44 protein-coding genes and 1 pseudogene (2 of these 45 cut by a window edge) are annotated in these 57,671 nt (G+C 38.3%); 18 read left to right on the top strand and 27 right to left on the bottom strand.

What is annotated here, in order from left to right:
• Positions 1-1,392, bottom strand: partial view of a bifunctional DnaQ family exonuclease/ATP-dependent helicase gene (locus AB8E63_RS03565; RefSeq protein ID WP_368909972.1) — the 5' portion only. Its footprint begins 1,056 nt before the window's first position; only the first 1,392 of its 2,448 coding nucleotides appear in the window; its start codon is at positions 1,390-1,392; the stop codon falls past the left edge of the window.
• A gap of 121 nt (positions 1,393-1,513) precedes the next feature.
• Between AB8E63_RS03565 and AB8E63_RS03560 the strand changes: the two genes are divergently transcribed.
• Positions 1,514-1,699: a hypothetical protein gene (locus AB8E63_RS03560; RefSeq protein WP_006148859.1), complete on the top strand. Its 186-nt coding sequence runs from the start codon at positions 1,514-1,516 to the stop codon at positions 1,697-1,699.
• Positions 1,700-1,722: 23 nt separating this feature from the next.
• On the opposite strand, the gene AB8E63_RS03555 is transcribed toward AB8E63_RS03560, so the two are convergent.
• From AB8E63_RS03555 to AB8E63_RS03535, 5 genes and pseudogenes are all read right to left on the bottom strand, one after another.
• Positions 1,723-2,571: an NAD(P)H-hydrate dehydratase gene (locus AB8E63_RS03555; protein ID WP_368909970.1), complete on the bottom strand. Its 849-nt coding sequence runs from the start codon at positions 2,569-2,571 to the stop codon at positions 1,723-1,725.
• Positions 2,572-2,701: 130 nt separating this feature from the next.
• Positions 2,702-9,930 (bottom strand): annotated as a pseudogene (locus AB8E63_RS03550) (SIALI-17 repeat-containing surface protein).
• A gap of 236 nt (positions 9,931-10,166) precedes the next feature.
• Positions 10,167-11,024, bottom strand: coding sequence for a bifunctional methylenetetrahydrofolate dehydrogenase/methenyltetrahydrofolate cyclohydrolase (locus AB8E63_RS03545; protein ID WP_368909968.1), 858 nt, complete (start codon positions 11,022-11,024; stop codon positions 10,167-10,169).
• Positions 11,025-11,552: 528 nt separating this feature from the next.
• Positions 11,553-12,287 (bottom strand): amino acid ABC transporter ATP-binding protein, encoded by a 735-nt coding sequence (locus AB8E63_RS03540; RefSeq protein ID WP_368909966.1) that lies wholly within the window; start codon positions 12,285-12,287, stop codon positions 11,553-11,555.
• Positions 12,287-12,970 (bottom strand): amino acid ABC transporter permease, encoded by a 684-nt coding sequence (locus AB8E63_RS03535; protein WP_368909964.1) that lies wholly within the window; start codon positions 12,968-12,970, stop codon positions 12,287-12,289. The genes AB8E63_RS03540 and AB8E63_RS03535 overlap by 1 nt, the downstream gene beginning before the upstream one ends.
• Before the next feature lie 205 nt (positions 12,971-13,175).
• On the opposite strand from AB8E63_RS03535, the gene AB8E63_RS03530 reads away from it, so the two are divergent.
• From AB8E63_RS03530 to AB8E63_RS03510, 5 genes are all read left to right on the top strand, one after another.
• Positions 13,176-13,406 (top strand): DUF1797 family protein, encoded by a 231-nt coding sequence (locus AB8E63_RS03530; protein ID WP_004253825.1) that lies wholly within the window; start codon positions 13,176-13,178, stop codon positions 13,404-13,406.
• 240 nt (positions 13,407-13,646) lie between these two features.
• Positions 13,647-15,896: an AAA family ATPase gene (locus AB8E63_RS03525; RefSeq protein WP_368909962.1), complete on the top strand. Its 2,250-nt coding sequence runs from the start codon at positions 13,647-13,649 to the stop codon at positions 15,894-15,896.
• A gap of 89 nt (positions 15,897-15,985) precedes the next feature.
• Complete coding sequence (locus AB8E63_RS03520; protein WP_368909961.1) at positions 15,986-16,435, top strand: NUDIX hydrolase; 450 nt, start codon at positions 15,986-15,988, stop codon at positions 16,433-16,435.
• Between the two features lie 63 nt (positions 16,436-16,498).
• Positions 16,499-16,798 (top strand): DUF1827 family protein, encoded by a 300-nt coding sequence (locus AB8E63_RS03515; protein WP_004253819.1) that lies wholly within the window; start codon positions 16,499-16,501, stop codon positions 16,796-16,798.
• 172 nt (positions 16,799-16,970) lie between these two features.
• Positions 16,971-17,603 (top strand): GNAT family N-acetyltransferase, encoded by a 633-nt coding sequence (locus AB8E63_RS03510; protein WP_074324287.1) that lies wholly within the window; start codon positions 16,971-16,973, stop codon positions 17,601-17,603.
• Positions 17,604-17,650: 47 nt separating this feature from the next.
• Here AB8E63_RS03510 and metK read toward each other — a convergent pair whose 3' ends face one another.
• Positions 17,651-18,841: a methionine adenosyltransferase gene (gene metK, locus AB8E63_RS03505; protein WP_254723991.1), complete on the bottom strand. Its 1,191-nt coding sequence runs from the start codon at positions 18,839-18,841 to the stop codon at positions 17,651-17,653.
• Between the two features lie 222 nt (positions 18,842-19,063).
• On the bottom strand, positions 19,064-19,762 hold the full coding sequence (locus tag AB8E63_RS03500) for a GntR family transcriptional regulator (protein ID WP_024054207.1): 699 nt from the start codon (positions 19,760-19,762) through the stop codon (positions 19,064-19,066).
• A 140-nt stretch (positions 19,763-19,902) separates the two neighbouring features.
• On the opposite strand from AB8E63_RS03500, the gene guaA reads away from it, so the two are divergent.
• Entirely contained in the window at positions 19,903-21,465 is a 1,563-nt protein-coding gene (gene guaA, locus AB8E63_RS03495; RefSeq protein WP_178894746.1) for a glutamine-hydrolyzing GMP synthase, read from the top strand.
• Positions 21,466-21,986: 521 nt separating this feature from the next.
• Here the strand turns inward: guaA and AB8E63_RS03490 are convergent.
• From AB8E63_RS03490 to pezA, 4 genes are read right to left on the bottom strand one after another with little or no spacing between them, the layout of a single operon-like run.
• Positions 21,987-24,008, bottom strand: coding sequence for a UvrD-helicase domain-containing protein (locus AB8E63_RS03490; protein WP_368909959.1), 2,022 nt, complete (start codon positions 24,006-24,008; stop codon positions 21,987-21,989).
• A gap of 3 nt (positions 24,009-24,011) precedes the next feature.
• Positions 24,012-26,264, bottom strand: a complete 2,253-nt coding sequence (locus AB8E63_RS03485; protein ID WP_368909957.1) for an AAA family ATPase — start codon at positions 26,262-26,264, stop codon at positions 24,012-24,014.
• Between the two features lie 12 nt (positions 26,265-26,276).
• The gene (pezT, locus tag AB8E63_RS03480) at positions 26,277-27,047 is read right to left on the bottom strand and encodes a type II toxin-antitoxin system toxin PezT (RefSeq protein ID WP_368909956.1); all 771 of its coding nucleotides are present in this window, start codon (positions 27,045-27,047) and stop codon (positions 26,277-26,279) included.
• Positions 27,047-27,523 carry a type II toxin-antitoxin system antitoxin PezA gene (gene pezA, locus AB8E63_RS03475; protein ID WP_004253951.1) on the bottom strand — a complete coding sequence of 159 codons (477 nt, stop codon included), beginning with the start codon at positions 27,521-27,523 and terminating at the stop codon, positions 27,047-27,049. The genes pezT and pezA overlap by 1 nt, the downstream gene beginning before the upstream one ends.
• A 240-nt stretch (positions 27,524-27,763) precedes the next feature.
• Between pezA and AB8E63_RS03470 the strand changes: the two genes are divergently transcribed.
• Positions 27,764-28,756 carry a hypothetical protein gene (locus tag AB8E63_RS03470; RefSeq protein ID WP_368909953.1) on the top strand — a complete coding sequence of 331 codons (993 nt, stop codon included), beginning with the start codon at positions 27,764-27,766 and terminating at the stop codon, positions 28,754-28,756.
• Between the two features lie 43 nt (positions 28,757-28,799).
• Here the strand turns inward: AB8E63_RS03470 and AB8E63_RS03465 are convergent, their stop codons facing one another.
• A complete protein-coding gene (locus AB8E63_RS03465; RefSeq protein ID WP_004253947.1) occupies positions 28,800-29,765 on the bottom strand; it encodes a polyprenyl synthetase family protein in 966 nt (321 codons plus the stop codon).
• Between the two features lie 90 nt (positions 29,766-29,855).
• Between AB8E63_RS03465 and AB8E63_RS03460 the strand changes: the two genes are divergently transcribed.
• Positions 29,856-30,755 carry a tyrosine-type recombinase/integrase gene (locus tag AB8E63_RS03460; RefSeq protein ID WP_368909952.1) on the top strand — a complete coding sequence of 300 codons (900 nt, stop codon included), beginning with the start codon at positions 29,856-29,858 and terminating at the stop codon, positions 30,753-30,755.
• A gap of 22 nt (positions 30,756-30,777) precedes the next feature.
• Here AB8E63_RS03460 and AB8E63_RS03455 read toward each other — a convergent pair whose 3' ends face one another.
• Positions 30,778-32,202: an RHS repeat domain-containing protein gene (locus tag AB8E63_RS03455; RefSeq protein ID WP_368910019.1), complete on the bottom strand. Its 1,425-nt coding sequence runs from the start codon at positions 32,200-32,202 to the stop codon at positions 30,778-30,780.
• A 268-nt stretch (positions 32,203-32,470) separates the two neighbouring features.
• On the opposite strand from AB8E63_RS03455, the gene AB8E63_RS03450 reads away from it, so the two are divergent.
• The 5 genes from AB8E63_RS03450 (at position 32,471) to AB8E63_RS03430 (ending at position 37,437) form a co-directional block, all read left to right on the top strand.
• A complete protein-coding gene (locus AB8E63_RS03450) occupies positions 32,471-33,244 on the top strand; it encodes an ABC transporter ATP-binding protein (protein WP_004251193.1) in 774 nt (257 codons plus the stop codon).
• A complete protein-coding gene (locus tag AB8E63_RS03445; protein ID WP_368909950.1) occupies positions 33,234-35,288 on the top strand; it encodes an FtsX-like permease family protein in 2,055 nt (684 codons plus the stop codon). The genes AB8E63_RS03450 and AB8E63_RS03445 overlap by 11 nt, the downstream gene beginning before the upstream one ends.
• Before the next feature lie 32 nt (positions 35,289-35,320).
• The gene (locus tag AB8E63_RS03440; protein ID WP_070677588.1) at positions 35,321-36,004 is read left to right on the top strand and encodes a response regulator transcription factor; all 684 of its coding nucleotides are present in this window, start codon (positions 35,321-35,323) and stop codon (positions 36,002-36,004) included.
• Positions 35,994-36,995 carry a sensor histidine kinase gene (locus tag AB8E63_RS03435; protein ID WP_368909949.1) on the top strand — a complete coding sequence of 334 codons (1,002 nt, stop codon included), beginning with the start codon at positions 35,994-35,996 and terminating at the stop codon, positions 36,993-36,995. The genes AB8E63_RS03440 and AB8E63_RS03435 overlap by 11 nt, the downstream gene beginning before the upstream one ends.
• A 232-nt stretch (positions 36,996-37,227) precedes the next feature.
• Positions 37,228-37,437 carry a hypothetical protein gene (locus tag AB8E63_RS03430; RefSeq protein WP_368909948.1) on the top strand — a complete coding sequence of 70 codons (210 nt, stop codon included), beginning with the start codon at positions 37,228-37,230 and terminating at the stop codon, positions 37,435-37,437.
• Between the two features lie 136 nt (positions 37,438-37,573).
• Here the strand turns inward: AB8E63_RS03430 and AB8E63_RS03425 are convergent, their stop codons facing one another.
• From AB8E63_RS03425 to rpsO, 7 genes are all read right to left on the bottom strand, one after another.
• Entirely contained in the window at positions 37,574-38,953 is a 1,380-nt protein-coding gene (locus tag AB8E63_RS03425; protein WP_368909947.1) for a VWA domain-containing protein, read from the bottom strand.
• A gap of 245 nt (positions 38,954-39,198) precedes the next feature.
• Entirely contained in the window at positions 39,199-40,542 is a 1,344-nt protein-coding gene (locus AB8E63_RS03420; protein WP_368909946.1) for a DEAD/DEAH box helicase, read from the bottom strand.
• Between the two features lie 150 nt (positions 40,543-40,692).
• Positions 40,693-41,388, bottom strand: coding sequence for an alpha/beta hydrolase-fold protein (locus AB8E63_RS03415; RefSeq protein WP_368909945.1), 696 nt, complete (start codon positions 41,386-41,388; stop codon positions 40,693-40,695).
• On the bottom strand, positions 41,369-42,379 hold the full coding sequence (locus AB8E63_RS03410) for an ABC transporter substrate-binding protein (protein WP_368909944.1): 1,011 nt from the start codon (positions 42,377-42,379) through the stop codon (positions 41,369-41,371). Before AB8E63_RS03410 ends, AB8E63_RS03415 begins: the two co-directional genes overlap by 20 nt.
• Before the next feature lie 23 nt (positions 42,380-42,402).
• Positions 42,403-43,158, bottom strand: coding sequence for an ABC transporter ATP-binding protein (locus tag AB8E63_RS03405; RefSeq protein WP_368909942.1), 756 nt, complete (start codon positions 43,156-43,158; stop codon positions 42,403-42,405).
• 1 nt (position 43,159) lies between these two features.
• On the bottom strand, positions 43,160-44,206 hold the full coding sequence (locus AB8E63_RS03400) for a FecCD family ABC transporter permease (RefSeq protein WP_368909941.1): 1,047 nt from the start codon (positions 44,204-44,206) through the stop codon (positions 43,160-43,162).
• Between the two features lie 419 nt (positions 44,207-44,625).
• Positions 44,626-44,895 (bottom strand): 30S ribosomal protein S15, encoded by a 270-nt coding sequence (gene rpsO, locus AB8E63_RS03395; RefSeq protein ID WP_001018251.1) that lies wholly within the window; start codon positions 44,893-44,895, stop codon positions 44,626-44,628.
• A gap of 205 nt (positions 44,896-45,100) precedes the next feature.
• On the opposite strand from rpsO, the gene AB8E63_RS03390 reads away from it, so the two are divergent.
• Positions 45,101-45,475: a hypothetical protein gene (locus AB8E63_RS03390; RefSeq protein ID WP_368909937.1), complete on the top strand. Its 375-nt coding sequence runs from the start codon at positions 45,101-45,103 to the stop codon at positions 45,473-45,475.
• A 318-nt stretch (positions 45,476-45,793) separates the two neighbouring features.
• Positions 45,794-47,737 (top strand): threonine--tRNA ligase, encoded by a 1,944-nt coding sequence (gene thrS, locus AB8E63_RS03385; protein ID WP_368909936.1) that lies wholly within the window; start codon positions 45,794-45,796, stop codon positions 47,735-47,737.
• Between the two features lie 211 nt (positions 47,738-47,948).
• Here thrS and AB8E63_RS03380 read toward each other — a convergent pair whose 3' ends face one another.
• From AB8E63_RS03380 to AB8E63_RS03360, 5 genes are all read right to left on the bottom strand, one after another.
• Complete coding sequence (locus tag AB8E63_RS03380) at positions 47,949-48,998, bottom strand: TIGR00341 family protein (protein WP_368909935.1); 1,050 nt, start codon at positions 48,996-48,998, stop codon at positions 47,949-47,951.
• Positions 48,999-49,546: 548 nt separating this feature from the next.
• Positions 49,547-51,538 (bottom strand): ABC transporter permease, encoded by a 1,992-nt coding sequence (locus AB8E63_RS03375; RefSeq protein WP_368909934.1) that lies wholly within the window; start codon positions 51,536-51,538, stop codon positions 49,547-49,549.
• Between the two features lies 1 nt (position 51,539).
• Entirely contained in the window at positions 51,540-52,298 is a 759-nt protein-coding gene (locus tag AB8E63_RS03370; RefSeq protein ID WP_006152604.1) for an ABC transporter ATP-binding protein, read from the bottom strand.
• A 327-nt stretch (positions 52,299-52,625) separates the two neighbouring features.
• A complete protein-coding gene (locus tag AB8E63_RS03365; RefSeq protein ID WP_368909933.1) occupies positions 52,626-53,600 on the bottom strand; it encodes a sensor histidine kinase in 975 nt (324 codons plus the stop codon).
• Positions 53,593-54,270 carry a response regulator transcription factor gene (locus tag AB8E63_RS03360; protein WP_368909932.1) on the bottom strand — a complete coding sequence of 226 codons (678 nt, stop codon included), beginning with the start codon at positions 54,268-54,270 and terminating at the stop codon, positions 53,593-53,595. The genes AB8E63_RS03365 and AB8E63_RS03360 overlap by 8 nt, the downstream gene beginning before the upstream one ends.
• Positions 54,271-54,365: 95 nt before the next feature.
• Here AB8E63_RS03360 and AB8E63_RS03355 point away from each other — a divergent pair, with 95 nt between their 5' ends.
• Positions 54,366-55,442, top strand: a complete 1,077-nt coding sequence (locus tag AB8E63_RS03355; RefSeq protein ID WP_368910018.1) for a DUF2974 domain-containing protein — start codon at positions 54,366-54,368, stop codon at positions 55,440-55,442.
• Positions 55,443-55,557: 115 nt separating this feature from the next.
• Positions 55,558-56,187 carry an MBL fold metallo-hydrolase gene (locus tag AB8E63_RS03350; RefSeq protein ID WP_368909931.1) on the top strand — a complete coding sequence of 210 codons (630 nt, stop codon included), beginning with the start codon at positions 55,558-55,560 and terminating at the stop codon, positions 56,185-56,187.
• 37 nt (positions 56,188-56,224) lie between these two features.
• Here AB8E63_RS03350 and AB8E63_RS03345 read toward each other — a convergent pair whose 3' ends face one another.
• Positions 56,225-57,671: the 3' portion of a M13 family metallopeptidase gene (locus AB8E63_RS03345; protein ID WP_368909930.1), read on the bottom strand. The gene runs 446 nt beyond the window's last position; 1,447 of the gene's 1,893 nt are visible here — the last part of the coding sequence; the start codon falls outside the window, past its right edge — the gene reads right to left on this strand; it ends in the stop codon at positions 56,225-56,227.

Raw genomic sequence — 57,671 nt, 5'->3', positions numbered from 1 at the left:
CAAATCCGTTAGCAAATAAGATTTTCGAGAAAGATTTTCCAATGTCAACAAGATTTTCTGGGCTTCATCTAAAATCAAGAGACGCCCTTCTAAGAGACTAGGATCATCTTCAAGTCGGGTAACTAAGTAAGCATGATTGGTCACAACCAACTTGCAAGAACGAGCCTTGTCCTGACCTCGTTTCCAAAAATCCTCTAGCCAAAAGAGAGAGTCTTTGTGAAGATTACCATCGTGTACCAAGTTCGGTAAAAACTGCTGGTAGCGATATAGCTGACCAATTTCGTCTAAATCTCCTGTTTCTGTTTCAGTCAACCAAACTAGAAGTTGCATCTTGAAACGAGTATACAAACGATTGGACTCTTCTTCCTCTAGCGCTGCATGAAAGGCATCTAGCTTCAAGTAATTCTGAGGACCCTTAAGACTATGAATAGAGATATGGAAAATCTCTTCTAGTCTTTTAGCCTCCTCTTGTATCACCTGATTTTGAAGGATTTTAGTCGGAACACTGAGTAGGATTCCCCCTTCATTCTCAAGTGACAAGGCCGGTAGCAGGTAACCATAGGTTTTCCCGATTCCTGTTTGAGCCTGAATAAAGGAAATGGCTTCCCCTTGTAAAAACTCTTGAACCTTTTGGGCAAATTCTTCTTGTTGACTTCTCTCCTCCAAACCTAGCAAGGCAATATTAGTTTGGAAATCTTTTGAGAGTTTACGTGGAGAAAGGACTGGCTTTTCTTTTCTCAAAAATAAACCTTGCACTTCTACCAAATCATGCTCAACGAGGAGAGACTGCTTCTGATAAACTTCCTCGATAACTAGGTAAGATTCATAGAGTAAGCTGTCTGATAAACTCAATAAGCGCTCCAACAACCCTTTTGGCAGTCCAAACATCTTTTGTCTCATACAAAGAAAGAGTTCTGCTGTTGCTTGGGCATCAGATAGAGCTGAATGGGCTTGCTCTAGAGGAATCCCCAACTCTTGGCAAAGAATGCCGAGATTATACTTCTCAAGCTGAGGGTAAAATATTTGAGCCAACTCCACTGTATCGATACGAGGCGTGCGCAATTCATAACCCTCAAAAAAGAGGAATTCTGCCAATAAATTAGCATCGAACTGAACATTGTGCGCAACAAAAATACCGTCTTTGACCAGTTCAAAAATCTTTTCAGCCACCTGAGAAAACTCTGGAGCCTTTGCCAAACGTTTATCAGTCAAACCCGTTAATTCTTTGATATGAGAATCCAAGTGTTCATGAGGGTTGACATCAGTCGCATACTGCTCAACAATCTCACCATCTTCAATGACTACAATTCCAACTTGGATGATTTTTGCCTTGCTTCCGGTACTTGTAGCTTCTAAATCTACAACCACATACCGATTATTTCTAAAATTCATCACTAAAAATTATATCAAAATTTGCACCATTTGACACCTCTGAACTTTATTTGAAGAGTCAAGTTTCTTGCAAGATTTGAAAAAAAATGATTGAATAGAATTGTAGAAAAGGAGGAAACTCATGAACCCATTAGATTTGTTTAATCAAGTAAAAGAACTAATTGAGAATAAAGATTTTTCTGCAGCAAAAACATTTGTCGAAGAAAACAAGGACCAACTCGGTGAGTACCTAAGCCAAGCACAAGCTTTGGTCTCAGGATCAGAAGGACTTGACGGTCTTGTAGATAAGGTCAAAGGCCTCTTCTAATCATCAAAAGACACCTGATATTTTCAGGTGTCTTTTTGTATTTTTTTCATGAATGCAGGAATATGTTGACTAATCGTGGTTGGCAGAACTACAAAGTTGTCCTCAGCTAGTTCTTGGGCAATAGCTGAATGTAGATAGGTCGCTACCGTCACTCTTTCATAGAGACTTGCTCGAGGAAATTGCCCTGCAAAGCCAGCAATCATCCCAGCCAGAGTATCTCCCATTCCACCAGTCGCCTGATAGGGACCTCCAACCTCTAACTGATAATATTCAGGCTGACCAGCTTGCCAAATTCGAGTAGCAGGACCTTTTTGAACTAGAATCGTTCCTGAAGGAAATCTCTTCAAGGCCTCCCCTGTTTCCTCGCTTCCATGGGAATCCAAATCTAATCCTGACAAGACTTGCCATTCCCTTTGGTGTGGCGTTAGAACAAGCTTAGCTTTAGGAAATTTCATCCCCCTCTTAGCAAAAATAGAAAGGGCACCACCATCTAGTATGAGGGTCTGGTCTTGCTTTAAATGATGAAAGACTGTTTGGAGAAGCCCTTCTCCACGCTCATCATCCACTAGTCCAGGTCCGACCAAGACAATATTAGCCTTCTGCAACTGTTGCTCAAGTAACTGCTTATCACCAAGGTCAAAAGCCATAGCCTCTGGCAGATGGCTATGTAGAGCTAAAATATTCTCTTTATCCGTTGCTACTGTCACCAAGCCTGCACCGCTTCTAACCGCCCCTAAAGCAGCCATAACAATCGCTCCCCCATAGGGATAAGTTCCCCCAATCAAGAGAAGACGACCATAGTCTCCCTTATGACTAGAACGAGGACGCTCGATGATTACTTTTTTCAGTAAAGCCTGATCAATGACTTTCATAAGCTACTCCTTCATGCTTGTTCTTACTTTCATTATACACCTCACTACCCAATTAATAAAGGAGAAGACTATATAGTCTTCTCCTTTTTTTATAATGATCAGCCTTTTGAGAATAGTGAGTTATGAATCATTATTCTTCCTTGCGTTTCCCATTTAGGAAGGCTACTGATAAGGCTAGACTGAGACCTGCTAGGAAAATTGCTGTATCAGATTGACTTTCCCCAGTTTCTGGAAGTCTTGCTGAGACTGCTTTTTCCGAAGCATTTCCAAGAACTTGTGAGCCCTGAGTCTGCTCAGCAGAAGCCTGAGTTTCTGAAGGTTTATCAGATAAACCTCGAATATCTGCAACAGGTTTATCGATTGTTGGAGCCGCTTGATCTCCTGCGGTTCCTAGAGTTCCTTTGTATTCTGGGAGTTCGTTCTTGTCTGCTTGCACAGCATTGACTCCACCCTTGAATTCAGGCACTTCATTTTTAGCAGCTTCAACCCAATTAGCTCCGCCCTTGAACTCTGGGACTTCATTTGTAGCGGCTTCGACCCAATTAGCTCCGCCTTTAAACTCTGGAACTTCAAGAACTGGGGCTACTTGGTCTCCTGCAGTACCGATAGAGTTGCTATATTCTGGGACTTCTACTATTGGGGCTGGCTCCTCACCTACAGTTCCAATAGGATCTGTGTATTCTGGAATTTCAAGAACTGGAGCAGGCTCCTCACCCTTGCTACTTGTAACAATTGCTTTCACTCCTACTTCAACAATTTGATCTTTTGCATCTCTTGTTTCAGTATGAACAACCTTACGACTTGTTCCTGATACTTCGACGTAGTCTACCTTTTCTCCATTTTGACCTTCTGAGACGATACGACGTTCATCTTTGGCTAAGTCACTATTCTCACGAATAATTTCCTTGAATGGAATGACAGCTTTCTCAACTTCTAGACTTGGACGGTCTAGAACAAGAGCTTGATCATCCACTGCATGACTAGCTTCTGAACCAGCTTCAAAGTGAAGGCGATATTCTTTCACAAGACTACCATCTTTAGCAAGGAGTCGAACAAGTGTTGGAAGGTTGCCTTGATTTGACTCAACGACAGTCGCCACACCGTGACCGCTTGTTTGGACAGTCACCTCTGGTTTCGCTCCATTAGCGGTTAATCGATATTCTGAAACCGCAGGATCAAAGTTTTCCAATGCTTTTCCATTAATTGAAATTGTCACTGCAGGTGTTTCTGAATCACTGGATTTGGCTGGAGAATAGGCACTAAACTCGACCATTGCGAGACCATTAGTGGTTGATTTGCGAGTCATACGTGCGCGAATAGCGGTTGTCTGAATCGGATCAAAGGTAAATTCGATTGGCTTACCAGCCTCGATTGCTCCAGATGCCTTATAAGGAATTTCTTGCCAATTTTCTGCCTTGTTAAACGGATGATCAGCATTTTCTTCATAACGTGAAATGGTGCTTGGTTCAGAATAAGTTGGTCCAACATATCTTTCGAGTACCATTGTCGCTGGTGCATCTGTTCCACTGTCTTTGAAGAACTGAATTGCTACTTTTCCTACAGACCGAGGTGTAATCTGACCGTTCTTCTTAAAGAGAACCCCTACCGACACTTCCTGATTTTTTGGAGTACGAGACCAGTTAGTCCAACGTCCATCCTCATTAAATCGCCCATCGTTGATATAGAAGATTCTATCATTAGAAGCGGCATCGGTATCGTTTGTAGTAGAGGCAAAGGCTTTAGAGTCGGTCGCATTATTGCTTGCATTCTCAGAGATAACCTGATTTCCTCTTGCTAGAACGGTTACTTGCATCTTAGTTGTCAATTCGGTTCCTAGAATACGGCCGATGACTTCAAAGGTGCCTTCCTGGTCTGTCGCATGTTCAGGGACTGCATCCCATTCTACGGCTAGTTTATCTCTTGTCCAATCTGTTTCTGATGGATAGTAGACTGTCACTTCTGTAGGTAATTGAAGCTTATCACCAACACTCAATGTCATGGCAGCATTTTCGGCAGCTACTGGTTGCGTAGATTCTTTTTGATCATCGCGGAAAATGCGGTACTCTTTCAAGATGGTTCCGTCTTCTGCCTTCAAAATGAGACGTGTTGCTCCTTCTGGGCTTGTAGCAGGAACGATTGTTACCAAACCATTGTCGCTTGCTGTTGCAGTAATCACTTTGCTAGCTTGAGGAATATGATAGTCTGTCTTAGCTGGATTGAAATGTTCCAGCTTCTGACCGTCTACTCTAATAGAAATCTCTGAACTTGAAGCAGCTGGGACTTTATTTCCCAAGATAGTGATTTCGGTCAAACCGACACCATCCGTTCCATTTGCTTTCTTCATGCGAATACGAACGGCATAGGTCTCAACCTTGTCAAACGTAAAGTGGTTAGTTTGACTTGCGGATAATTGACCTGGAGCTTTGAGATGTTCAACCTCTTTCCAGTTGGCAGCATTGTTAAATGGATGGTTGGCATCTCCTTGAGCATGATTGACATCAGTTGGCAAATCTGGAATTTCTTGACCAACGTAGTATTCAATAACATATTCTTTTGGAAGTCCAATAGCACCATCTGTATAGAAATCAACTGAAAGATTGTCGACAAAGCGCTTGGTCAAATCACCTGAGTTACCAAACAAGATAGATGCCCAATCGTTATCAGTATTTGTTTGCCATGTTGTCCATCGATTTTTGACATCTGTATTGGCTCTTGAAACAGTCAAGTCGTTTAGAGTATTGGCCGAATCATCTCCACCCGTATTGGATACGATAGCTGCTGGCAATTGTGAACCTGTCCATTGTTTCGAGATATTATTTCCCGCAACAACCTGACTGGAAACACGAACATGAGCCTTGGTAGTCAGAGAGCTACCAACCAATTGACCTTTGATTTCAAAGATTCCTTCAGTTTGACTAAAGTTAGCTGGCACCTTATCCCAAACGACATCATTATAGACAGTTGTTCCATTAGAATGGTAGGCACGAACGTTAGCTGGTAATTGAACCGTTTCACCCTTAGGAAGAGTCAGGCTGATTTCTTCAGCAACCTGCAATCCTTCAACAGTCACATTTGCAATAGCTTCAATGTCTGTACCTTCTACATGACCTTTAAGGGTAAAACTATGATAGCTAGCGAGTTCTTTTTCATCCACCTTGTCCCAAGTTACAGCTAGCTTACGAGGCAAACCTTTGTCAAATTCTGCTCCGATTTGATCAGGCAAATTTGGTTGCTGATTGATATCTGTAGAGATTGAAACAGGATGAAGCTTAACAATTTTCTTAGCTACTTTGTTTTCTTTGATGACCACTACGGTGGCTACAGATTGAGTCTTATCAGTTTGATTGTCAATACGAGGTGTGAGCGTCACACTACCTTTAGTGTAAAGTAGCAAGTTCTGTCCGTTTACTTCAAGATGCCCACCATCAGTAGAGCTAGCATCCAAGTGAATATCTGATGCTGAAAATTCAGTCTGTGTACCATCTTCGTAATGCCCAATGACATGATAAGGAAGGACTTGGTCTTCTGTTGCATTTTCTTTACCTTCTACACTTACTTCCAAGCGTGTCAAGGCAGGGGCTTCTTTCACAAACTGAATCAAATAAGTTTGAACTAAATCGCCCTTCTGGTCACTCAAGAATACAGAAGCCTGATAATCATTAGCTGCTGAAGCTTGTTGAACTGTTACCTGATAGCCTCTTGTTTGTGCTCCGACACTTGGAATCTCAGCACTGTAAGGAAGGGATACTCGGTAGTAGGTCTTTCCAGGCTCAAAGTTTTCAAGAGTCTTATCTCCAACCGTGAGACCTGTAACAGTACTTTCGGTTTCCTGATTACTTGCGATAAAGGTTGCTGTCACCTCGTAGTCATTTCCTACTAATTTACCAGTTGCTTCAGTTCGTCCACCTTCTTTTGTCAAGGCAGAAGGATCTTTCAAGGTCCAAGAAACGACATCCGCATCAACCAAGTTACCATCTGACAAAACAGCCGTTACCGTTTTATCCAAATCCTCTGTAGCTGTACCAACTGGTACAGTTGCAACTTTAGGCAACCACTTATCAAGAGCAATGACCTTAACAAGGGCTTCAGCCTTAGCTTCGAGACCTTCCACACTACCAAGAACTTTTTTCTCACCAGCACTTGTAAGGAGATCATCTGGGATTGCCCAAACCACAGATTTTTCTTCGACACTACCATCACTATAAATAGCTGTTACTGTCTCTGGTAGTTTTGGATTTTCGCTGACATCAGTAGTTGCTTTAACAGGGGCAAAAGCGACAAAATGACGATTTTCTTTTTTTCCTGAAACGGTTGTAACCGTCGCCTGATCAGAAGCCAAACCTGCAGAATCTGCATAAAGGGTGAATTTCCCTTCTTTTTCAGTAGATTTTACAATGACAACACCTTTACCATTGAAGGCTTTTCTTTGCCATGTGCCATCTTTCTGAGCTTTATAACGCTCACGGCTAGCTTGTTCCCCATTGTCCACACCAACGATTTGCCCTTGCCCATGAAGATTGAAATGAACAAGATTGTTAGCTGTTGGAACGACATTGCCGTCTTCATCAACAATTTCATAATGGATATAAGACAAATCTTTACCGTCTGCAGTGATAACATGTTCTTCCTTGGTGAGACGAACTCTAGCAGGTTCTCCTGCTGTTGTTACACTGTCACGCGCAATCTCTTTGCCATTTTCGTCACGAGCAATAGCTGTTAAGGTGCCTGGTTTATAGTCAACCAACCACTCAAGATACAATTCACCAGGGTTTGCACCTTCATGATAAGGTCGACCATCCGCAGTAGTTTTCTTGGTAAATTCTTTCTTACCAAGGGACTCGTTGTTCAAGAACAATTCTACGCTAGCAGCGTTTGAGAAGGTCCGAACTGGAACCTTGCCATTGATAAGCATATTACGTTCCTTGAGCGTTTCTTCTGTCCAATTCCAGTGAGGCATGATACGAACAGTTGGTTTTTCTTTGACACTATACCATTCACTACGGTAAAGGTAGAAATCATTCTTAGGCAAGCCTGCAGTGTCAATGATACCAAAGTAAGAGCTTTTTACTGGTGTATGATCTTGGTTGTGCCAAGGTGTAGGCTCACCGATATAGTCAAAACCAGTCCAGATGAACTGACCTGCATAGCCAGCACGATCACGGTCAAAGGTCCAAGATTCAGTAGCTGTTCTACCCCAGGCTACACGGTCATTACCATAATCAGATTGTTCATAATGACGATTTGGACGATTATCGTGATAGAGATTTTTAGCAGGATAAAAGTAGGAATCACGTGTTCGAGTCGCTGAAGAAGTTTCAGAACCGTAGATCAACCAGTCTGGATGGGCTTTACGAACAGCATCGTAAAAACGCTCTCCATAGTTCATACCTACAGCATCCATGATTGCTGCTAATTTTAAGAACAAGCCCGTAGAAGCACGACTGAATTTATTTTCACCCATAGTCACATAGCGCTCTGTATCAATTGCTTTGATAACAGCTTTCAAACGCTTGGCTGTTTCTAGTGAACGTTCTCCACCATCTGCTTCATCCACTTCATTACCGAGCGACCACATGATGATTGAAGGATTATTTTTATCTCGTTCGACCATGGTTCTGAGGTCAAAATCAGACCATTTCTCACCCTTCTTGGCTTCTGGGTGAGTTGCATCTTGGTCAAAGAAGCGTCCATAGTCATAAGTTTTCTTACCACGATACCAAGTGTCAAAGGCTTCTTCTTGGACCAAAAGTCCTAGACTAGCAGCAGCATCTAGCAACTGTGGACTTGCTGGATTGTGGGTTGTACGAATAGAGTTAACTCCCATATCTTTCAGGAGTTTTAATTTACGGTAGGTTGCCTTATAGTTTTCTTCTGCCCCCAAGGCACCATTATCATGGTGGATACTAACCCCGTGGAATTTCATTCTCTCACCGTTCAGTGAGAAGCCTTCTTTAGCTGTCCAGTTAAAATAACGATAACCAAAAGTATCTTCTGTCACATCAACTAGCTGTCCTTCATTATAAACCTTTGTTTTCAGAACATAGAGCTGAGGATGATAACTTTTGGTTGTCCAGAGAGTTGGCTTGTTAACCAAGATTGTTTGCTTAAAGTCTGCTGTCTCATTTCCTGCTAGGTTCTTGGTTACCGAACGAACCAAATCTGAAACAGCTTTACCTTCCTTAGTAAAAATTTGTTGCTCCACAAATACCTTGGCTAGAGTCTTGGCAGTATTTTTAATCTTGCTTTGGATTTGTGTTTCAACATTGCCATCTTTTTGTTGAGCTAATTTTGGAGTTGTAATATGATTTCCATTTTCAGCAACCTGCACCTTATCACGATAGCTAAGCGTCACATCACGATAGATGAGTACCAACGACTACTTGGTTGCTTATTAGTCACTTGAACAGCAATAGTATTCTCACTGCCATCTTTATTTAAAAATTCAGTAATGTCATATGAAAAATGATTGTAACCACTTGGATAATGACCTACAAATTTACCATTTACATAGACCTTGGAGTCCATGTAGACACCGTCAAAGTTGATACGGACGTCTTTATCCTTAGCAGCTTCGTCTACAGTAAAGGTCTTACGATACCAGGCAGTCCCACCATTTAATTGACCTCCCTCATTTCGAGCAGGAGATTTGTGATCAAAATCAAAATAGATACTCCAGTCATGAGGAAGGTTCAACTTAGACCAGTCATGAACGTCCACGTCTTTCTTCGAAAAATCACCCTGAGCATTTAATTTAAAATACCAGTCTTTATTGAAATTTTGTTTTCTTTCCTGTAAAAGTTGGTCTTCTTTTTCTTTCTCTTTGGTAACTTGAGGTAAGTCTGTTGAAGATGTTTTTTCTTCCTTAGCCTTATCGTCAGATACCGGTTTATTCTGATTAGCTTCAGCAGTATGTTCTTCCAAAACTGCTGGCTTTTCAGTACTCACTTCTGCCACTGTAGGTTCTTTCTCATTCACTTCAGTAGCTGCTTTTTCAGTTTTTTCTTCCTTAGGACTAACTACTTCTGCTTCCTTTTTTTCCTTAGGACTGGTTTCCTCAGTTACTTTATCTTCAGTTACTGGTTTTGCTGCTTCATCCGTATCTTTTTCTTCTTTTTCGGTAGCGAAATCTTGTGGGCCATTTTGCTCCGCTTTTGCAATGGCTACAGCTATATCATCTGGAAGTTTATCCAAAGGTTGAACTTGATGAATTGTTTCTTCAGTGGTACTTGACGTTTCAGTTTCAGCTGCTTGCGCTACCTGAAGACCAAAGATACTAGCTCCAATCATAACCGAAGCAGCACCAATTGCAAACTTACGAATACTAAAATGACAACGTTTTTCAAAAAATCTCTTATCCATTATGGTTCCTTTCTAAGTTTTAGTAAGCGATTACATTTTTCCTCAAAAAATAAACCTCCCTCTAGACGCTTACTTATTTTTGCATATACATATTGATGCTTTTAATATATCAAAATAGTAGAAGTTTTTCAATAATTTGTAGAAGTTTTACTGGAATTTTAGTAGAAATAGAGCAAGAAAAAAGCAAGTCCATTAGAACTTGCTTTTTAAAAATTCATTAATGATTGTAGTAGAGATTAGTCCCTATCCAGCGTTCTTAAAGCAGCCTGATAAGTCTGCTCCATCAGCATAGTAATGGTCATTGGACCAACTCCACCAGGTACAGGGGTGATATGACTAGCAATTGGTGCAACAGCATCGTAATCAACATCTCCACAGAGCTTGCCATTTTCATCTCGGTTCATCCCTACATCAATGACAACTGCACCTGATTTGACAAAGTCAGCAGTCACAAATTTGGCGCGACCGATGGCTACGACCAAAATATCGGCTTTGGAAGCTACTTGGGCTAGATTGTGGGTACGAGAGTGGGTCAAGGTTACAGTTGCATTTTTAGCCAAGAGTAACTGGGCCATAGGCTTCCCGACAATATTGGAACGACCTATGACAACTGCATTTTTACCTTCTAAGTCAATCCCATATTCATGAAACATTTCCATAATTCCTGCAGGTGTTGAAGGAATCATAACTGGGTGACCAGACCAGAGGCGTCCCATGTTGAGAGGATGGAAGCCATCCACATCCTTTTCTGGATCAATAGCTAGTAAAACAGCTTCTTCATCGATGTGTTTTGGTAATGGCAACTGGACCAAAATCCCATGCCATGCTGAATCTTGATTGTATTTAGCGATTAATTCTAACAATTCCTCTTGAGTAATGGTCTCCGGAACTCGCACGACTTCACTTTGAAAGCCTGCAGCGATAGCAGAACGCTCCTTGTTGCGTACGTAAACTTGGCTTGCTGGATTTTCTCCGACTAAAATAACGACCAATCCTGGAACCAAACCTGTCTCTTCCTTTAATTTGGCTGTTTTTTCAGCCAACTGTCCTTGTAGCTTGGCTGCTAAAGCCTTTCCATCAATCATCTGTGTCATGTATTTTCTCTTTTCTAACAAATATTTTCTATTATAACAAAAATTCGTTCTGCATTCTAACACTTCTTACCTAAGATACCCTATAGCCTGAAACTATAAGAAAAAGCTCAGTTGGAGAACTAGTCATTCTCTTACTGGAGGATAAAGGAACTTCACAGAATAAAGATATTAATTTTTGATTCTGCATTTAAAATAATGTATAATGTAAGTAATGGAAATCTTACAATAAAAGGAGGAAATCCATGCCAATCTTTAATAAATATATACTATTTTTTATATTTCTTATACTAGCATTATACTCTGATAAGCTTTTCAAAAAGAACCAACAAGTTTGGAAAATTATTTTCGCAGTATTAGGTATACTTACAAGCATTACCTTCTTATTTTAACTACAAAAAGTAAGCATCAGCATTTGCTGATGCCTACTTTTTATTTATAACTTTAATCTAAACTAAGTAATGAAGTTTTGCTCTAACTTGTCGAACTATCCACCTAAAAAAAGTCGAAATGGATATCATTTTACGACTCTTACAAAACCTTACTCAAGAAATCCTTGGTTCTTTGTTCTTGGGTTTGTTCAAAGACTTGCTCTGGAGTTCCGTCTTCAACAACAACACCATCAGCCATAAAGATAACACGATCTGCTACTTCACGAGCAAAGCCCATTTCATGCGTTACGATAACCATGGTCATTCCTGACTGAGCAAGTTCTTGCATAACTGCTAGTACTTCTCCTACCATTTCTGGGTCTAGAGCAGAAGTTGGTTCATCAAAGAGTAGGACATCTGGTTCCATAGCAAGACCACGAGCAATAGAGATACGTTGTTGTTGCCCACCAGACAGACTTTGTGGATAAGCATCTGCCTTATCTGGTAAACCAACCTTTGCCAAGAGCTCATGGGCTCTCTTCTCAGCAACTTCCTTACTTTCGCCTTTTGTCTTAATAGGAGAAAGCGTGATGTTTTCCTTCACTGTCATATTTGGGAAGAGATTGAATTGTTGGAAAACCATTCCCATCTTTTCTCGCATGGCAAAGAGGTCATTTTTCTTATCCGTAATGTCTACACCTTCAAAGATAACCTTTCCTTTTGTAGCTTCTTCGAGAAGATTCATAGAGCGAAGGAGGGTTGACTTACCGCTACCAGAAGGGCCGATAATGACCACTACTTCACCTTTTTTAATTTCAAGATCAATCCCTTTTAAAACTTCATTTTTTTCAAAGCTTTTATGAAGGTTTTCAATTTTAATTAGCGTTTCAATCATTATTTCTTATCTCCTTGTCCCATACGATTTTCAAAAGCTTTCAAGGCTAGTGTCAAGATAGAGGTCATAATCAAGTAGTAAAAGGCTGCAAATAAGAGCGGTGTCAAAGGTAGGTAAGTAGTTGTTGATACTGTAGTAGCTCCATTCCACAACTCCATAACCCCGATAGCTGACAAGAGCGAGCTATCCTTGATAATAGTGATAAACTCATTTCCTAGAGAAGGTAAGATATTTTTGATAGCCTGGGGTAAAATGACATAGCGCATGGCATTCTTAGGGCGAATACCTAGTGAATAGGCTGCTTCTAGTTGTCCTTTCGGCACTGCATTAATGCCAGCACGAACTGTTTCTGATACATAGGCACCACTATTCATAGAGATAATCAAAATCCCTGGAATCAAGCGAGTCAAATCGACATCTAAGATCCCAATTTGAATAGTTGGAGCACTAATATGCATCAAGGCAAATGCTATCATAATCTGCACCATCATCGGAGTCCCACGGAAGACCCAGATATATAGATTAGCAAACCAGGAAAGTGGTTTAATCTTTGAACGTTGTGCAAAGGCCAACAGTACTCCTAGAATGGTCCCCAAGAAGACCACCAAGATAGATATGATAATTGTTACAACGGCACCATAGTTAAAATATGGTAGATATTTCGGTAAAAAAGAAAAATTCATGGATACTCTACTTTCTGTTTTTAATATTTAAACTTAAAACTTGTATAAGGATAACATATATTGCATAAAAATTCAACATTTTCTCCTAATATTTTCAATAAATTTTCAAAGACGATAGAAATAGCGAGAAATCTTAGTTTTTTTCTAGTCAAGTCGAGTCTGTTTATGGTAAAATAGTAAAGATAAGAAATGGAGGAGAATCAAAATGGAATCACATTTGGTTAGAATCATCAATCGCTTAGAAGCAATGACTAAAGATGGTGGTAACTTGAAACGTAACTTTGAGCGCGAAGGAGTTGTTGTCGCAGAGGTTGCTTTTAACCACGACGAAGAAAACGGACCACTCTTTACACTTCGTGATGTTGAAGCTCGTGAAACATATACATTTGATAGCATCGACCTCATTGCGATGGAAATCTACGAACTTTTATACTAATTGTTGAATAAATGCCGGAGAAGTCTCCTGCTTTGACCAATGAAAATCCTTTTTGCATGACAAATAGGATTTTTCTTTTTATCCCTATATTTCATTTACAAAACTCTCTTATCATGAGTTCTAGGACTCAATCTTTTTACTTGCTTTCCCCTTCAATCATGATATAATGAGACTAAAGAACTTTGACTATTTTTGACCTTTCTGTTTTAGTCAAAGCCAAGAAAGAAACGAGGTAGTGGTATGCTCTGTCAAAATTGTAAAATCAATGACTCAACGATCCATCTTTACACCAATCTTAATGGGCAACAAAAGCAAATCGATCTTTGCCAAAATTGCTACAAAATTATCAAAACAGATCCAAACAATAGCTTATTCAAAGGCATTACAGATTTAAACAATCGTGATTTTGATCCATTTGGAGACTTCTTTAATGATCTGAATAACTTTAGACCTTCTTCCAATAATAATGTTCCTCCAACCCAGTCAGGTGGTGGATATGGTGGCAATGGTGGTTTTGGTTCCCAAAATCGCGGGCCAGCTCAAACACCTCCTCCTAGTCAAGAAAAAGGACTCTTGGATGAGTACGGTATCAACATAACTGAGATTGCCCGCCGTGGAAATGTCGATCCTGTTATCGGTCGCGACGAAGAAATCATCCGTGTCATTGAAATTCTCAACCGTAGAACCAAAAACAATCCCGTCCTTATCGGAGAGCCTGGTGTTGGTAAGACAGCCGTTGTCGAAGGCCTCGCTCAAAAAATTGTAGATGGTGATGTTCCCCACAAACTTCAAGGGAAAGAAGTCATTCGTTTAGACGTTGTTAGCCTTGTCCAAGGCACAGGAATTCGTGGACAATTTGAAGAGCGCATGCAGAAACTCATGGAAGAAATTCGTGAGCGCAAAGATGTCATCCTCTTTATCGACGAAATTCATGAAATTGTCGGTGCGGGTTCTGCTGGAGACGGTAATATGGATGCAGGAAATATTCTGAAACCTGCCCTTTCTCGTGGCGAACTTCAACTAGTTGGTGCTACTACCCTCAATGAATACCGCATCATCGAAAAAGACGCCGCCCTTGAGCGCCGTATGCAACCTGTTAAAGTTGATGAACCAACTGTGGAAGAGACTATTATTATCCTCAAAGGGATCCAAAAGAAATACGAAGATTACCACCACGTTCATTATACAGATGCTGCTATCGAAGCCGCTGCTACTCTTTCTAACCGCTACATCCAAGATCGTTTCTTGCCGGATAAGGCTATTGACCTTTTAGATGAAGCTGGTTCAAAAATGAACTTAACCTTGAATTTTGTAGATCCCAAGGTCATCGACCAACGCTTAATCGAGGCAGAAAATCTCAAGGCTCAAGCAACTCGAGATGAAGATTTTGAGAAAGCAGCCTACTTCCGTGACCAGATTGCTAAATATAAGGAAATGCAAAAGACCAAGGTAACGGATCAGGATACTCCAATCATCAGCGAAAAGACGATTGAACACATTATTGAGCAAAAGACCAATATTCCAGTTGGTGATTTGAAAGAAAAAGAGCAGTCTCAACTCATCAACCTAGCAGACGACCTCAAGTCACATGTTATTGGCCAAGATGATGCAGTTGATAAGATTGCTAAGGCTATCCGCCGTAACCGTGTTGGACTTGGAACTCCAAACCGTCCAATCGGTAGCTTCCTCTTTGTTGGTCCTACTGGTGTCGGTAAGACAGAACTTTCTAAACAACTGGCCATCGAACTCTTTGGGTCTGCTGATAGCATGATTCGCTTTGATATGAGCGAATACATGGAAAAACATAGCGTTGCCAAACTCGTCGGTGCCCCTCCAGGATACGTCGGTTATGATGAAGCAGGTCAGTTGACTGAGAAAGTGCGTCGCAACCCCTACTCACTGATCCTCCTAGACGAGGTTGAAAAAGCCCATCCAGATGTTATGCATATGTTCCTTCAAGTATTGGATGATGGCCGTTTAACGGATGGTCAAGGCCGAACTGTTAGCTTTAAGGACGCCATCATTATCATGACCTCAAATGCAGGTACAGGCAAGGCTGAAGCTAGTGTTGGTTTTGGTGCTGCTAGAGAAGGTCGTACCAACTCTGTCCTTGGAGAATTAGGCAACTTCTTTAGTCCAGAATTCATGAACCGCTTCGATGGGATTATTGAATTTAAGGCTCTCAGCAAGGAAAATCTCCTACAAATCGTTGACCTTATGTTGGAAGATGTGAATAAACGTCTCTCAAGTAATAACATCCATTTAGATGTAACAGATAAGGTTAAAGAAAAACTTGTAGACCTTGGTTACGATCCAAAAATGGGAGCTCGTCCACTCCGTCGTACCATCCAAGACTATATCGAAGATGCCATTACAGACTACTACCTTGAAAATCCAAGTGAAAAAGACCTCAAGGCAGTCATGACAAGTAAAGGTAAAATCGTGATTAAGTCCAAAAATAAAACGGAAACAGTCGAGTCAAACGACTAGTTCCTCACATACAAAAGAATGTTCTTGCTTGACAGTAAGAGCATTCTTTACTATTATAGAAAGAAAGCGCACTCACGAAGGAGAAATTTATGGCAAATCCAACATTTGGAGAAAAAAAAGAGGGAGTAACCTACAAAAATAGATATGGCGTTTATGCAGTCATACCTGATGCAAACCATGAAAAGATTATCCTCGTACAAGCTCCAAATGGTGCATGGTTCTTACCAGGGGGCGAAATTGAAGAAGGTGAAAATCACCTTGAAGCTCTCAAACGAGAATTGATTGAAGAATTAGGATTTACAGCTGAAATCGGCACCTACTACGGGCAAGCTGATGAATACTTCTACTCTAGACATCGTGATACCTACTACTACAATCCAGCCTATCTCTACGAAGCCACTTCTTACCAAGAAATTCAAAAACCTCTCGAGGACTTCAATCATCTAGCTTGGTTCCCAATCGATGAAGCTATTACTAGCTTAAAACGTGGAAGTCACAAATGGGCGATCGAAGCTTGGAAAAAACAACATCAAATTTAAACTATCTTTACCAAATTTCCTAAAAAGTGCTATAATAGACATAGAAATACAGGAGGAAACCCTATGAAGCTTATCAATACTACAAATTCACACTCGCAACTTGTTAAAAGTCAGCTAGAAAGCACCGACGCAACGCTTGTAGAGGTTTATTCTGCGGGAAATACAGATGTTATTTTTACTCAGGCTCCACTTCATTACGAAATCCTCATTTCCAATAAACATCGTGCAATCCGTGAAAAAGAAATGGAAATAATCAAAGAATTTTTCCTCAGTCGTAAAATTAATCAACAGGCTATTGATAAGGCAAATATTAAAACCCTCTATTCTGATAAATTGATTGAGATTTCAATCCCTACAAAATAGAATTAATCTACCCTACAGTTAAAACTGCGGGGTTTTTTAATACCTTTTCTTGTTTATATCTTTAAATAAATTATTGTGAATAAAGCTTTTTTGTGAAAATTTCACACTTTAATCGAAAAATGTGAGAAATTTCGTTATAATAGATAGAGAGATTTTAATGAAGGAGTTTGATATGAAAGAAATAGTATACAGAGAAGCCAGGCTAGATGAATATCAAAAAATTGGAAAAGTGTTGGCTGGTGCCTTTATGGACTACCCTTTCATGACTCTTATCAAAGATGATTTAAAAAAACCAGAATATTACCAAGCATTCTTAGAATTATTGGATAGCCTTCTGACCAGACTCTATATCAAAGGAGAGACCTGTCTGATAGCTGAACAAGACGGGGAAATCATGGCCGTTGCCCTCCTGCAACAAAAGGATTTTTCCATTCTATCTTATTTGCTGAATGGTATGGTCAAGCTTTTCCGTTTTATTACTCTGCGCAATCTCTTGAAATATCTTGATTTGGTGGAACGTTCCGAACAGCATTTGAAAAGATCAGGAAATTTTGACTGGTATTTGATGATGTTGGGAGTCAACGCTTCTAGTCAAAACCAAGGAATCGGGAGTGCTTTTCTACAAGAAGGTGTTGAACCTTATCTTAAATCCAAAGGCTGCAAACGCTTGGGCTTGATTACTAGTACTGAAAAAAATGTTTGCTTCTATGAAAAAAACAAGTATGAATTACTAGATTCGATGATGTTAGAATACGGAACAAAATCTATTGGAAACTGGGCTTTTGTAAAAATACTGGATAACTAATTTTAAACATAAAAAAGATTGGTCTAAGGACCAATCTTTTTTTTAGTTTACTTAACGGCTTCTTTCAAAGCTTCTACTTTATCCAAGCGTTCCCATGGAAGATCAATATCTGTACGTCCCATATGTCCATAAGCCGCTGTTTGACGGTAGATTGGACGTTTGAGGTCAAGCATTTGGATAATTCCTGCAGGACGAAGGTCAAAGATTTGACGCGCTGCTTTTTCAAGTTTACTTTCAGCTACTGTTCCTGTACCGAAAGTATCGATACGGACAGATACAGGTTGAGCTACCCCAATCGCGTAAGCCAATTGCACTTCTGCTTTCTTAGCAAGACCTGCAGCAACAATGTTTTTAGCAATGTAGCGAGCTGCATAAGAAGCTGAACGGTCAACCTTAGTGGCATCCTTACCAGAGAAGGCACCACCACCATGACGTGAATAACCACCATAAGTATCCACGATGATCTTACGACCCGTCAAACCTGAGTCCCCTTGAGGACCTCCGATAACGAAACGACCAGTTGGATTGATAAAGAATTTTGTATCATCGTCAAGATACGAAGCTGGAATCACTTCCTTGATGACCTTGTTGATTACATCCTTATGGATCTGTTCATTGCTGACTTCTGGATCGTGTTGAGTTGAAATAACAACAGTGTCCACGCGCACTGGTTGGTCATTTTCATCATATTCAACAGTAACTTGAGATTTAGCGTCTGGACGAAGGTAGCTAATTTCACCAGACTTACGTAGCTCTGCCAAACGACGAACCAACTTGTGGCTGAGTGAGATTGGCAATGGCATGAGTTCTTCAGTTTCATCCACCGCAAAACCAAACATGAGACCTTGGTCTCCAGCTCCAATCAAATCAAGTGGATCTTGATCCGCATTCCCACGAACCTCTAAGGCTTCATTAACCCCTTGAGCGATATCTGGTGATTGTTCTACCAAGGATGGGTGAACTCCTACCGTCTCTGCAGAAAAACCGTACTCTGTATTGGTATAACCGATTTCTGCAATCGTATCACGAACCACTCGGTTAATATCGACATAAGCATTGGTTGAAATTTCACCGAAAACATGTACTGAACCAGTATAAACAGCTGTTTCAGCAGCAACGTGCGCCTCTGGATCTTGCTCTAGAATAGCATCCAAGATAGCATCTGAAATTTGGTCTGCAATCTTATCTGGATGCCCCTCAGATACAGATTCAGACGTGAATAATTTACGTTCTGACATAAAAATGTCCCCCCTTAAAAAATATTCGTTATAGAGTTACAAAGAACTGGTAGATGCATTCTACCACCTTATCGGGACCATATAACCTAACTATTATAACACGAATCTTTAAAAAAAACTCGTATGATTACTATTTTTCTTACTAGGAGAATGTTTTCTAATCATAACTAAATAAAAACTCTTAAAATAGATGAGTTTCTACTTTAAGAGTGATGTTATAAACTAATTATTTTCTAGATAAAATTCAAACCGTTCTCCGACGTATTGGCTCTTTACATACTCAAAAGCCGTTCCGTCATCAAAGTAAGAAACCTGAGTCAAACCTAAAATAGCATGTCCTTTTTCAACTTCTAGGTAATGAGCTATCTTTTCTTTTGCTAAACGTGCGTATATGGTCTGGTGAGATTTACCAATTCGATAACCATGCTCTTGCAAGGTTTGAAAGAAGTGCTTAGTTACTTCTTCTTTTTTGAAATTTTTGATAAATTTCTCAGGAATCGACGCTACTTCATAGACAACAGGAACCTTATCCGCATAGCGAACACGTTCCATACGAATGATGTTATCAGTTGGCAGTAAACCAAGTTTAGCCACTTCTTGCTCATTTGGAATGGTTCGACGATAAGAAATCAAGTGACTAGACGGAGTTTTCCCTTGAGCTTTAACAATTTCCGTAAAACTAGTTGTTCCACGCATTCTTTCCTGAACACGTGTGCTTGAAACAAAGGTCCCACTACCTACACGTCGTTCCAAAACCCCTTCTTCAACCAAAAGAGAGATTGCTTGACGTAAGGTCATGCGGCTAACAGCAAATTCTTCTGCTAAATCTCGCTCACTTGGAAGTCTTTCCCCAATTTTCCAACTTCCCTCATCAATGTCTTTCTTGATTTGGTCGTGGATTTTCATATAAGCTGGTAACATGCTTGATCACTTCTTTTCTTTATTTTTTCCATTGTACCGTAACTCATAGGGAAAAGTCAAACCGCACTTGTTTGGTTGGTAATTCTAACCCTTTTATGATAGAATATTCAAGAAGATATTTCTTTTAAGAAAGGGAAAAGATGAGCAACATTTCAACTGATTTGCAAGATGTCGAAAAGATCATCGTTCTGGACTATGGTAGCCAGTATAACCAACTTATCTCACGTCGCATCCGTGAGATTGGTGTCTTTTCAGAACTAAAAAGTCACAAGATTTCGGCTGACGAAGTCCGTGCTATCAATCCTATCGGGATTGTACTTTCTGGTGGTCCAAACTCTGTTTACGAAGAAGGATCGTTTGATATTGATCCAGAGATTTTTGAACTTGGAATTCCGATTTTGGGGATCTGCTACGGTATGCAGCTATTGACTCACAAGCTTGGAGGAAAGGTTGTTCCTGCAGGCGATGCTGGTAACCGTGAATACGGTCAATCAACATTGACTCACACAGAATCTGCTCTTTTTGCTGGAACTCCAGAAGAACAACTTGTATTGATGAGCCACGGAGATGCTGTTACAGAAATTCCTGCTGACTTTGTTCGTACTGGAACTTCTGCAGACTGTCCTTATGCATCTATTGAAAACCCTGATAAGAAAATTTACGGTATCCAATTCCACCCGGAAGTTCGCCACTCAGTTCACGGTTATGATATTTTGCGTAACTTTGCTTTAAATATCTGTGGTGCCAAAGGTGACTGGACTATGGATAACTTTATCGAGATGCAAATCAAACAAATCCGTGAAAAGGTGGGAGACAAACGTGTTCTCCTTGGTCTTTCAGGTGGTGTTGACTCTTCAGTTGTTGGGGTTCTCCTCCAAAAAGCCATCGGAGATCAATTGATCTGTATCTTTGTAGACCACGGTCTTCTCCGTAAAGGTGAAGCTGACCAAGTTATGGACATGCTTGGTGGTAAGTTTGGTTTGAATATCGTCAAAGCAGACGCTGCAAAACGCTTCCTTGACAAACTTGCTGGCGTTTCTGACCCTGAACAAAAACGTAAGATTATCGGTAACGAGTTTGTCTATGTCTTTGATGACGAAGCAAGCAAACTTAAAGATGTGAAATTCCTTGCTCAAGGAACGCTTTACACTGACGTGATTGAGTCTGGTACAGATACTGCTCAAACTATCAAATCACACCACAATGTTGGTGGTCTTCCAGAAGACATGCAATTTGAACTGATTGAACCATTGAACACTCTTTATAAAGACGAAGTCCGTGCCCTCGGTACAGAGCTCGGTATGCCAGACCACATCGTATGGCGCCAACCATTCCCAGGACCAGGACTTGCTATCCGCGTCATGGGTGAAATCACTGAAGAAAAACTTGAAACTGTTCGTGAGTCAGATGCTATCCTTCGTGAAGAAATCGCTAAAGCAGGTCTTGACCGCGATATCTGGCAATACTTCACTGTTAACACTGGCGTTCGTTCAGTAGGTGTTATGGGAGATGGCCGTACTTATGACTACACCATCGCTATCCGTGCCATCACTTCTATCGATGGAATGACTGCAGACTTCGCTAAGATTCCATGGGAAGTTCTCCAAAAAATCTCAGTTCGTATCGTAAACGAAGTTGACCACGTTAACCGTATCGTCTACGATATTACAAGTAAACCACCTGCAACTGTAGAGTGGGAATGATTTATAAACATGATTTGAAGTGAAATGGTTGATTTAACAGCATTTTCAGTTATTATAAAAGGTTAAAAATCAGTCAAAATTGATTGGTTCCCCACCAAAACCCCCACCAGAAATATTCTGATGGGATTTTTTTATATTAAATTTTATTCTTCTATTATTTGATGCTTTACGAGCTTTCTTAAGACCTGGTTGGAAACATTTCTATTTGAATAAGTTTCAAGATGGTCTTAAAATCAATGTTTTCCAACATTTACAGAAAACAGAATTTCATCTAATTTGAATAAATTTCATTTAAATGGTGTGAATTTTACACTAAAAATACACGAATTGAGCTAGATTTTACCGAAAAGTTCACACCATTTAAATTGTTGTTTTGTACATCTTATATTTATATTTTTTCAAAATCAGTTTGATGATATAATCTTATCTAGGAATCAGCTAGAATTACTTTACAAGTATAGTCCAACTTAAATTTTCTACTTACATAAAAAATGAAAGAGTAAAACTTCATAAACATATGTCTAATATGAATTTAAATTGTGAATTTCTTGAAAAATATCCTTTATATTCGCTAATAAATTTTCTGGAGTATTATTTTTATAAATTACATGAAGATTTTTCTTAGCTCTTGAAAAAGCAACGTATAAAAGATTGCGAACTTCTTGAAATTGTGAATCAGAATCAATTGAAGTATTATACTTTTCAAAAAAATACTTACAATAATTTTCTTTTTTTGCAAATTTATCTTGTAGCACAACAACTACATTATCAAATTCTAGCCCCTTTGAGCCATGCAATGTGTAATAGCTAATTCCTTCATTTTTCAAATTATCAAAAATATAATTATACCACTTGATAAATTGAGAAATATCTAGATTAAAAAATTCATCAACAACTGCCGTTTCTCTTTCCGATTCCTCCGAATCTTGAGAATAGTAAAAATAATCATAAGCACGATTCTTTATATTCAGTAGAATGTTGTCTGCTGTATCATCTATGGAAAATATTTTTCTTAAAATCTCTTTACCTGATATTTCTTCTTGAATATTAACGATTCTACTAAGACATTCATCGATTGTAAGTATTGATGGATTAATCTCTCTCAAATTGTCAATAAACTGTTTCAACACTGCAAAAGTTAGTGATGATTTAGACGTTGCTATAAATTGAATAACTTCCTTAACAGTTGAATTACAATCTGTTGATTTTTGAATAAAGTCTATAAAAATTAGAATTTCTCTCAAGAACCACCCCATATGTTGTAGATTTTTCTGTAGAAATTCACTGTTTACATTATCCCAGTTATTGCCACTAAATCTTGGGAACTTTTTCAGTACTGATAATAATTCATCAAATCCTCTTGCTTTAGAAATATCATCATTTTTCATAAGAAGGCAAGCAGTATTATTAATTAGTTGATTTTCCTGTAAAAAAGTATCTAAGTTAAACTCATCACCAGCGACATAAAAATTATAAGAACCATTATCAAAATCATTATATATAGACTGTTGACCAAAATTGTCATTTCTAATTTTTTCAATTAACTCGACAATCTGCTTAGAAGAACGTCGGTTAAATTTTTTTTCAATGATTTTATATTCATGTTTATTTGGAAGAATCCCCACTCCTGAACCATAAATATTTTGCAAGGAGTCACCAAAAAATCCTACTGCTAACTTTTTCCGAGAATTTGAATATTCCCTGATACTATCAATAATAGCAACAACTTTTTCATCTGTATCTTGGTACTCATCAATTAAAATATATGGATACCTATCCGAAAATAATCTCTTTAATATATCTTTATTGGTAATTATATTTTTACAGTAAAGTAATAATGTGTCATGACTAATGACATAATTTTCAAGTTTATCACGGTTTTGAACTGGATTATAAATGATTTTTTTAGATTCTTTATCTTCAATTTCCTTTAATGTTATTTCGAGTTTATACTTTTTATTAATATCCTTAACTAAACTGCTAAACTTACTAACATTACTTAAATAGGGAGAAAAGTATTTATCATGCTTTCTTATAATAGCTTTAAAATTCTCTGCAGGAGAACTAGGTGTATTGTAGAAAATTTTCATAAATTTATCATCATTAATCTTATTTTGGAAATCAACTAGATTAACACTGTTAGAAGGAGAATTTTCATTTATTTTATAATCAATAGCATGGAGTTCATCAATTATTTTATTCTTATGTTCTATAGTCAGTAACTCTTGCTGAATAGAAATAAATCCCCATAGAAATTCATGAATTGTGGAAACTATTACCGAAGAATTTTTTCCAAGTCGAGCCAGAATCTCATCTTTTGCAGCATTAGTATATGTAATACATAAGATTTTTTGATTTCTTAACTTTAAATTTTCTCCCTCACTCTTCAAAATATGTTCAATTGATTTTTGAAGTGCATAGGTCTTCCCTGCACCAGCACCAGCATCAAAACAAAAACTCTCAAAGTTATCTAAACATTCATTAATTTTTTGCTGAATATCTAACTCTAGTTGTTTATTTTCTGGACTAATCGTATATGTCATATTTTACTCCTTAAAATAACTACAAAGTGAGTTCAAACCTGATTCAATATACTGAGGTTGTTTAAGGCTGAAGTCATCATCAGTTACAGATAAATATACAATCCCAGTAGAAAACCTTGATTTTCCATCAGATAATTTAACTTGATACATATAAGATTTATCGGCTATTTCTGATGTTTCATCAATATCACCAAAATACCTCATATTAGGATGGACATATTGTAGTGCTTTAATCAAGGATTTCTTGTATTTATTTTCATCTTCGTTTCCTGCATTCGTTAAAACAACTGCTTCCTCAAAGCTAGTAGCATAATATCCATTTATTTTACCTTGCGAGAACATAGTGATGTTATTGTAATCAATAATCAATTCTTCATTGTTATTAAGCTTTTCGATTATCTTGTTATTAATCTCACCATATTTAGCTTCTTCATCTTTTAGCTCTTTTTTTATAAAATATTGCAGAGTACCATTCGTACTCAAGGAGCTCGTTGCAGCTGCATATTTACTCTCTAAATCTGATATGTTTTGTGGAATCACATCAGGATCAGGATCATCATTATCTTTTATATCAACTTTCTTTTCAGATTCAGATCTTTTTAAATCTAAATCTGTAAAAATAACAGTTTTAATTTCTAATAAGTCCAATAAACTAATAAACTGGTGAGCGTATGCTCCATCAATCCTGTAAACTTTAATATGATGCTTCTTCAATATTGGGTGTTTATCAATCTCATATCTCAGGTAAGTTTCTTCAGAAACTCCCTCAACTAAAACAACTGCATCAGCAAAGAAAATATCTGATACCTCTAGTCTTAAATATTTTTTGATATATTCATAAGCTTTTTTATCAATATTTCTACCAGATACTATTGCGTCATCACTTATGTTCTTTATGATATTATTTACACCTGCTTGACCTAGATAACTAATATTATTAAGTGTATTTCCTGATTGAATCTTACTGTTCAAAATATGTGTTGAGTGAGTCGTAATGATAATTTGAAATGTATCTAGCTGCTGTTTTTTTCCTAATAAGGTAGCGATTGCTTTTGAAATATTCTTTATAAACAGCTCCTGCATCTGGGGATGCATAAACGACTCCGGTTCTTCAATACAAAGAATATTTACTGAACCATTAATATCTTTCTTGCTGTATAATTCAATGTAGTCAACAATCTTTGCAATAATAACCATCAAGTTTGTATATCCCATACCAAACTGGCTTTCAGGTATATTATTATTTCCCTCTTGATACTCATAAATAATACTATTTGCAAAAATTTTCTCTAAAGTTACATCTGGATGTAAATTCATCTTTAAATTCTTAGTTGATTCAATGCTTGATACTGCACTCTGAAGAATATTCTTGATATTGGTATCAACCATATCCTTTACTTGATAATTAATGGCACCAACTAATTTATCAATTGTAGCTATATCATTATTTTTTATATAAGTTGAGACTATTTTATTGTAAGCTTGCGAAAGTGTCTTGTCATTTTTAACCGTATTTGCCTCTATTGTTTCTACCTTTAGCAATGAAGATAGAGAAAATTCTTTAGCAGGCTCCTCTTTTCCTATAGGATAAAAATTTAATACAAAATAATTACTGCTAAATAAACCTAAAAATTGTCGATATTGAATCTCTTTTTTATATACGATATTTTTATCTTGCTGATTATCTGTTTCTGAATTACTTTTTTTTAGTTTAATAAGCTCTTCTTTAAAAGATTTCTCATCCGCCACTTCATACTTAATATCGATAGTTACTTCCGCAATATCTTGATTTTCTTGAGTTTCTACTGTTTTTATACCACTTACAACTAATATATCTTCGAAACTTGAAATCAAATCATTTCCATCATCGATTCCTAATATCAACTGAAACTCTAGTTTAGGAAAATAAGATTGATCAATACTTTCTATCTCTTCTTCAGATTTATTGTCAATATTTTCGTGATACCAATCTGATAATGTTTTTAAATTAAAATCGGTATATTTAAAAACACTACGACTACCTGACTTACTATTTTGTAGTGTATTCAATAATTTGACAATTGTACTTTTACCAGAATTATTTTTACCTACAATTAATGACGAACTTTTTGATATATACTCTTCTGTTATATTTATTTTCTCTGTTTCATCTTCATCTTCTGGAATTTCCGGCCATTTGCTATGAGCGAAGTTAATTACCTGAACTTCTTCGCCATATTTTCTATAATTTTTTATTGATAAACTTTTTAAATACATAAAAATTCTCTCCTATTTTGGAGTTCTCATACCCAGCTCTCTCAACCGTTCCTGTCCCATCTTCAACATCTCTTCCTCCACCTTACTCCATTTTCCAAATAGGCATTCGTGTAGAACTTCTGCTGCTGAGATCTGATCTACTTCCGAATCATAAACGCACGATTGATCCCTTTGAAAAATTTGAATTTGATTAAAAATATTGTCATTTTCTAACTCCCGTAAGTTATCAACTAAATGTTCTACAATTCCATCATGGTGTTCTTTGGGAGTCGCTCTAGCTTGACTAAGATCTATAGCATAGAGCTCCTCATAACGTATCAAAGTACTGAGATAGGACAATTCTGGCTTGGTCGCAATCAGTGCAAGTGAGACTTGATATCCTCTAGTTATCAATAATTGTGCCGTTTTTCTAGGAACTTCTGTTGTTCTCAAGGTGCCCTCGATTATCAAATGATAACCTTGTTTACTCAATTCATCTACGAGATATTCAACCATTTGGCCCGCAAATACTTTGGTATAATCCACACTATCTTTTCCATACTTTTCCTGTAGGCCAAGATAGTTCGGATGAAAAGAGCGATAACTATCTCCATCAATGATAATGATATTGCCTTGAAATTCCCTTTGTTTCACACGATGAATCGTTGTCTTACCAGCACCACTCTGTCCACCTAGCAAGATAGCCTTGGGCTGAGACGAAGTTGTTTTACCACGAGTTAAAGAACGGATAAGTCGTTTGGATGCTCGTTCAAAATCATCTTGACTAAATTCTTCTAATTTCATTAAGCCACCACCAGATGACTAGCTTGTTCTAGCATACGTTCAATGCCATCCAAATAGCCATTATATCGCTCCACATCCTCAAAAGTTGCAACAAGATAAATCTTCGTGTTAATCAAATCAGAAAGATCATTGCTCATTAGAACCCAAGGATTAGAAGCATCGTCAAATGCAATTCCTTGTTCATCTTGAAAACGATAAAGTTGCGCTAAGATATTCGCCCCTCGTTCTTTAATCACTTCAATTTTCAGAGTTAACTGATAATCTTCTACTGGTGTAAGCATTTTTTCCTCCCCTACGATATCGATATACGAAACATTAAATTTCTTGCAGATACGATCTATTAATTCTGTCGAAACTGAACTTGTCCCATTTTCATAACGACTCAGACTATTTCGAGAGATACCAACAATCTTTGCAAACTCAGGTTGCGTTAATTTATGTGTTTTACGTAACGTTTTTATATTTTCTCCAATCATGTAACTCCTCCTTTTATTTATTTCTATTATAACATAAAAAAGATAAATGCACCATTTTTGGTGCATTGTTGCTGATGGATATAATACCATATATTTAGTTATTGAAGAAAAGGTTCTATGAATCTGTTCAAAAAGTTTTTGAGAATATAAAAAAGTAAGAAAAGTATAATCTAAAACATATTGGAGATATGAATCTATGGTATACTAGTGATAATAAATAGTTATCGGTAGGAGAATACTATGGAAATAAAAATAATTGATATAATTTTATCTCAAAAATGTTTTTGGACAATTATTTTTACTTGTTGGATTTTTATTGGAATTATAGTATCAATTTTTGATTCATCATTAAAATACAATTATATATATGTTTTCGGGGTGAATTCTCTATTGTTAGCCCAGATTATCACATATCAAAATTTAATGAAAAAAGAAATAATCCTTAAAACATCTATTTCAGGTACTAAAGTCAATAATCTTCCACTATTTCCAGTATTCAGTAAAAATAATAGTTATCTAAACAAATGGTATAATATATCTATTTGTTTTGTAATTGGTTTAATTTATTTCATTTCTCTAGTATTATTAAAGGTTCTTATCTTGCAGGAGCTAATTACAATCTATGGTGCAATTACTTTAATTCTAACTGTATTTATTGCAATACAACTGTATTTAAAGTATATACTTTATATTCTCACATTAAGGAAAATTTCAAAATTAGAGTTTATTTCATTAGTACCAATTTCCCTGCATAATCCATCTGAATGTGATTGGATAGTTAAATTTACCGATAGTATGAGTTCATTTAGTAATTATTTTGGAATTTTAGGTATTGCTTATACTGCTCTATTCTATTTAACCACTCCACTATCTGCTATTAAATTTACCGGATATACATTAATAATAGATACACCTAATAACCTAGTATTTATAATTACTTGGGGAATAATTTTTATACTGATTGGCTTTGGTTATTTAATTTTTGACTATCTTTGGAAGAAATATATTAAAGAGATAATAAAAAAAATAAAAATAATGCAACTAAAGGAATATGATATTACTGATTACAGTAATAAACAACTTAATAAAGATTATATTGAACTATTTAAACTCTATAAAGATTCCCCGAACTTTCCACAGTTATTCAATGGAAAAACACTCAATCCGATAGGTTACATCCCCATTTTGATAAATCTATATAGGTTACTTCAACCATTTTTATCACAAAATTAGTGTTGTTAAAAGAGCAGAGAATTCCAATCTCTGCTCTTTTATTTTAATAAATCCCCGCTCTCACCTTCGCTAATTTAATTGAATAATCAATAAAATAATTTAATCTTTCCATAGAGTGATTTTTTTCTAAAACTTCACATTGTTTTTTAATATCAAACTCAATTAACGAAACTTCATTTTTTATATGTTTTAACACACTATATTTATTCAATAGAATTTCTATATTAGTCACCTTATCTTTATTCTGAAGTCTCAATTTTTCTTTATTAGAGAGAAACTGTTCAAGGTAAACGTAACATAAATTTTTCCTACTTTTATTAATATCAAAATTATGATTCCCTTTGTATTTTACAGTGAACTCAGGATTAAAGTATGCTTCGCAATCATTTAGTAATTGAAATAAGTAGCCTAATTTATAACCAATAATTGCTAAATGTTGATTGTCTAATTCAGGATCATATGATTTCATGCCAATCACTAAACAATTTTGAATAACTTGTGAAGTTTGGTTATCTAAGATTTCTTTTATTTTATCAATACTTACATTAATATCAATATTCAATTCTTGTATTGTTCCCTGACACATTCTAATAATCATTTGGCTAAATATCCTAATCGTAGAATCATCAATTTCAGATAATAATTCAATACACTTTCCTAATAAAAAAACTGTGATTACTAAGGCTTCATCAATAGAATATTGCTTATGTACTGTGTATATGCTATGTCTTTTATCGTCTTGATCTATAATATCATCAATAATAATAGAGGATTTATGAATTAACTCAATAGCTATTGCAGATTTGTAAACTTTTTCATTTAGATTCTCAGAAAACAACTTATAACCATAATATGTTAACAACGGTCTGAAACGACTCCCATTCACCACTTGAAGTATCTCATGATATTGTACTGGTAGTTCAAGCAGTATTGATTTAATCCTAGAATCAATAGTGAACAAAAAATCTTTTTCTTCACTATTTAACGTAATTTTTGGTGTCTTTTCCATAGTATTCTCCTAGTGATAACTATTTATTATCACTATACAAAGCTCCCAAATAAGTTTATAATAGCATGATTATTGATAAAGGAGTTATTCATGGATTATACACTTATTTCTACTTTCTTAGACCACTGCGAAACTCATAGACGCTTAAGTTCACATACGATTAGAGCTTACAAAAATGATATTTTGCAATTTTACAATTCAAATTACACCCGTGTGGAAACCTATGTTGAACATTTGATAAAATCCAATCTTAAATCTAATACATTACGTCGCAAAATCGCTAGTTTGAAGGTGTTTTACAACTACTTGAAATATCAGAATTTAGTTGATGAGAATCCTTTTAATCAATTACGTTTTCAATTTAGAACGGAAAAAATATTACCTAAAACAATTCCCTATGACATTTTGAAAAGTATTTTTTCACATTTAGAAGAGAAAGTTACCTATTCAAAATCTATATATCAAAAACAAATAGCTGAAAGAAATTTGCTAATCATTTCCTTATTACTTTCAACTGGTATTAGGGTTTCCGAACTTTGTCATATTCATCTCAAAAATATTAATCTTTCAAATAGGACTCTCCATATTATGGGAAAAGGTAAGAAAGAACGTATCCTATTTTTAGGAGATCAAATAACATTTAGCTTATTAGAAACATATATAAATAACTACTGCTTTCAAACCAGTGACTACCTATTCCCTGGAAAATATTCTCTCAAACCATTATCAGAGCAAAGTGTACGCTTAATTCTAAATAATCTTGTTGAACAACATAACTTAACTACACCTATTACCCCCCATATGTTTAGACATAGTTTCGCAACAATGCTTCTAGATAACGACGTAGATATTCGATACATTCAACAAATTCTTGGACATAGTTCTATCTCAGTCACACAAATCTATACTCATGTATCTCAGTCAAAGCAAAAAGAAATTCTAACTCTGTGTAATCCCATCGCTTCGATTCATTCACAGTCAAAAAAATAGGGCTACCTTCATGGAGGTAGCCCTATCCTGAATAATTAAGTCCAGTATCGTCAAGATCCTTGCCGTTATAGGCGAATGGATCCCCTGTCGTATCTGTGCTTGTCTTTCTTGCCCCATAGAGGTTATAGCTGCTTGATGCGACGGCTTGTCCATCCTTGGTCAAGCCTGTCACAGAGCCTGACTGGTTGGTCAAGTAGTTGTAGCTGTCACCTGTTTGGTTGTTGAGGTAGCTAGCTCGACCCTGACCATAGCTATAGGTCTCACGAGCCTTGCCATCATGGTCATAGGTTTCGAGGACTTCTGTATGTTCACGATTGACATCGTTGACATAGTTGCGTTCCTCGTAGTAGTTGTAGGTGTCCTCTCGTGTGGTATAAGGGATCAGGACATCCTGAACCTGACTGGCATAGGTCACTTCTCCCTGACCCGGTAAGTTTCCAAGTTCTGGTGGGTTGACGACAATCCCCTCCTTGGTCGCTCGATCCTTAGCCACTTTCTGGTGATAGGCTGTCGACACATCGTCAAAGATGCTGTGCCAGATGCTTCCTATTGTCTGTGGTAGGGTGGATAGGGATTGGAGGACATTCTGACTAAATCCATACCAAAAGAGAGAGTTTTCTTCCCCACTTGGGGCTGTATATGGCGACTTACGACCTGACTTGCTTTCCTTTGGTTTGCGTTGGAAGAGCTGATAAGTGTTCTTGCCTTCCTTGCGACTAGCAGTGAAGACACGATTATCATCCCCGTCGTAAAGTGCAGCCATGAGAAGACCCTTCTTATCCTTGATTGCAAGCAAGCGGTTCTCTGTATCGTAGATATAGTCTAGCTTCTCTGAATTCTTCTCAGAAGCGATACGATTTCCATTCTTATCGTAGGTATAGGTGATGGTACCATCTGGACTTTCTAGTTTGGTCAAGCGGTTATGATCATCGTAGGTAAAGCGTGTCTGGTTCTCCTTACCATCAACTGTCTCGGTGCTAGTCAGCTTATTGCCGGCTAGGTCATAGGTGTAGGAGAGCTTGGAGAGTTCCTTACCAGCTCCATCCGATACGGTCATGTTTTCCACTTGACCCAGAGTATCGTAGGTATAGGTATGGACTAGGGTTTCGCCATCCTGCTTAATGGTTTCCTTAGCGATATAGCCACCATCGTCATACTCATAGCCGTAGCTAGAGATGAGTTTGTCCTGCTTATCCATGTGACGGAGTCCGGTGAGACGGTGAGCCTTGTCATAGGTCAAAGTTGAGCCATTAGGGATTTGAATCGCACCAATATAGCCATCTGTATTATAGGTGATACTATAAACCAAGCCTGTAGGAGATGTAATCTTGACCAGCTGGTAATTTTCATTATAATCAAAGCTTGTTTTATTGCCTTTTTCATCTGTCTGACTCGTTAAGAGACCATGATAGTTAAAGGTTTTCTCTTGATGATTGTGATCAACAATTCGGTATTCCTTAACATCGTAGTCTTCTTTTTTATCTCCTCCAAAGTCACCTTTCTTTGTTTCAACTGTTTTTACTTCGAGAGTGAGGTCATAGCCACTTGGAGCACGATATTTATCACCATCCTTTTTAAATTCCTTGAAACCATGCTATAATATAGTAAGTATAGCTCCAATAACCTAATGTTAAAGATTTCTTACATCATCCGTAAGTGTTATTCTACTCTGATTCATATTATAATGAAAGTAACAAAAGATGGAGGTGTTTCACATGGAAACAATTTTACGAGTAGAATCATTAAAAAAGCATTATGGAAAAGAACCGAATATCACCAAAGCCTTGAACGGTATATCTTTTCAGGTTGTCAAAGGTGAGTTCTTAGGGATTATGGGGAGCAGTGGTTCTGGGAAAACAACCCTTCTTAACTGTCTCGCTACTATCATCAAACCAACTGACGGCTCCATTCAAATGCAAGAAAAAGATTTAGGTCAGTTAAAAGGTAGTCAGTTAGCTGATTATCGTGGCAAGGAAATTGGTTACCTCTTTCAAAATTTTGAGCTTTTGGACAATCTGACAGCCAAAGAAAATATTTTACTCCCCTTGTCTTTGCACAAGGTCGATGCCAACGAAAGCAAGGTTCGGTTAGAATTGCTTTCCCAATATCTAGATATTTCTGAACTTCTGGATAAGTTCCCATCTCAATTATCAGGTGGTCAACGGCAAAGGGTAGCTGCTGCGCGTGCCTTGATTTTAGACCCTAAGATTGTATTTGCAGATGAGCCCACAGGAGCTTTGGATTCAAAAAATGCGACCATTTTGATGCAAAAATTATCCGAAATGAATCAAGTGGAAGAAACCACCATTCTCATGGTGACCCACGATTCAGTCGCTGCCAGCTTTTGCAACCGCATCTTGTTTATCCAAGACGGAAAACTATTCCATGAAATTCGACGCGATTATCCAAGAGAAAGTCAAGAAGATTTTTACCACAGAATACTAAAGGTCATGTCTGCACTGGCTGGAGGTGATGGCAATGTTTTCTAAACTAGTCTCAAGAAATAGCAAGAGGGATCGAAAGAATAATGGCTTGTATTTCAGTTCCATGGTTCTTTCTATTATCTCCTTTTACATCATCCTTTCTTTGTCCCATCAAGATGTGATGTTCTTTCTCAAACAAATAGAGAGTGACGCTGTAAATAAACTCTTTAGCATGATTCCCATTCTTTATGTAGCAACCCTCTTTATTCTCTTTTTTCTAGTCTATTTCGCAAGCAGTATGCAGATGGAAAGGAGAAAACATGAATTTGGTGTCTATCTAACGCTAGGGATGCGAAGAAGCAAACTGTTCTTGCTGCTCCTACTCGAGGATTTGAGAAACAGTATCCTTGCTCTTGGAATAGGTCTTCCAATTTCAATCTTGATTTCAGAACTGATTAGCCTAATAACCGCTAAAATTGTTGGGCTAGGGATTATTGAACATCAATTTTCTCTATCTACTACAGCTCTATTCTATACAATCATCGGTTTCCTAGCCGTAAAATTAGCTGTCTTTATTCTTTTAAGTGCAAAAACAGCCAATAAGCAAATCGGAGATCTGCTATCCTATTCTCCTTCAGGCATGAAGAAACTACTCCCCAAGGGTGTGTACCTTCTTGCTTCTGTCCTCGGAATTTTGCTTCTAGGAACAGCCTATTACTTGGGGATGAGTGGACGAGCTTGGGAAAATGCCATAACAATGGGCATCACTGTTCTCTTGGGAACTCTAGGAACTATACTACTCTTCTTTGGTATGCGTTTGTTTATAGACTTTTTGGTCAAGCTTGGAAGCAATCGAAAACTCCACACCTATAATTTTAGACAGATTCAGGAATTAGTTATCCAGCGCTCAACTATACTGGCTATCTGCTCCCTCTTAATCTTCTCTGCCTTGTGCCTCTTTGGAGCAGGTGTTGCCATTGCAAGTGGCAGTTCAGGCAATCGAACCCACGTTTTGGATTATACATTTAGAGATAGCAAGCAGGATACAGATGAAAATCTTGATGTAAGTACAGTAAAAAAAGAGCTTGAAGCTGCTGGACTAGAATCACAGTTTTCAAAGATTCTGCAAATTAAAGTAGGCAAACCTAAAGAACACGAGTCCGTGTCCTTCGAAGAGATTATCAAGGAGTTGAAAAAGCAAAAAGACAGCAAGAACAAGGAAATTTTGCTCCAAAGATTTAAACAGTCTACTACTTCCCACCTCATACCAGTTTCCGAATACAATGAACTTAGAAAGGTTGCCAATCTCCCTCCTCTAGAATTAACTAGTAAGGAAGCATATTTGTATATGGGGAAAGATTTTCTGCCAGATGAAAGTCTCGTCAACTCTGTCCTAAAGACAAAGCCTCAAATCAAAGTCATGGGAAATGATGTAAAATTGATTGGAGAGGTTCAGTCTTTACCGATTGTAACGGATCGTGAAATAACCATTTCTGTTGCCCTCATAGTCCCAGATGAAGTCTTTATGAACTATACAGACGGTCGATACTCGAACTATGTCAGCGGTATCTTAGCTCCTGAGCTAGTCAAGGAAAAAGGCCTGATGAGGGCTATCTCAGATACCAATGAAAAGCTAAATCAAACCTCTCTTGGCTATGAAAGCTATATACAAAATATGGGAAGACAATTATTTTACATTATCTCTGCCAGCTATATCACCATCTATCTGGCTATCATCTTCCTTGTTGTGGCAAATACAATCATTGGCGTTCAGTTTTTGATGGGACAAAGACAATCCTACAGACGATACCAAACCTTGATCCATCTTGGAGCCAACTACGAAACTCTTTGTAAATCGTCAGAAAAGCAAATCAACTGGTATTTTGGTCTACCAATAGCCCTTGCACTTATCAGTAGTAGCTTCGGAGTGAGCTCCCTCCTCACAGGAATATTACCAGCCAGTGCAAGAATGGCCATGGGGCAGAAATTTATGACAGCCATGGTGATAATACTGCTGTTAGCTGGATTTGAAGTCATCTATATAAGAATTGTAAAGAAAAATAGCAACAAGTACTTGTTGTCATTGATGGAACCCAAAAGAGGTGAATAAGGTAGAATAAAATAGGAAAAGGAGGAGCCGGTATGAAGCATATTCTGGTTATTGAAGATGAAACCTTGATTCGAGATGAAATTGTCATTTTGTTAGAGAATGCGGGTTATCAAGTTGATAAGTTGACTGACTTCAAAGATACAAGCCAGCAAGTATTGCAATACGATACGGATTTAATCATACTAGATTTGAATTTGCCAGGAGAAACAGGTTTCCACATTTGTAAGAATCTCAAGTCCAAACGCTCTGTGCCCATATTGGTTCTCACCTCCCGTGAACAACTAAAAGATGAGATTTACGCCCTAAAATTAGGGGCTGACGAGTACTTAACAAAACCTTTCAAGAAAGAAAGATTCTTGGCTCGTATAGAAAACATCTTGAAACGCTATGAAGGTAGACAAAATTTGCTTGAAAAAGATAATTTCCTGCTGGATAGAAATACCTATACTCTTTATATCAACGGACATTCGATTTTACTCCCTAAAAACCAAGGGAAATTGTTAGAAACCTTATTAGTGGCAACTGGTTCTGTCGTCACAAAAGAAGAACTAAGCATGAAACTGTGGAATACAACTGAGTTCATCGATGAAAATGCCCTACAAGTAAACATTGCAAGGCTGAAAAAGATGATGAAACAGGTTGGCATTGCCCTTAAAGTCAAGTCCGTCAGAGGTATTGGTTACAAGCTAGAAGAGGTAAGTCCAGATGAAACATAATCTAAAATATCTAGCTAGTTATCTGCCTTGGTTACTTGTTCTCTTAGCATTTGATCTATTTACAGCTGTCCTGCTTTGGCTTTCAGATGTGAGAATGTTTCAAGCTCTCATCCTTCTCTATATTTTAGCCACCGTCCTGCTTTTTTTCATCCTATCTTTCTTACTTATAAAAAAAGAAAGAAAAAAAGCCGCTGCTTATAAAGCCTTCATAGCCAATCCTAAGATCGATACTGAGCTTGAATTATTGAATTTATCAAGTGCCTCAGAGAAAGAAAGCATTGAAAAAATAGCAGATACACTTTATCAAAAGCAGGCTCAAATAGGAAAACTCAACTCATTACTAGCCGAGTACGAGGACTATGTTGAAAAATGGGCGCATGAGATTAAACTTCCTTTATCGCTTCTTTCCCTCCTTTTAGACAATCAAAGTGACCAACTACCTGAGGATACTGCTTTTAAATTGGACTATGTGAAAAATCAAATCCAAGGAAATGTATCACAGATCTTATTCTACTACAGGGTGAAAAGTGAGAAAAATGATTTTCTATTTGAAGACCTTGACCTAGAAGAGTGTATCCAAGATCTTTTGGAGAACTTTGATCCCTTGCTCAAAGAAAAGAATTTTACGATTAAGTTAGAAAACATACAAGGAACCTGCTACACCGATCAACGCAGTTTTGGATTTATCCTGTCTCAAATACTAGCCAACGCCCTTAAATATAGCTCTGACAAACCAGAACTCAAGATTTCTATGTCAAGTGACAAGGGGCGCAAAACCCTGATTATTAGGGATAATGGGTGTGGAGTTAAAGCTTGCGACCTGCCTCATATCTTTGAAAAAGGATTTACAGGTGATTCAGGAGAGACAAGGAAAAAATCAACAGGCATGGGTCTCTATCTTGTCAAACAATTAGCAGATGCTTTAAAAATCGACATCGTAGTAAAATCCGAATGGATGCATGGATTTGAAATCTCTCTTTCTATTTCGTAATTTTTCGATTAAGAAAATTGCCCAGTCATAGAAAGCACATATTTTATACCAAAAAGGAAATCAGCGTTTTTATTTTTTTGTTAGCATCAAAATTCTTAATTTATGAATCAAAAACACCTGATAAAAGCCTATCAGCTCTAATTCAGGTGTTTTGTTTTTATTGATTTATCTTTTGTTCTTTTCTTTTATTTATAGTATACTGATATTAAAAGTATATTGTAGGAGAATTTAAATGAAAGTTTTTTTTGCAAGATTTGGTGAATTAAACCTTGTTACTTATCTGATATACGTGTGCATTGGCCTCGCTCCTCTCTTTCATATCTTTATTATCGGATCAGAAGTGAGTCCTGGAAAATTTGTTTTAACCATCTTGGGTATCGTTTACGTTATCGTTTTAACGATTGCTAAAATTTATAGGAAATTTTTCTGGAAATCATCGTAAAGAAACATAAAAATCCCATCAGAATATTTGAACCACACCTACTTTAGTCTAATTCTAATAGCTCTCATATTATAATAAAAAAACACTTGAGCGGAAAGCATATAGCCCACATCAAGTGTTTTTTTATTACTTTATACTACTGTTCTTTTGATTTTCTGTTTCCTAGGGCTAATCCAAGTCCAGCGAACAATAGACCAAGTCCCATGAGGCTTTGATTTCTTGTATCATTGCTTCCAGTTTCAGGAAGTTTAGCTGGTTCTGGTTTGTAAGCAGTAGGTTCTGGTTTAGGAGTTGCTTTCTGCTCCAAAACTGGCACAGTTGTACGACGTTCCAAGTAGAATTGGTAGCTGTCTTTTGTTACCTTGTACTGACGTCCCTCACTGACTGTTTCCACAATCCATGAAGCTGCATCCTTAGTTAAAGAATCAGCCAAGTTACGATCAATATCCATTAAACGTCCCTCAGACACAAAATCTTTATAGTTTCGTTGATTATAAAAGGTTGTCGCTACGATTCTATCAATACCAGCTTTTTTCAGAGTTGTTAAAGTCTCATCGATAGATGGAATTGACGGATCTTCTTTCATCCTAGCATCTGTTAACAACACCACAAACTTTTTATTTTTTGGTGACTTAGACCAGTCGTAAGTAGAAACAATCTTTGTGAGAGCAGGAGTTGCTGTTTCAGGAGAATCTCCCCCATGTGCAATCTTAATTTTTTCTAAAGCTTTTTCAAGTTCAACTGGATCTGTTGTAAAATAAGTCTCACCAAATTTCGTTAGAATTGTACCTTCGTCAGTTTTTCCTGATCGACGTCCGTATACTTCATCACTATATGTAGCTAATCCAAAACGTGCCGCTACTCCATCTTTGGCAAGATTTCTTGCAAACTCATTGACATTTCTACGAACAGTATTAATGGTTCCTCCCATAGATCCTGAACGGTCAACCACGAAAACAATATCAGCTGCTCCTGCTTTTTTTACAGTTGGTGGTGTTTTAGTTATTTCCACAGTTGTTGTCTTGTCTACTCGTTCGTACTGAGTAAATGTATTTCCTTTTTCATCCTTGCCAGTTACTGTACCTTCAGTAGTCGTCGTTGCTGGTGCCGGAATTGTCTCATCTTTAGATGCAATCACTTCTGTTTTTGAAACTTCTGCAGTCGCTGTTTCTACATAGACTTTTTGATTGCCTTCTTGACTTTCTTTGACATCAATAGGTGATAGTTTGGTAGAAACATCAATTAAATCGCCTGGTTTTGCTTCTGATTCTTTTACAACAGCTTTTTCACTTTCTGCTGCAATTTCTTCAGTTGCAACTTCAATAGGCGATTTGACTTCTTCAACTACTTTTGGTGCCTCAGTTACCTTAGTAATTTCACTTGACGAAACTTTACTAGTTTCATCAGCAGAAACTTGTCCAAGTTGTGCAAAAGCAAAGAGGATAGCCACAGATGCCAATCCAACTTTCATTCTACGAAACGAAAAACGTTCTTGCTTAAACATTCCTTTTGCCATAATGACCTCTTTTCTTTAACAGATTTAATATTTTTTTAAAATCTGTTTTTTTTTTAGAATAACATAAATTAAGAATGTTTTCAAATATTTTCTGGAATCAAAGTATTGATTAAAAATCCTATAGCATCAGTCTTTATGACGATTTCTTGTTTGCTGTCCAAATTAATTAACGTTTTTTGCTTACACTATCTTAGGCTTTAAGAGTCAAAAAAACAGTAAAACCACCTGGTTCTACTGTCTCAATTCTAAAACGTTTGACGCTTAGCTTTACGTTCTGCACGTCCACGGGCACGACTTTCAGCACGCTTGGTTTTACGGCGTTTTTCATCGACCGCCCACTGGATTTTCTTCTTATAGCCTGGTTTGACTTTTTTCTTTTTCTTTTTGACCAGCCCAATCATTTCGATATCCAGTTTTTCCTGCTTCTTCTCACGATTGGCACGACGGTCACGGTCATAAGTGTCTTGGAACTCTCCATCTTTAACAACCTTAGGTACAAACTTAATTCCTAATTTCTCTAACTCACGAATATCAGAGTCATCACTTGGCTGATAAAGGGTGATGGCTGTACCTGGTAGACCATTACGTCCAGTTCGTCCAACACGGTGAACAAAGAAGGACAAGTCTTGTGGAATAGCATCGTTGATAACGTGGCTGACACCTTCGATGTCAATCCCACGCGCAGCCAGGTCAGTCGCAACAATATACTCAAAATCAAGGTTCTTCACCTGATTCATGATACGTTTGCGTTCACGAGGTGCAATATCCCCATGGATCTTTGCCACCTTTAATCCTTGAGCTGTTAAGTATGTGTGCAATTCATCCGCACGAGTTTTTGTATTGACAAAAATCATGGCGAGATACGGCTGCATGACTTGAGTCAACTCATAAATCTGAGCATTCTTGTCACGACCCTTGGTCGAAATCAACCAGTTGTCAATGGTATCAGAGATAACAGTTTTGGTCTTGATTTTCTCCATGACAGGATTTGACAAATACTTTTTCAAGAATGGTTGCAGTTTTTGTGGAATAGTTGCTGAAAAGACCATAAACTGCAAGTCTTTCGGAAGACTTCCTGCAATCTTATCAACTGTTTCCAAGAACCCCATATCCAAGGTCATGTCGGCTTCATCGACAACAAAAATCTTAGCCTTATGGATAGCCAAATCACCCGATTTTACCAAGTCATAGATACGACCTGGAGTTCCGATGACAATATGTGGTTGGTTACTTGCCAATTTCTCAATCTGACGGGCCTTGTCTGTACCACCAACATAGTTCACAACACGAATCTCAACATCTGAATGTGATGCTATCTGACGAGCCGCTTGATAAATCTGTGTTGCTAACTCACGACTTGGAGCTGTGATAACGGCTTGCACACTATCGCTTTCTTCGTCCAATTGTTGGAAAATGGGAAGTAAGAAAGTATGAGTTTTCCCTGAACCTGTTTTTGATTCACCGACCAAGTCACGACCTGCTAAGACAATAGGAATCAACTTTTCCTGCACCTCGGTAGGAGTCGTAAACTTCAACTCCTCCAAAGCTTTTTCTATATATTTCTTAAATTTAAATTGTGTAAATGACATAATTTCCTCGATTCTATCTATTCATTATACCATAATTTAGTCTATTACAGGGGATGGCTTTCCGTCAAGGCCGAGAACTTGAAAATTCTAGTGACTCAGCATACAAGAGAAACACTCCTAGTTACCATGAACAAGGAGTGTTATAGGGGGTTACTTGAGCTCCCACTCTTTTCTCAGCCAATCACAAAAATAGTGATAACGTTCCCTAAGAGCTTCATGATGCCCATAAGCATCAAATGTGCAATAAGTCGAAGGGACTTTCTCTGAAATCAGATCATGTAGATCTCTGGCATAAATAGGAGCCTTAGACAGACGATTGGAATGATTGGCACCTTCTGTCTGACCATTTTGCAGATAAATCAGGCTTTGGCTCTGTATCAAGTCATGTCCCCTACAAAAGTCTATAAAGTCTGGATACCAGAAGGAACCACAGATAGAAAAGATACAGGTAACAGGAAGATAACTACTATAGAGACTATAGATAGCAGCAAGACCACCCAGTGAATAGCCACCATAAGCAATTCGACTTTCATCAAGCAAATATTCTTTTTTTAGAATTTTTAAAATTCCTTGAAATAGATTCTGATGGTATTGGTCTACCTTTCCACCAAAGTCTGGTGCCCCTTCTTTCAAAGCACCAGTCTTCCAAGGTGTAAAGTCATCCAGACGATTTTCTGGAATCAAACCCACCAAAATTACAGATTGAGATAAGTCTGATAAGTAGTCCAATTGTCCATCATTTAAAAGAATCATTGGGTAGGCTTGTTGAGGATCATAGTTTGAAGGAAGACTGACCCTAACTCGAATCCCTTCCCAGTTAAACTCCTTATTTCTTGATAAAGTCATTGATTTTTTCAAGGGAATCAATCACTGCAGGACCGTAATCCATCAACTCATCGTAAGAGATAGTCATGATTTTTTGATTCTTGATTGCTGGGACATTTTCCAAAACAGCATTTGCCTTCATCAAATCCACTGCTTTTTCATCTAACTTTTGATTACGATCGCTAGTTACATAGATAATCAACTCTGGATCCATTGACACTAGATTTTCCAGGGTCAAGCCAGAAGTTCCTGTTGCGACATTGGTATAACCAAGTTGGTTGAGCAAACTTTCTTGTAGGGCTGACTTGTAGGCACCAAAGGTTTCATCATTGTAGGCCACCATAATCAAAGCCTTTTTCTTTTCACCCTGTGTTTCTGGGTTTGCTTTCTTAACCGCATCGATTTTAGCTTGTAATTGCTCGGCATATTGGTTAGCCTTGTTTTGGACATTGAAAATGGTACCAAGATTCTTCACATCTTCTACGATATTTCCTAAATCTTGTTGGATAGTTGAAAGTGAAGCTTTTTGCGTATAAACAGGGATTTTGTTTTCATTCCATGCACTAATGGTTCCCATTGACTTTTCAGAAAACATCATGTTGCGTCCCATCAAGGCATCTGGTTCATAAGAAAGAACTGTTTCTTGTGAGACAGATTTTTTATCACCAATGTGAGGGATGGCTTCAATAGCATCCTTGTATTTACCAGTTACAGCATTATCAGGATTGAGCATACCAGCAATTTTATCCTTCAAACCGAGTTCAAGTAGGATTTCAGTTGTTGAAAGGTTGTTGGTGATGACCTTTTCAGGTGCCTTTTCAAATACTTGTTCGATTTCGTTTCCTTTAGCATCATAAGTTTTGATAGTCACAGGGTAGCTGGTTTCTGTATTAGCTTTTTGACTAGCTTCTGTTGTAGCCGGTGCCGTTGCTGTTTCTTTAGATGCGTTACCACACGCTGCCAAAGATAAGGTAGCTACTGTTACAAGCAAAATACTAAGTGTTTTTTTCATGTTTTTATTTTCCTTTTTAATTTTTATAAATAGTGAATCATGGCTTGCTGATCTTCTGTCCAAGTTACCTTACTTTGAACGCCATAGACAGCCTGCAATGACTCGGGTGTGATGGTCTCTTTTGGAGTACCTTGGTAAACAATCTCCCCTTCTTTCATTAGGTAGATATAGTCTGAATAGCGACAAGCCAGCTGAATATCATGCAAGACAGCTAGCACATTGATCTGAAGATTTTTGACAATGGTCAATAAGTCTAGCTGATACTTGATATCCAAATGATTCGTCGGTTCATCTAAGAGCAAGAGTGTCGGCTCTTGGGCCAAGGCGCGTGCTAACAGAACCCGCTGCTTCTCTCCCCCTGACAAAGAAGAGTAGAGTCGATTTCTCTTTTCGAGCATATCTACCTTGACCAAAGCATCCTCAACCAAAGCAAAGTCTCTGTCTTTTTCCTTTTGCAAGAAAGAGAGATGAGGAGTTCTGCCCAGCATGACAATCTCCTCAACCGTACAATCAAACTGAAGTTGATTAAACTGCGTGATGACTGCCATCTGCTTTGCCGTTTCTTTGACGCTCATTTGGTCTATAGGCTTCCCATCTAAAGAAATCAAGCCCTGATTCGGCTTTTCCTGTCGATAAAAGAGTTTCAGCAAGCTGGTCTTTCCACTTCCATTTGGTCCCAAAATAGTATGAAATTGGTCTCCCTCAAGTTTAAGTGAGACTCCTTTGAGAATCTTTTTTTCTCCGATTCCAAAGTGAATATCCTGACACATTAAATCCATATCAGACTCTCACCTCCCTTCGTCTACTTGCAACCATGTAGATAAAGAAAGGTGCACCTACTAGGGCCGTGAAAATACCAATCGGAAGTTCAGCATTTTGAATCAGAATGCGAGCAAAGACATCTGCCCAGACGACAAAGAGGGCGCCTAGTAAGGTTGCAATCGGAAAAAGCCTTTTGTAATTTGTCCCTACCAAACTTCGAGCCAAATGCGGTGTAATCAAACCGACAAAACCGATAATCCCACAGGTCGATACCAAGATAGCTGTCATCACAGCTACAATCGTCACATAGAGATACCAATAAAAACGCAAGGGAATTCCCAAAGTCAAAGCCGCCTCATCACCCATCATCATGGCATTGAAAACACGGTATTGTGTAGAGAAAAATAAAAAGGCGATTCCCACGATTATAGTTGGCAAGGTTAAGTGAGCCCATGAGATCCCCGCTAAAGAACCCATGGTCCAAAACTTGATGGTCATAACGCTATCAGCATTGGCCCCAATAGAGATAATAAAGTTTGAAAAAGCCAAAAATAGTGCATTGACAACCGTCCCTGATAAAATGAGGCTAGAAGTTGTCATCCTGCCCTGCATAGACGCAATGAGAAGAACTGCAACTGTTGCTAAAATCGCTCCTAGGAAAGAACCTAGACCAATCATAACTTTAAATCCAAGAATAATACTCAAAGTTGCTCCAAAGGTTGCCCCGGCTGAAATTCCTAATACATAGGGCTCTGCTATTGGATTGTTGACCGTTGACTGCATGACACTACCACACATGGAAAGGCCTGCACCCACAATCAAAGCAAGAAAAACCCGTGGTAATCTCATATTCCAAACAATAGCAAGCGTAGACTTTGAAATGTCTCCTATCTCAAAAGGAGCCCCTAACTGACTCAAAATTATCCGATAGGTATCACTCAAGCTAATTTGAACAGACCCCATAGAAACTGCCAGAAACAGAGAAATCCCCAAAGTTCCTAACAGGATAGCTAGTAAAAAACAATATCTCAGGTTTTGATGGCTTCCAGAAAATTTGGAAAGCATGAAACCCTCCCTTAATCAAATATTAAAAATTTAGACAATTTTCATAATTAGTATACCACATTTCTAAATCAGGAACAAGACTAGAAAAAAGCACACAAAAAAGCCCTCTGAAGTCAGAGAGCTGATTTGAGCTCGGGCTAAAATCTTAGTGAAACAAAAAATCTCCCCGGAGGGAGATCATTCTGGTTTATTTTACCTTACATTGCTAGGAACCGTAACCGAAGATTATACTTGAGTATATCGAGGTAAGGTGACAAAAATAAAAAGCTACTCAACTAGAGTAGCTTTATTTTCAAGATGTGCTCAATTGAACACGGCCTAAGCACTTGGCAAAAAAGATAAAATCTCCTAGAAACTGAAGTTTCTTCGTCAATTTTCCTATTTTTGCTTTGTGCTTTTGACGGCCTTTGTATCTTGAATTAACGACGAAGTCCAAGAGAGTTGATCAACTCACGGTAACGGTTAACGTCATTTTTACGCAAGTATGCAAGCAAGTTACGACGGCGACCGATTTTCTTCATCAATCCACGGTAAGTAGCGTGGTCTTTTTTGTGTTGTTTGATGTGTTCGTTAAGGTGGTTGATTTCCCAAGTAAGGACAGCAACTTGAACCTCTACTGAACCTGTATCACCTTCGTGACGTGCATATTGTGCAATGATTTCATTTTTTTTCTCTTTTGAGATTGCCATGATGTTTCTCCTTTTTATTTGGCTTCATCCGAGTGACAGGTTGGCATGCCTGTAACCAAGAAGAAGTTATTTGTCTTTACGACATTTCTTATTCTACCAAGAACTAAGTTCTTTGTCAACTGATTTACTATTCTTACCGCAAAAGTGCTATAATAGTTATAGGAAGGATATCTAAGTTGACATCTTGAAAAGAGAGGTGATTACCATGCGTAAATTCTCGCAATATCTCCCCTACTATCTGGTCATATTTTTCTTTTATTGGCCACTTTATGAGCTGTTATTATGGACTATTACTAAAAACTATATCTTGAAGGAGCTCACCATCGGCAACGTTATTATCTTCTCTCCACTGGTGACTTTCATAGTATCACTATTCTACTCTTATCGTTTCAAGTTCTCAGTTTGGTGGTTAATTGGAGTTGGCTTGCTCTTTTGCTTTACCATCATTACTTTCGGAGAATTTATCCTTCTCTACTTCCTAGCCTATGAAATCTTTGCCCTCGCGGGTATGGCTGTCGGTGTAGCTATTAAGAATCTAGTGCAAAAAATGAAAAACAAAAAACTTTCACAAAATCCTTGAAAAATCTCACAATCATGCTATAATAATGCATAGAGACAAGTCACTTAGCCCCTTTCTACCAGAGAGTGCGTGGTTGCTGAGAACGCATAGGAAGCCTAAACTGATACTACTCTACTGACTTTTATGCAAACATAAAACGGTGGCCACGTTAGAGCCAATCAGAGGTGTCCCTCTTTTTTGAGGAACATAAATGAAGGTGGAACCACGTTGCGACGTCCTTTTTAGGATGTCGCTTTTTGTTTTTCTTGATTTAAGACTGCAAAATAGGAAACACTTCTGCTATAGAAATAATGGATAACTAATATAAGGAGAAATCACATGATCAAAATTACATTCCCAGATGGCGCTGTTCGTGAATTCGAATCTGGCGTTACAACTTTTGAAATTGCTCAATCAATCAGCAATTCTCTAGCTAAAAAAGCTCTTGCTGGTAAATTTAACGGCAAACTCATCGACACTACTCGTGCGATCACTGAAGATGGAAGCATCGAAATCGTGACACCTGATCACGAAGATGCATTGGATATCTTGCGTCACTCAGCAGCCCACTTGTTTGCCCAAGCAGCTCGTCGTCTCTTCCCAGACATTCACTTGGGTGTTGGTCCAGCTATTGAAGATGGTTTCTACTACGATACTGATAACCAAGCTGGTCAAATCTCTAACGAAGATCTTCCTCGTATCGAAGAAGAAATGCAAAAAATCGGTAAAGAAAACTTCCCATCTATTCGTGAAGAAGTGACAAAAGATGAAGCCCGTGAAATCTTCAAAAACGACCCTTACAAGTTGGAATTGATCGAGGAACACTCAGAAGACGAGGGTGGTTTGACTATCTACCGTCAGGGTGAATACGTGGACCTCTGCCGTGGACCACACGTCCCTTCAACAGGCCGTATCCAAATCTTCCACCTTCTCCATGTAGCTGGTGCCTACTGGCGCGGAAATAGTGACAACGCCATGATGCAACGTATCTATGGTACAGCTTGGTTCGACAAGAAAGACTTGAAAAACTACCTTCAAATGCGTGAAGAAGCCAAAGAACGTGACCACCGTAAACTTGGTAAAGAGCTTGATCTCTTCATGATTTCTCAAGAAGTTGGTCAAGGTCTACCATTCTGGTTGCCAAATGGTGCGACAATCCGTCGTGAGTTAGAACGCTACATCGTCGATAAAGAGTTGGCTTCTGGCTATCAACACGTTTACACTCCACCACTTGCTTCTGTAGAGCTTTATAAGACTTCTGGTCACTGGGATCACTACCAAGAGGACATGTTCCCAACTATGGATATGGGAGATGGGGAAGAATTCGTCCTTCGCCCAATGAACTGCCCACACCACATTCAAGTCTTTAAACACCATGTTCACTCATACCGTGAATTACCAATCCGTATCGCTGAAATTGGGATGATGCACCGTTACGAAAAATCTGGTGCCCTCACTGGTCTTCAACGTGTGCGTGAAATGTCTCTGAACGACGGTCACCTCTTTGTGACTCCAGAACAAATCCAAGAAGAATTTCAACGTGCTCTTCAATTGATTATCGATGTTTATGAAGATTTCAACTTGAATGAATACCGTTTCCGCCTCTCTCTTCGTGACCCTCAAGATACTCACAAGTACTTTGATAACGATGAAATGTGGGAAAATGCCCAAACCATGCTTCGTGCTGCTCTTGATGAGATGGGCGTTGATTACTTTGAAGCTGAAGGGGAAGCAGCCTTCTACGGACCAAAATTGGACATCCAGGTGAAGACAGCCCTTGGAAAAGAAGAAACCCTTTCTACGATCCAGCTTGACTTCTTGCTCCCAGAACGCTTCGACCTCAAATATATCGGAGCTGATGGTGAAGAGCATCGCCCAGTTATGATTCACCGTGGGGTTATCTCAACCATGGAACGCTTCACAGCTATCTTGATTGAAAACTACAAGGGTGCCTTCCCAACATGGCTTGCACCACATCAAGTAACCCTCATCCCAGTATCTAACGAAAAACACGTGGACTACGCTTGGGAAGTAGCTAAGAAACTTCGTGACCGTGGTGTCCGTGCTGATGTGGATGAACGCAATGAAAAAATGCAGTTCAAGATTCGTGCTTCTCAAACTCAAAAAATTCCTTACCAATTGATTGTTGGTGACAAGGAAATGGAAGAGCAAGCCGTAAACGTTCGCCGTTATGGTCAAAAAGAAACAGAAACCATGCCAGTAGATGCATTTGTAGAATTGATTCTTGCAGACATCGCCAATAAATCTCGTGTTGAGAAATAAACCGATCACAGTCTGAGAAACATTTATCAGTAAGAAAAAGCAACAACTATTTCAGTTGTTGCTTTTTATATTTTATTTAACCTGAGTTAGTAATGATTGGTCAAGCCACCACAAATAGTATCCTCATCAACAATCCTTTCTATCCATTAACTTTTGGATATAGGATATCCTCCCAAGATTTGCTTCCATGAGTTAGATAAGTTGACTATCCTCAGTCCTTGTCTGCCTCAATTTCTTTTACGATGTCATCTTGTGAATCTTTTTCAGAGAGTTTTTGATCGATATACTTGTCAATGTTTTCGTAAAATTCCTTAATCGTCTCACTATCTAATTTTGCCGAATTGTTGAATTGCTTGACTTTCAATTGAACAGATTGAATACCGTAAGAGGCTTGTTTTTGGCGAATGGTTTCTAATTCTTCTTCTGAAATCGGACCTCCAACAACCGTCAAGACCAATTCATTATTACTTGACTTGTAGACTTGATTAATGACCGTATGATTGGCGAACTCATTTCCTACAAACTGTTTGATTCCTTCTTTTCGCGCTTGATCCATCGTCAGAGTGACTGCTGAATAGCTGGCTGGAAGGATCAATAATACAATCAAGGATATCAACCCAATTTTCATTTTAATGTTTAGCTCATTAAATGAACTTAAGGGAGATTTTCTCATAAAAATTCTTGTTCCAACAATGTTGATTAGCATGATAAAGACACAGTTGATCAAGAAAAGATAAAGGGCCCCAAATAAAAATCGTACATTTCCATTAGCTAAACCATAGCCTGCAGTGCAGATAGGTGGCATCAGAGCTGTTGCGATGGCTACTCCTGGTACGATATTGTTTGCTTCTTTTTTCCTTGAACCAATGAACCCTGCTATCCCACCAGCAATAGCAATGAGAACATCCCAAATGGTTGGAGAGGTTCGTGCAATCAACTCGCTACTTGCATAAGATAAGGGAGACATCCAGAAATACAAAGTCGAGACAAGCAAACTGACCAATACTTGAGTAAGTAAAACCTGTAGAGATTGCTTGATTAAACGCGTATCAAAAATAGCTAAACCAAACCCCAGTCCAACAATCGGTGTCATAAGAGGGGAAATCAGCATGGCTCCAATAACGACTGCTGTTGAATTCATATTTAGACCTATAGAGGCAATAAAAATCGAACACATCAAAATCAGTGTATCTCTCAATCGAACATGAAGGTCATCATATAGTTTCTCGCGGAATTCACGTGTTGAATAGTTTCCGGACATTGGTTACTCCTTTTATTTCATATAATCTTGTTTCTGCATGGATGATGGTAGAGAGACTTCTGTCCAAACTGACATGTTTTTAATTCTTAGCTGTGATTCTTTTGAACATTATCTTTTAAATATCCATCAGTCCATCCTACATATTATATCAAAAATTTTACAGTCTTTCTCTGAAGAAATCAATTCATTTAAAAGATAGAGAAAGGAAGAAATTTTTGTATCCTTATCCGAAGAAGAAGAAAAACGATATCTCCTCTGAAAGTAGATACCTTTTTAATGTTTAAAGATGATGAGTTTGTAGCAGCAATCCTAGCTGATCTCGCCAACAAATCACGTGTTGAGAAATAAGAGATAAAACCTGGGACAAAAGTCCTAGCCTCTCAATTGTCTTTGGATTGTCGAGCAAGACGCAGTGGTTGAGTGGGCTCTACTACGCTGATTTCATCAGCTTTTACAGCCCTACTCAACTGTGCGGAGGTGGGACGACGAAATCGAATTCTAACGAATTAACGAATTCTGTCCCACTCTCTTTTTTGATGTTTCTGTTTTTACATTTGAACAATTCTACGATAGCTTCTTGAAGTAATCATAAAGATAAGTACGTAGATGAGGGCAAAGATACCACAAATAGAAAGTGTTACGCTTAACATCATAGCTGTATCTACTACCCCAATAACCTTGAGAATTAAGCTCAACATATGATAGGCAAATGCCAAGTGAAGAAAGGCAAAGATTACAGGGAGGAAGAAGACGGTCAAGACCTGCTTGTTAATAGTTTGCTTGATTTGTTTTTGGTCCAAACCTACTTTTTGCAGGATGACAAAGCGTTCACGGTCTTCATAACCTTCTGAGATTTGTTTATAGTAGATGACGAGTACTGTTCCAATCATAAAGATGATAGAGAGGAAAATACCAATAAAGAGAACTCCTCCAAAGAGAGCATTCATTTGGGCAATTGCGTCACTTGCAGTGCCTCCACCAAAAACCATACCGTCTTCATTTTTGAGATTATGACTAAAATTATTTACAAACTCCTCAAAATCATCAGATAGCTTTAACTGTTCCTCTAGACTAGCTGTTACATCCATACCACCGTAGAGCTGTGTGTATACAGCTGAATTCTGGTACTGTTCCAAAAAACTTTGAATATCAGCTACTACAAGATAGTTATAATCCGATACCAATAGTACATAGGGATTGGAAACATGATTGGCAATAAAATCCTGCTGGATTGCTTCCTTGATTGTATAGTTCTGATTGTTCAGACTAAATGCTTTCTGATCTTTAAGTTGGTCATTTCGAGCCCAAAGTCCTACTTCGTTACCAGTAAGGTTTAGCTTTTGTCCAGTCATTTTTTCATAATCTTTTTGATCAAAAACCAGGAAGACTGTCTTAGGCATGACATTGTTTTGCCCTTTTTCAAAGATGGTTAATTTGGTCCCCTCTTGACTCGAAAGACCGAAACTTGCATAATTGAGGACGTCCTTATTGCTGATGGTTAGGTTCTTTTCGCTAGCGTATTGAGTCAAAAGCTTGTCTAAATCCTCAACTTCTACATGTTGTCCCTTAACATCAAAATCATGAGGATACATGAGTTTTTTCATATTCTCAGATCCGTTGTAGATACTAGTAGCTGCAGACATAGTAACCAAAACCATGGTTGAAAGGATGGCAATGGTTGCTAATCCGACAGCATTTTTCTTCATACGAAAGATAAGGTTAGAAACAGAGATGAGGTTGTTAGGTTGGTAGTAATATCGCTTGTTTTTCTTGAGCAACTGTAAGAAAACTGTAATACCAGCATTGAATAAGAGATAGGTCCCTACAATAACTAACATAACCGCAATAAAGAAAGTAGCGACAGCTTTGAAAGCATCTGTTACGCTTAGTGCTAGGTAGTAGCCACTTCCTAGAGCTATTAGCCCTACAAGTGTCTGAAGAACTAGGAAACGCCCCTTCTTCTCACCCTTCGCTTTTTCTCTAGAAAGCTGGAGAGCATCCATACGGATAATGCGTACAGCGTTCAGGAAAACGATGACTAAAAAGATAAAACCGAATACCAGAAGGATTGAAAGCACTACGGACCATTGGAAGGTTGCGACTAGCTCCACCTTCATCTTTGCAAGTTTAAGTAGCAAAGCGAAAATCAGATTATCAAAGAGGGCACCAATTCCAATCCCGGCAGTGACTGTTACTAGCCCAAATATCAAGAGTTCCTTAAAGGTCATACCAATTAAATGGCGCTTTTCTAGTCCCAACATACCATATACACCCAGTTCTTTGGAGCGATTTTTCATGACAAAACTGTTGGCATAAAGCACGATAATGGCAGATGCAAGTGTCACAACGACAAGCCCTAGTTGTAGGGTAAATTGTATAGCAGATGCACCACGTAAATCCACAATTTTAGGATTAAAGGCTAGAGAGTAAAAGAGATAGCTAATTGTGACTGCTAAAATGACAGACAAAGCAAACGGATAATAGAGTTTGCGGTTTTTAATTAAGTTGGATATGGCCAACTTATTGGTTAATCGAAACATACTAGTTCACCTCACTTGCCATAACAGTCAAGGTGTCAGAGATTTCTTGGAACATCTGACGATCCGTCTTTTCACCACGATAGATTTGATTATAGAGAATACCGTCCTTGATGAAAAGAACACGTTTTGCACGGCTAGCAGCTGCTGTTGAGTGGGTCACCATGAGAATGGTTTGCCCTTGCTCGTTGATCTGATCAAAGATATCAAGGAGGGCAGCAGATGATTTAGAGTCTAGGGCACCTGTTGGCTCATCAGCAAGGAGAATTTCTGGTTCTGTGATGATAGCCCGTGCAACTGCTACCCTTTGTTTTTGCCCTCCAGAGATTTCATAAGGGTACTTCTCCTGCAATTGATTGATGCCAAGATTTTCGGCCGTCACGACCAATTTTTTCATCATTTCTGTAATAGGCTTTCTAGACAATACCAAAGGGAGTAAGATATTGTCTTTAACAGAAAGCGTATCTAACAAATTGAAGTCTTGGAAGACAAAGCCTAACTTTTCACGACGGAAGCTTGATGCTTCAGAATTTTTAATGGTAGCTGTGTCAGTTCCATTTAGGAAGACCTGGCCACGCGTTGGCTTGTCAAGCATAGCTAGAATATTCAGTAGAGTAGATTTACCAGACCCAGACTCACCCATGATAGCGACGTAGTCGCCTTTTTCAACGGTAAAGTGAATATCTTTCAGGGCTTCTACTTGGTTGCCTTGAAAGCGAGTTTTATAAATCTTTTGAACGTGTTTTACATCTAATAGTGTCATTTTAACTTCTCCTTTTTAATATCCCATTAATTGAAACTGAGCTTGCATCATTTCGATGCCGATTTGAACTCGCTCGATATCCCTTGGACTCGGCTTACTTGTTTGTTTCTTTTGTAAAATTGTTTTCATGGTTCCTCTCCTTTTTCTTTATGCTCTAAGTTTACTCCAAAAAAAGAGGGCTTGCCATAACATAACCTTACAAAAGAGGCCTTTAATCTTACATTTTTGTAAGATTACATTTTTTATCTAATTGAAGCCTTTTTTCTCACTATATCAAGGTCTAAAGAAGAGCTTGAAAGGTTTCTTCCAAGCTCTTCACAATTCTTTTCATTCAATCAGTAAATTCACTTCAGAGAACTTAATCCTCACCGTTGTTCCTTGCCCAAGCTCGGATTCTATTTGAATTTGGTGTCCTAATTCTTGGCTGATTTTCTGGGTTAGATAGAGCCCAAGTCCAGATGACTGCTGGGTCATTCGACCATTATATCCTGAAAATCCACGTTCAAAGACTCGCAACCGATCACTGTTTTTGATACCAATCCCAGTATCTTTGATGCAAAGGTCTGAACCTTCCATGTAGATTTCAACCCCACCTTCATTTGTGTACTTGAGGCTATTTGATAGGATTTGTTCAATTACTACCAACAGCCATTTTTTATCCGTCACAATCCTTCTGTCCAAGTCATGCAGATTAATACTTAGATCTTTCTGGATAAAGAAAATAGCATATTTGCGAATGACTTCCTTGACCAGATCTTCTATATTTTCTTTCTTCAAAACCAAATCATCATGGAAGCTTTCTAAGCGTAGATATTGGAGAACGAGGTTGGTATAGGAATCAATCTTAAAAATTTCCTGCTCCATCTGTTGCTTCAGTTGGCGATCCACCACCTCGCTCACTAGGAGTTTACTGGCTGCAATTGGTGTTTTTATCTGATGAACCCAGAGTGTATAGTAGTCCACCAAATCATTATAGCGGTTTTCAGCATCTGATTTCTTTTGATAAAGTTCAGATTCACTTTTCTCCAATTTTTCAGTTAGAAGGACTTCCATTGGTGACTTAGCTTTTCTTTCCCCATAGAGCAATTCCTTACGATAACGTTGCAATTCTATCAAGAAATCAAATACCAAAAACAAAAATGTCAAAAATGTAGATAGAAAGAAGAAATAGTTAAAGTAGGGCCCTTGCTTATCAAACAAGATTTCAAAGAGAAAAAGCAAACCTGTAAGCGATAGAATAAAAGCAAAAAAACGGCTACGCGAACGGATATAAGCTAGAAAAAAACTTTTAATATCAAGCATGTTTCAATCCATACCCTATCCCTTTCTTGGTTTCGATAAAACCAATCAAACCTTCTTCCTCCAGTTTCTTGCGCAAGCGAGCGACATTAACAGACAAGGTATTGTCGTCAATAAAAAAGTCACTGTTCCAGAGTTCCCGCATCAAATCATCACGCGCTACGATATTTCCTGCATGTTCAAATAAAACTCGTAAAATCTGAAATTCATTCTTTGTTAAACTGATAGCTTTTCCATTGACATGCACATCCATAGACTTGGTATTGAGAATAACTCCAGCATACTCTAGGAGACTCTCATCCCTTCCAAATTCATAAGAGCGGCGCAACAAACCCTGTACCTTAGCTAAAAGGACCTGCTGGTCAAAAGGCTTGATCACAAAATCGTCTGCTCCCATATTAATAGCCATCACGATATCCATAGCCTGGTCTCTTGAAGACAGAAACATAATAGGAACTTTGGAAATCTTGCGAATTTCCTGACACCAATGATAACCATTAAAGAGAGGCAATCCAATATCCATCAGGACCAGATGAGGCTCAGACTGAACAAATAGTGTCAGAACTTCCATAAAGTCTTCTACCATGACTACTTCAAAACCCCATTCGGAGAGCATTTTCCCAACTTGCTGACGGATTACTGGATCATCTTCTACTAGTAAAATCTTATGCATCTGCTCCTCCTTTTTCTATATTATAGCAAAATTCTTCTGACTACTAGCGAAATTGATGCAAATCTGATATGATAAAAGTTAAGAAAGGAATTCTCATGGCCAATATTTTTGACTATCTAACTGATGTTCAATACGATTCTTTTTATGATATTCCCTTAAATGAACTGGATATACTAGCTCTGACTGAGCTGACCTATCTTTCTTTTGATAACTTACTAGACGAGTCAGATAATCGCTTACTAGATGTCGCAACACGTGTCCCTCGAGAAAGTAACATGTTGACCAATAAAGAACGTCTGCAACTATTAGATCAACTCTCCACACACAAGCGTTTTAAAAATAGCAAGCTTTCTAACTTCGTTAATGATATTGATGTGGAACTCCAAAAACAATTCGCTGCTATGACCTATCGTCTGAATCTAGATACCTATCTGATTGTCTTCCGTGGCACAGACGATAGTATTATTGGCTGGAAGGAAGATTTCCATATGACCTATATGAAGGAAATCCCTGCTCAAAAACATGCTCTTGAATACTTGGAAGATTTCTTTAAACAATATCCAAAGCAAAAAGTAATCATTGCCGGACATTCTAAAGGTGGTAATCTAGCCGTCTATGCTGCAAGTCAAATCCAGCCTGAATTGCAAGAAAAAATATCTGCAGTTTTTACTTACGATGCTCCTGGTTTGCAGGCTCATCTGACTGAAACCAGTGGCTATCAGGAAGTAATCCCAAAAATTCACCGTTATGTACCCCAGGGATCTGTTATTGGAATGATGCTTGAAATTCCTGATACTCCTATTGTTGTGCGCAGTCTGGCCTTAGGTGGTATCGCCCAACACAATACTTTCAGCTGGCAAACTGAAGGAACTCACCTTGTCCAACTAGAGGAAATTAGTAGTGAAAGTCTACAAATCAAAGACGCTCTAAAGGAATGGATGGACAGTGTCCCGGATGAAGAACTAGAGCTATATTTCAATCTCTTCTTTGGAACTATTCTAGAGTCTGGGATCAATTCTATCAATGATTTATCTTCTACCGGTGCTATCGAGCACATTCATCAACTGGTTTCCCAAGCTCAAACACTAGAGCCTCAACAAGTAGAAATCTTAAGAAATCTGACGCAACTCCTACTGGATGCTCGCTTCCAAGCTTGGAAAAATCATTTTTAATGAGTTAAAAGTCCCTTCCTTTCTGGAGGGACTTTCTTGTTTGTTCCTATTTTTTCCTAATTTTACTCTTCTGTGTTATACTAGTAGCAGTATATTCTATGAGATTGGAGAACTTATGAAAATTCACAGAACCGTGAATCCTGTTGCTTATGAAAATACCTACTACATTGAAGGTGAGAATCACTTGATTGTGGTTGACCCCGGTAGCCATTGGGCTGAGATTCGTAGCGTTATTGAGACCATTAACAAACCTATCTGCGCTATTCTCCTGACCCATACCCACTATGACCATATCTTGAGTCTAGACTTGGTTAGAGATACTTTTGGAAATCCTCCAGTCTATGTAGCAGAGAGTGAAGCTTCTTGGCTCTATACTCCTGTTGATAATCTTTCTGGTCTTCCTAGACACGATGATATGGCGGATGTCGTGTGTAGACCAGCTGAACATACCTATGTTTTTCATGAAGAATATCAGATTGAAGAATTCCGCTTCACAGTCTTACCAACTCCAGGCCACTCTATTGGTGGTGTTTCACTCGTTTTCCCAGATGGACACTTAGTCTTAACCGGAGACACGCTCTTCCGTGAAACAATTGGCCGTGATGACCTCCCAACAGGTAGTTTGGAGCAAATGCTTGACAGTATTCGTAATCAGCTCTTCACCCTACCAAACTATGATGTTTACCCAGGCCATGGATCTGCTACGACTATCGCCCATGAAAAAGTATTTAATCCCTTTTTCTAAAATATAAAAACCAAGGAATCCATCCTTGGTTTTTTGATTACCAAATAATCACGCGGTCTTCAGGTGCACGCCACATTCCGTCACCTTCTTTGACATCATAGGTTGTAAAGAAGTCATCAAAGTTTGGCACTTGGACATTAACTCGAAGTTTAGCCGGTGCGTGCACGTCGACGCTAGCCATGAGTTTCATCAACTCTGGACGACCTTTCATACGCCAGATACGAGCAAAGTTATGGAAGAATTCCTCAGCTGAGAAGTCAGGCTCTCTCTTGGCAGCTTCAAGGGCAGCAGCAATTCCTCCTAGGTCGGCAACGTTTTCGGATACAGTTAATTTGCCATTGATTTTTGCACCGTAAGATTCTTGACCATCAAACTGGTCGATAACCTTCTGTGTTTTTTCTTTAAAGGCTGCGTAGTCGCTCTCTGTCCACCAATCCTTGAGACTACCATTTTCATCAAATGAAGCCCCATTTGTATCAAAGGCATGAGAGATTTCATGGGCGATAACCGCTCCGATACCACCATAGTTGGCAGAAGATGACTGATGCAAGTCATAGAATGGAGCCTGTAAGATAGCAGCAGGGAAGACAATCAAGTTCTTTTGTGGATTGTAGTAGGCATTAACCATGTGAGCTGGCATTCCCCACTCCTTGTAGTCAACTGGCTGGTTCCATTTGCTCCAGCTGTGCTTGATTTCCACACGCGCAAATGCTAGGGCATTCTCAAAGAGGCTAGCAGATTCATCCACTACCTTGTCCATATAGCGAGCTGGTAGCTCTTCTGGATAACCAATATAAGGCTTGATAACATTGAGTTTGACGATAGCTTTTTCTCGTGTTTCAGGTGTCAGCCAGTCGTTCTTAGCCAAGCGTTCCTTATAAACATCAATCATAGTTGCCACTTTTTTCTCAACGTCCGCCTTGGCTTCTGGAGAGAATTTTTCATGGGCATACCAAAGGCCAAGAGCTTGTTTGAATGGTCCTTGGGCTAAGTGGTAAGCAGCCTTGCGCTTGTCTTGGGCTTCTGGAACTCCTGAAAGGGCACGGCCATAAGCACCTGACAAAATGCGAATCTCATCTGTCAAATAGCTTGTTGAAAGATTGACCAAACTCAAGATCAAGCTTGCCTTGAGTAAAGGCCAAGCTTCTTCACTATAGAATTGCTCTGCTGCTTGCCAGAAACGTTCCTCATCTACGATAACCTTATCTGGAGTTTGACCAATCACTGCTTGGAAAAAGTCATCGAGAGGTAAGGCAGGCGCAAACTTCTTGAAATCTTCATAAGAATATGGATGGTAAAGTTTAGCATATTCTGAACTCTCTTCATTTGAAAGTACGACAGCTGCGATACGGCGGTCCAACTCCAATCGTTTCTCTAAAAGATCTTCGATTTCTTCATCTGAGAAGTCATAGGCTTTGAGAAGATTAGCAGTACTTTCTTTCCAAAGGTTCAATAATTCCTCGCGCTGTGGATGGTCTTCAGCA

The organism is Streptococcus sp. oral taxon 061 (assembly GCF_964211575.1).
GTDB lineage: Bacteria > Bacillota > Bacilli > Lactobacillales > Streptococcaceae > Streptococcus.
Note: the sequence above shows the minus strand (reverse complement) of the source record. Positions and strands in the feature narration are given on the sequence as shown.

Bases quoted from the DNA above. Each gene is read 5' to 3' on its own strand.
- AB8E63_RS03545 (WP_368909968.1), bottom strand. From the start codon at position 11,024: ATGACACAGATGATTGATGGAAAGGCTTTAGCAGCCAAGCTACAAGGA.
- AB8E63_RS03355 (WP_368910018.1), top strand. From the start codon at position 54,366: ATGGCCAATATTTTTGACTATCTAACTGATGTTCAATACGATTCTTTT.
- guaA (WP_178894746.1), top strand. From the start codon at position 19,903: ATGAGCAACATTTCAACTGATTTGCAAGATGTCGAAAAGATCATCGTT.
- AB8E63_RS03410 (WP_368909944.1), bottom strand. From the start codon at position 42,379: ATGAAAAAAACACTTAGTATTTTGCTTGTAACAGTAGCTACCTTATCT.
- AB8E63_RS03465 (WP_004253947.1), bottom strand. From the start codon at position 29,765: ATGGAAAAGACACCAAAAATTACGTTAAATAGTGAAGAAAAAGATTTT.
- AB8E63_RS03420 (WP_368909946.1), bottom strand. From the start codon at position 40,542: ATGTCATTTACACAATTTAAATTTAAGAAATATATAGAAAAAGCTTTG.
- AB8E63_RS03450 (WP_004251193.1), top strand. From the start codon at position 32,471: ATGGAAACAATTTTACGAGTAGAATCATTAAAAAAGCATTATGGAAAA.
- AB8E63_RS03350 (WP_368909931.1), top strand. From the start codon at position 55,558: ATGAAAATTCACAGAACCGTGAATCCTGTTGCTTATGAAAATACCTAC.
- AB8E63_RS03375 (WP_368909934.1), bottom strand. From the start codon at position 51,538: ATGTTTCGATTAACCAATAAGTTGGCCATATCCAACTTAATTAAAAAC.
- AB8E63_RS03365 (WP_368909933.1), bottom strand. From the start codon at position 53,600: ATGCTTGATATTAAAAGTTTTTTTCTAGCTTATATCCGTTCGCGTAGC.
- AB8E63_RS03470 (WP_368909953.1), top strand. From the start codon at position 27,764: ATGGAAATAAAAATAATTGATATAATTTTATCTCAAAAATGTTTTTGG.
- AB8E63_RS03535 (WP_368909964.1), bottom strand. From the start codon at position 12,970: ATGAATTTTTCTTTTTTACCGAAATATCTACCATATTTTAACTATGGT.
- AB8E63_RS03380 (WP_368909935.1), bottom strand. From the start codon at position 48,998: ATGTCCGGAAACTATTCAACACGTGAATTCCGCGAGAAACTATATGAT.
- AB8E63_RS03390 (WP_368909937.1), top strand. From the start codon at position 45,101: ATGCGTAAATTCTCGCAATATCTCCCCTACTATCTGGTCATATTTTTC.
- thrS (WP_368909936.1), top strand. From the start codon at position 45,794: ATGATCAAAATTACATTCCCAGATGGCGCTGTTCGTGAATTCGAATCT.
- AB8E63_RS03445 (WP_368909950.1), top strand. From the start codon at position 33,234: ATGTTTTCTAAACTAGTCTCAAGAAATAGCAAGAGGGATCGAAAGAAT.
- AB8E63_RS03490 (WP_368909959.1), bottom strand. From the start codon at position 24,008: ATGACATATACGATTAGTCCAGAAAATAAACAACTAGAGTTAGATATT.
- AB8E63_RS03520 (WP_368909961.1), top strand. From the start codon at position 15,986: ATGGCAAATCCAACATTTGGAGAAAAAAAAGAGGGAGTAACCTACAAA.
- AB8E63_RS03510 (WP_074324287.1), top strand. From the start codon at position 16,971: ATGAAAGAAATAGTATACAGAGAAGCCAGGCTAGATGAATATCAAAAA.
- AB8E63_RS03555 (WP_368909970.1), bottom strand. From the start codon at position 2,571: ATGAAAGTCATTGATCAGGCTTTACTGAAAAAAGTAATCATCGAGCGT.
- AB8E63_RS03515 (WP_004253819.1), top strand. From the start codon at position 16,499: ATGAAGCTTATCAATACTACAAATTCACACTCGCAACTTGTTAAAAGT.
- AB8E63_RS03360 (WP_368909932.1), bottom strand. From the start codon at position 54,270: ATGCATAAGATTTTACTAGTAGAAGATGATCCAGTAATCCGTCAGCAA.
- AB8E63_RS03460 (WP_368909952.1), top strand. From the start codon at position 29,856: ATGGATTATACACTTATTTCTACTTTCTTAGACCACTGCGAAACTCAT.
- AB8E63_RS03415 (WP_368909945.1), bottom strand. From the start codon at position 41,388: ATGACTTTATCAAGAAATAAGGAGTTTAACTGGGAAGGGATTCGAGTT.
- AB8E63_RS03525 (WP_368909962.1), top strand. From the start codon at position 13,647: ATGCTCTGTCAAAATTGTAAAATCAATGACTCAACGATCCATCTTTAC.
- AB8E63_RS03400 (WP_368909941.1), bottom strand. From the start codon at position 44,206: ATGCTTTCCAAATTTTCTGGAAGCCATCAAAACCTGAGATATTGTTTT.
- AB8E63_RS03405 (WP_368909942.1), bottom strand. From the start codon at position 43,158: ATGGATTTAATGTGTCAGGATATTCACTTTGGAATCGGAGAAAAAAAG.
- metK (WP_254723991.1), bottom strand. From the start codon at position 18,841: ATGTCAGAACGTAAATTATTCACGTCTGAATCTGTATCTGAGGGGCAT.
- pezT (WP_368909956.1), bottom strand. From the start codon at position 27,047: ATGAAATTAGAAGAATTTAGTCAAGATGATTTTGAACGAGCATCCAAA.
- AB8E63_RS03435 (WP_368909949.1), top strand. From the start codon at position 35,994: ATGAAACATAATCTAAAATATCTAGCTAGTTATCTGCCTTGGTTACTT.
- pezA (WP_004253951.1), bottom strand. From the start codon at position 27,523: ATGATTGGAGAAAATATAAAAACGTTACGTAAAACACATAAATTAACG.
- AB8E63_RS03500 (WP_024054207.1), bottom strand. From the start codon at position 19,762: ATGTTACCAGCTTATATGAAAATCCACGACCAAATCAAGAAAGACATT.
- AB8E63_RS03430 (WP_368909948.1), top strand. From the start codon at position 37,228: ATGAAAGTTTTTTTTGCAAGATTTGGTGAATTAAACCTTGTTACTTAT.
- AB8E63_RS03560 (WP_006148859.1), top strand. From the start codon at position 1,514: ATGAACCCATTAGATTTGTTTAATCAAGTAAAAGAACTAATTGAGAAT.
- AB8E63_RS03425 (WP_368909947.1), bottom strand. From the start codon at position 38,953: ATGGCAAAAGGAATGTTTAAGCAAGAACGTTTTTCGTTTCGTAGAATG.
- AB8E63_RS03440 (WP_070677588.1), top strand. From the start codon at position 35,321: ATGAAGCATATTCTGGTTATTGAAGATGAAACCTTGATTCGAGATGAA.
- AB8E63_RS03370 (WP_006152604.1), bottom strand. From the start codon at position 52,298: ATGACACTATTAGATGTAAAACACGTTCAAAAGATTTATAAAACTCGC.
- AB8E63_RS03485 (WP_368909957.1), bottom strand. From the start codon at position 26,264: ATGTATTTAAAAAGTTTATCAATAAAAAATTATAGAAAATATGGCGAA.
- AB8E63_RS03540 (WP_368909966.1), bottom strand. From the start codon at position 12,287: ATGATTGAAACGCTAATTAAAATTGAAAACCTTCATAAAAGCTTTGAA.
- rpsO (WP_001018251.1), bottom strand. From the start codon at position 44,895: ATGGCAATCTCAAAAGAGAAAAAAAATGAAATCATTGCACAATATGCA.
- AB8E63_RS03530 (WP_004253825.1), top strand. From the start codon at position 13,176: ATGGAATCACATTTGGTTAGAATCATCAATCGCTTAGAAGCAATGACT.